Raw genomic sequence first — 55,151 nt, 5'->3', positions numbered from 1 at the left:
AGGGCGAAGGCCTCGTCGCCTTCCGCTATGCCGATGCCGAGGGCCAGGCCACGCCGGCCGCCAATCCCAACGGCTCGCTCAACAACATCGCCGGCATCTACTCGCCCAAGTTCAACGTGCTCGGCCTGATGCCGCATCCCGAGAACCTGATCGACTCGCTCGTCGGCGGCACCGATGGCCGCGGCATGTTCGCGAGCCTGGTCGGAAGCAAGGCTGCGGCCTGAAGTACCCCGTCATTCTCGGGCGGAGCGCAGCGCCGACCCGAGAATCTCTTGCCGGAAAGAGCGCCCTCCTGTCCTGCGATAGTCGGGTCGGACCAGAGCATGACGCCCGGCCAGCCTCACTTCGCCGCCGCAACCGCCTTCGCCAACAGCCGCTGCGCACCCGCCTGATCGAGCGGCCCGACATGCTTGTCGAGGATGCGTCCGTCCGGGCCGATCAGGAACGTCTCGGGCACGCCGTAGACGCCCCACTCGATCGCGCCACGCCCGGCCCGGTCGACGCCCACGGCCGAGAACGGATTGCCGAGCGCGCCAAGGAAGCGGCGGGCATTGTCGGCCTCGTCCTTGTAGTTGAAGCCGACCAGCGCCACCTTGCCCTGCTTCACCGCCGGCGCGTCCGAGAGCGCCACGAGCTGCGGATGCTCGACCCGGCAGGGCGCGCACCAGCTCGCGAAGACATTGACGATGGTCGCCCGGCCCTTGCCGAGATCCGCCATCGTGAAGCTGGGCACCGGCTGGCCGTCCTTCTGCAGCCCTTCGAGCGCCGTCAGCGTGACCTGCGGCGCCGGCTTGCCGATCAGCGCCGAAGGCACGCGCGAGGCATCGCCCGCGAACAGGCCGGCAAGGAAGACGATGGCGAGCGCGCCGAAGATCAGCAGCGGCACGATATAGATCAGCGGCGAGCGCCGCCGCGGGGTCAGTTCGGCCTGGCTCATGACGAGGCCCCGCCCGAGCGCCGGCCGATGCCACGCCGTTCGAGATCGTCGAGCGCGCGCTTCTGGGCGCGATGGTCGAGCAGAATCGCCGCGATCAACCCGCCGAGAATGACCGCAACCGCGCCATAGGCGGCGAGGATGAACCCGGCATGCGGCCCGAGGGAGCTCATGCCGCCGCTCCTTCGGCCGCCAGCCGGTCGAGCCGCTCGGCCTCGAAGATCGTCAGCGTGCGCACACGCCGGCGCATGATCTCGGCCCGCATCGCCACGAGATGCAGCGAAAGCGCCAGCAGCGTGAAGCCGATCGCCAGGATCAGCAGCGGCCAGAGCATGGAGGCGTCGATGGTCGGGCCGCCCATGCGGAAGACCGAGGCCGGCTGGTGCAAGGTGTTCCACCAATCGACCGAGAACTTGATGATCGGCACATTGACGAAGCCGACCAGCGTCAGGATCGCCACCGCGCGCCCGGCCCGGCTCGGCTCGTCGAGCGTGCGCCAGAGCGCCATGATGCCGAGATAGATCAGGAAGAGCACGAGCACCGAGGTCAGCCGCGCATCCCAGACCCAATAGGTACCCCACATCGGCTTGCCCCAGAAGGCCCCGGTGATCAGGCAGATCAGCGCGAAAGCGGCTCCGATCGGAGCAGCCGCCTTTTGTGCGACATCGGCGAGCGGGTGCCGCCAGACCAGGGTGCCGAGCGCCGAGATCGCCATCATCGTGTAGAACATCAGCGCGAGCCACGCAGCCGGCACATGCACGAACATGATCCGGATGGTCTCGCCCTGTTGGTAATCGGCCGGCGCGACGAAGAAGGCGAGATAGAAGCCGAGCGCGAGCAGAACCAGCGCCACGCCCGAGAACCAGGGCAGCAGCACGGCCGAATAGCGCATGAAGCGCGTCGGATTCGCCAGTTCGGTCAGGCTAGCCATGCGGCCTTTGCTCTTGATTGGACGAAGGAGGATGTAGCAACCGGCCTCTCACTCCACAATCCGCGCGGCAGGCCTATGGCGTCGCAGCCTATTCCGCCAGCCTGAGCGCGGCGGCAGCGGCGATCGTGCCGATCACGATCGCGGCAAGCGAGAGCGCGCACAGGATCAGGAAGGGCGTCAGGAATGGGATCGTGCCGCCCAGCGCACTGTTCGAGGCGGAGACCCCGAAGATCAGCACCGGCACGGTCAACGGCGCGACCAGCACCGGCACGATCAGCCCGCCGCGCCTGAGCGAGGCGGTCAGCGCGGCGCCGGTGGCGCCGATGAAGCTGAGCGCCGGCGTGCCCGCGAGCAAGGTCGCGGCGACCGGCAGCATCGCATCGCCCGGCAGCGCCACGAGCAGGCCGAGCAGCGGCGCGCAGAGCGCGAGCGGCAGCCCGGTCGTCAGCCAATGCGCCAGCCCCTTGGCCAGCACCGCAAGCTCGAGCGGCAGCACCGAGGCTCGGATCAGGTCGAGCGAGCCGTCCTCCTCGTCGCCCTGGAACAGCCGGTCGAGCCCGATCAGCGTCGCCAGCAGCGCACCGAGCCAGAGGATCGCGGGGCCGATGCGCGACAGCAGGTTGAGATCGGGCCCGAGCGCGAAAGGCACCAGCACGACGAGCGTCAGGAAGAAGACGAGCGCGAGCTCGCCGCCGCCGCCGGCCCGTGTCGCCAGGGCGAGATCGCGCCTGAGGATGGCGAGGAAGGCCCGGATCACGCCCCGATCCTCACTTCGCGCGCTCCGTCGAGCCCGAGCGAGCCGTGCGTCGCGGCCAGGATCGCCCCGCCCTGCGCGAGATGGTCCCGCATCAGCCCGACCAGCATCGCCTGCGCCGCAACGTCCAGCGCCGAAGCCGGCTCGTCGAGCAGCCAGAGCGGCCGGCGCGAGACCAGCAGCCGCGCCAGCGCGACCCGTCTTCGCTGCCCGGCCGAGAGATAGCCGACCGGCAGGGCCGCGACATGCGGCAGCCCGACCGCAGCGAGCGCCTCCTGCGCGGAGGCAGAGGCCTCGCCGAGCAAGGCCTGCGCGAAATCCAGGTTCTCGCGTGCCGTCAGCGCCGTCTTCAGCCCGTCACGATGGCCGACGAGATGGAGCAGCTCCGACAGCGGCGCGTCGCCGGCGCCCTCGATTCGCAGGTGTCCCCCGGCTGGCCGCAGCCGCCCGCAGATCATCGCGATCAGGCTCGATTTTCCCGCGCCGTTACGGCCGGTCAGGGCGATCGCCTCGCCGCCGCCGAGCGAGAAGCTCAAGCCCTCGAAGATCAGCCGCCCGCCGCGCCGGCAGGCGAGATCTTCGGCGCTCAGGGCAAGTCTTGGAAAGGAGGGAGCAAACGGCAGCGTCAAGACATTGTTCCGGAGGCAAAAAACCCGCGCCGCGCATGATTCATGCATGTAGCGGGCTTCTTGGAATTGATCTATAGAACCGTTGGCTACGCCGCACGCCGATCCGGCGCGGGGCTCGGGCACTCCCGAGGCGGCGCGCGCGTCCTGCGCATTAGGCCTTCGAACCGGCAAAGCCGCAAGGATGCGCCGGCTCGCGACCGCAACCCCTTGATCAGGATTTTAGCCCAGATGGCCTCGCTCGATTCATTCAAGTGCCGCAAGACGCTGACCGTCGGCACGAAGAAATATGTCTATTACTCGCTGAAGGCGGCCGAGAAGAACGGCCTGCCCGGCATTTCCAAGCTCCCCTTCTCGATGAAGGTGCTGCTCGAGAACCTGCTGCGCTTCGAGGATGGCCGCTCGGTCACCAAGGCCGATATCGAGGCTTTCGTCGGCTGGCTCGACGACAAGGGCAAGGCCGGTAAGGAGATCGGCTTCCGGCCCGCGCGCGTGCTGATGCAGGACTTCACCGGCGTCCCCGCGGTGGTCGACCTCGCCGCGATGCGTGACGGCGTCGTGGCGCTCGGCGGCGACCCGAAGAAGATCAACCCGCTCGTCCCGGTCGATCTCGTCATCGACCACTCGGTCATCGTCGACGAGTTCGGCTCGCCCAAGGCTTTCAAGCAGAATGTCGACCTCGAATACCAGCGCAACGGCGAGCGCTACCGCTTCCTGAAATGGGGCCAGGGCGCCTTCGACAATTTCCGCGTCGTGCCGCCCGGCACCGGCATCTGCCACCAGGTCAACCTCGAATACCTCTCCCAGACCGTCTGGACGGCTAAGGAGAAGGTCAAGAAGGGCAAGAAGACCGAGACCGTCGAGGTCGCCTATCCCGACACCGTCGTCGGCACCGATTCGCACACCACCATGGTCAACGGCCTTGCTGTGCTCGGCTGGGGCGTCGGCGGCATCGAGGCCGAGGCCGCGATGCTCGGCCAGCCGCAATCGATGCTGCTGCCCGAGGTGATCGGCTTCAAGCTCACCGGCAAGCTCAAGGAAGGCATCACCGCCACCGACCTCGTGCTCACCGTCACCCAGATGCTGCGCAAGAAGGGCGTCGTCGGCAAGTTCGTCGAGTTCTTCGGCCCCGGCCTCTACAACCTGACGCTGGCCGACCGCGCCACCATCGCGAACATGGGTCCGGAATACGGCGCGACCTGCGGCTTCTTCCCGGTCGATGCCGAGACGCTCGACTACCTGACCACGACGAGCCGCAAGTCCGCGCGCATCGCCTTGGTCGAGAAGTACACCAAGGCGCAGGGCCTCTTCGCCACCCGTTCGACGCCCGATCCGGTCTTCACCGACACGCTCGAGCTCGACCTCACCACGGTCCAGCCCTCGATGGCCGGCCCGAAGCGGCCCGAGGGCCGCGTCGATCTCGGCGGCGTCAAGAGCGGCTTCGCCGCTGCGATGGACACCGAGTACAAGAAGGGCGTCGAGATCTCGCGCCGCGTCAAGGTCGAGGGCAAGGATTTCGATCTCGGCCATGGCGACGTTGTCATCGCTGCCATCACCTCCTGCACCAACACCTCGAACCCGTCGGTGCTGATGGCCGCCGGCCTGCTGGCCCGCAATGCCGTGGCCAGGGGCCTGAAGGTCAAGCCCTGGGTCAAGACCTCGCTGGCGCCCGGCTCGCAGGTCGTGGCGGAGTATCTCGCCAAGGCCGGCCTGCAGAAGGACCTCGACAAGCTCGGCTTCAACCTGGTCGGCTTCGGCTGCACCACCTGCATCGGCAATTCCGGCCCGCTGCCGACCGAGATTTCCAAGACCATCAACGAGCAGGGCCTGATCGCGGGCGCCGTCATCTCCGGCAACCGCAATTTCGAGGGCCGCGTCTCGCCGGACGTGCAGGCGAACTACCTGGCATCCCCGCCGCTGGTCGTCGCCTATGCGCTCGCCGGTTCGGTCCAGATCGACCTGACCACCGAGCCGCTCGGCATGGGCAAGGACGGCAAGCCGGTCTACCTGCGTGACGTCTGGCCGACCAACAAGGAAATCCAGACCTTCATCGCCAAGAACGTCACCAAGGCGATCTTCAAGGCGAAATACGCCGATGTCTTCAAGGGCGACGCCAATTGGCAGAAGGTCAAGGCGCCGACCGGCCAGACCTATGCCTGGGACGACAAGTCGACCTATGTGCAGAACCCGCCCTATTTCCGGGGCATGGGCAAGACGCCGGCTCCGGTCACCGACATCCAGGGTGCCCGCATCCTCGGCCTGTTCGGCGACAAGATCACCACCGACCACATCTCCCCGGCCGGTTCGATCAAGGCGGCCTCGCCGGCCGGCGCCTATCTCACCGAGAATGGCGTCGCCGTCGCCGACTTCAACCAGTACGGCACACGCCGCGGCAATCACGAGGTGATGATGCGCGGCACCTTCGCCAATATCCGCATCCGCAACCACATGATGGGCCCGAACGGCCGCGAAGGCGGCTACACCATCCACTATCCCAGCAAGGAAGAGCTGCCGATCTACGATGCGTCGATGCGCTACCAGGCCGAGAAGGTGCCGCTGGTGGTCTTCGCCGGCGTGGAATACGGCAATGGCTCTTCGCGCGACTGGGCGGCGAAGGGCACCAATCTGCTCGGCGTCAAGGCCGTGATCGCCCAGAGCTTCGAGCGCATCCACCGCTCGAACCTGGTCGGCATGGGCGTCGTCCCCTTCACCCTGGCGGAGGGCACGAGCTGGGCCTCGCTCGATCTCAAGGGCGACGAGACCGTGACGATCAAGGGCCTCGCCACCGTCAAGCCGCGCCAGATGCTCGAAGCCGAGATCACCTCGGCCGATGGCAAGGTGAAGAAGGTGCCGCTGCTCTGCCGCATCGATACGCTCGACGAGCTCGATTACTTCAAGAACGCGGGCATCCTGCACTACGTGCTGCGCGGAATTGCTGCGTAACAGCTACTCATCATTCCCGGGGCACAGCGAAGCGCAGCCCCGGGAATCTCGCGATCCAGACATGGCCGGGTCAAAGCCCGGCCATGACGCCCTTTTCACCCGCGCGGTTGTCCAATCGCGACGGTGAGTGTAAGGGGGCGTTTCAGCCATCCTTGGCGGGGGGCTTGGGGCAGACGCGCGCCAGCGCGTCCGGATGTCCGCCGCCAGCTAAAATCACGACGGGAGCACCCGCATGTCCGCTACGTTCGAGACTGTCGCCGGCATCATTTCCGAGACTTGCGACATTCCGCGCGACAAGATCACGCCCCAGAGCCACGCCATCGACGATCTCGGCATCGACTCGCTCGCCTTCCTCGACATCGCCTTCGCGATCGACAAGGCCTTCGGCATCAAGCTGCCGCTCGAGCAGTGGACGCAGGAGGTCAACGAAGGCAAGGCGCCGGCCGAGCAGTATTTCGTGCTTGAGAACCTGTGCCAGCGCATCGATGACCTCGTCGCCGCCAAGAAGGCCTGAGTCCAACAAGGTCGAAGTTGCGGCCCGGCCTTGAGCCGGACACCCTCTGCCGATAGAGCATGACGCTGCTGAGCCGGTTCATCGCTGTCCGGCTCCCTTGCACGATCGCTCGCTACCCGGACAGGACCGCATGCGCCTCGAATATTTCGACATGATCGATAAGGTCACGACCTTCGATCCGTCGCAGAAGCGCATCGCCACCCGCTCGACGGTGCCGAATGCGAGCCCCGTCTTCGAGGGGCATTTCCCCGGCCACCCGTTGGTCCCCGGCGTCCTGCTGACCGAGACCATGGCGCAGGCCTCCGGCTATCTGCTGCTCGCCCTCAACGGGCTCTCCCAGATGCCCTTCCTGATGATGGTGGACAAGGCGCGCTTCCGCACCTTCGTCGAGCCCGACGCCGTGCTCGACGTCGAGGCGGAGCTCGTCCACGAGGGCTCGGGCTATGCTGCCACCAAGGCGAAGATCACCATCGGCGGCAAGCCGATCTGCGACGCCGAACTGCGCTTCCGGTTGATGCCTTTCCCCGCCGATATGCGCGCATTGATGGAGAGCCGGATCGGGGCGATCGGCCTCGAGCCGGTGCGGAACTGATCATGAAGCGTGACGTCGTCATCACCGGAATCGGCCTTGCCTCCAGCCTGGGTGAAGGCCTCGAGCCACATGCCGCCGCCCTGGCCAATGCGCCGACCCCCGTCATCGATGCGCAGAGCTTCGCGCCCTATCCGGTGCACCCGCTGAAGCCGCTGGAGCTGGACCGCCAGATCCCGAAGAAATCCGACCAGCGCCAGATGGAGCCCTGGCAGCGCCTCGGCGTCTATACGGCCGGCCTCGCCCTCGATTCCGCCGGCATCAAGGACGATGCGGAAGCCAAGGCTGAGCTGCAGGTCATCGTCGCGGCGGGCGGTGGCGAGCGCGACCATGCCGTCGACAGCGCCATCCTTTCCGGCCTGCGCGCGACCAACGAGCCCGGCCCCTTCCTGAACGAGCGGCTGATGGGCGACCTGCGCCCCACGCTCTTTCTCGCCCAGCTCTCCAACCTGCTCGCCGGCAACATCTCGATCGTCCACGGCGTCACCGGCGCCTCGCGCACCTTCATGGGCGAGGAGCAGGCCGGCGTCGACGCGGTCCGCACCGCCCATGCCCGCATCAGCACCGGCCAGGCCGACATCATGCTGGTCGGCGGCGCCTATAATGCCGAGCGCCGCGACATGCTGCTGCTCTTCGAGCTCGGCGGCTTCCTGCGCCATGGCGACTACGCCCCCGTCTTCGCCCGCGAGGACAAGCCCGGCCTGATCGTCGGCAGCGCGGCCGCCTTCCTCGTGCTCGAGCCGGCCGAGCGCGCCGCCGCCCGCGGCGCAAAAGTCTTCGCCAGGCTCGATGATGTCGTCGCCGACCGCTCGCGGCGGCGCGAGGCCGGCGCGGTCGAGGCCTCGCTCGGCAAGCTCGTCGCCGAGCTCGGCCCGGTCTCGCCCGGCGCGCTCGCGGTCTCGGCCGCCACCGGCATCGCCGGCATCACCGGCGAGGAAGCCGGCGTCATCGCCAAGCTGCCGCAGGCGAAGCGCATCGCCACCGGCGACCTGTTCGGCCATACCGTCGAAGCCGCCTTCCCGCTCTCGGTCGCGCTCGCCGCAACCGCCCTCTCTGCTGGGCAGGCAAGCGAGGCCATCGTCACCGGCGTCGGCCATTGGCGCGGCGAGGGCGCGGCGCATCTCTCAAAAGCGTGAGGGCATTCGCATGACCACACATCGTGACGCCAAGGGCCGCCCGATCGTCGCCGTCACCGGCCTCGGCGTGGTCACATCGCTCGGCCAGGGCAAGGACGCCAACTGGGAAGCGCTGACCGCCGGCCGCTCCGGCATTCATCGCATCGAGCGCTTCCCGGTCGACGGCCTGCGTACCTCGATCGCCGGCACGGTCGATTTCCTCTTCGACGAGCCCTTCACCGCCCCCGAGCTCTCCGAGAAGCTGGCGACGCTCGCCGCCGAGGAGGCCGTGGCTCAGAGCGGCCTGAACGCCGAGGGCGATTTCCCCGGCGAGCTGTTCATGGCGGTGCCGCCGGTCGAGATCGAATGGCCGCAGCGCCAGGAACTGGCTGCCAGCATCGAAGGCGAGCCCGATTATGACGGGCTGCTGCGCGCCGCCGCGACGCAGAAATACAAGGCGATGCACGAGCTCTTCCTGTTCGGTGGCGTCGCCGACCATATTGCCGATCGTTTCGGCACCAAGGGCTCGCCGATCTCGCTCTCGACCGCGTGCTCCTCCGGCGCGACCGCGATCCAGATGGGTGTCGAGGCGATCCGCCGTGGCGAGACGCAATCCGCGCTCTGCATCGGCACCGACGGTTCGGTCCATGCCGAGGCGCTGATCCGCTTCTCCCTGCTCTCGGCGCTGTCGACCCAGAACGACCCGCCGGAAGGCGCGGCCAAGCCCTTCTCGAAGAACCGCGACGGCTTCGTCATGGGCGAGGGCGCCGGCGCGCTCGTGCTGGAGGACTACGATCACGCGCTGGCGCGCGGCGCGACCATTCTCGGCATCGTCGCCGGCTGCGGCGAACGCGGCGACGGCTTCCACCGCACCCGCTCGAGCCCGGACGGCAAGCCGGCCATCCTCGCCATGCAGGATGCGCTCGCCGATGCCGGCCTGACGCCCGCCGATATCGACTACATCAACGCCCACGGCACCTCGACGCCCGAGAACGACAAGATGGAGGCGATGAGCTGCACCGCCGTCTTCGGCGAGCGCATGCCGAGCCTGCCGATCTCCTCGAACAAGTCGATGATCGGCCATACGCTGACGGCCGCCGGCGCGGTCGAGGCCGTCTTCTCGTTCCTGACCATCGCCAATGGCCGGATCCCGCCGACGATCAATCACAACAATCCCGATCCGGCGATCCCGCTCGACGTCGTGCCGAACCAGGCCCGCGACGCCAAGGTGAAGACGGTGCTGTCGAATTCCTTCGGCTTCGGCGGCCAGAATACCTGCCTCGTCCTCGCCGCGGCGCCGGAGGCGGCAAGTCCGGTCGCGCGATGAGCCGTATCCTCGTCACCGGCGGCGCCAAAGGTGTCGGCGCCGCGATCGTGCGTGCGCTGGCTGCCGCGGGCCACGACGTCGACTTCACCTATCGCTCCTCGGCCGAGCAGGCCAAGGCACTCGCCGACGAGGTCGACGGCGACAACCCGTCGAGCACGATCCGCGCCCTGCCGCTCGATCTCTCCGACAAGCAGGCGCTCGACGCCTTCTGCGAGAAGGCCGAGGACGAGGGCTATTTCGGTCTCGTCCACAATGCCGGCCAGCCCTACGACTCGCTCGCCGCGATGCTGGTGCAGGACAAGGCGGAAGCCGCGATGCAGGTCAATTTCTGGGCCTTCACGCGTCTCGCCAAGAGCCTGATGCGTGGCATGGTCCGGGCCCGGGCCGGCCGCATCGTCGCCATCGGCTCGGTCGCTGCCTTGCGCGGCAATCCCGGCAACGCCGCCTACGCCGCCTCCAAGGGCGCACTGATCTCCTATGCCAAGACGCTTGCGGTCGAGACCGGCAAGCGCGGCGTCACGGTCAACGTGATCGCGCCCGGCTTCGTCGACACCGACATGATGGCGCCCTACGCTGCTTATCGCGAGAAGATGGAAGGCCAGATCCCGGCCGGCCGCTTCGCCAGGCCCGAGGAGGTCGCCGGCCTCGCCGCCTTCCTGATGAGCCCGCCTGCTGCCTACATCACCGGCACGGTGCTGCCGATCGATGGCGGGCTGACGGCGCAAATGGGCGTGCATCGCTGAGGCTCGCGGATTCACGTGAAACGCGCGTGACGCCGACCAAGGCGTGAGGCTCGTCTGGACTGAGTCGGCGCTTGTCGAGATCCACGAGATTTTCGCCCATGTCGCGGCCGGTAGTCCGGTTGCCGCGGAGCGACCGACCATTATGATCGAGAGTGAAGCGCAGCTCCTCCTCGACCATCCGGAATTGGGTCGCCCCGGCCGTGTTGACGGCACCAGCAAATTCGTGGTGACGGGTACGCCCTACATTCTTCCTTATCGCGTCCGCGACGGGCGCGTCGAAATCCTGGCGGCCCTGCATGCCTCTCGGCAATCGCCGGACCGGCTCTGAAAGGCTCAACCTCCCGATGCTTTCCCTTCAGCTCCATGGTGACCGCGACCTTCGCGTCGAGGAGATCGCGCCGCCACCGCCACCGGCCGCCGGCGAGGTGCAGATCCGCGTTCGCGCCGTGGGCTTGAACTATCTCGACCTCTGGGGCTTTCGCGGCATGGCCTTCGCCAAGCGCAAGATGCCGCAGGCGGCCGGCGTCGAGGCGGCCGGCGAGGTCATCGCGGTCGGCGAGGGCGTCTCGCGCTTCCGCGAGGGCGATACCGTGACCATGTACGGCGCCGAGACCTGCGGCCATTGCAAGGCCTGCCGCGAGGGCCGCGACAATCTCTGCGAAAACGTCGCCGGCATCATGGGCTTCCATATCGACGGCTTCGCCCGCGAGCTGATCAACCGGCCGGAACGGCTGGTGATCAAGGCGCCGAAGGGCGTCTCCTTCGAGGACGCCGCCTGCGCGCCGATCGGCTTCGGCACCGTGCAGCACATGCTCTTCGACAATGCCAGGCTGGAGCCCGGCGAATCCGTGCTCGTTCATGCCGGCGGCTCCGGCATCGGCACTGCCGCCATCCTGATGGCCAAGGCGATCGGCTGCACGGTCTACACCACCGTCGGCGACGACGAGAAGGGCGCCAAGGCCAAGGCGCTCGGCGCCGACCATGTCATCAACTACCGCGAGGACCGCTTCGAGGGCGTGGTGCGCAAGCTCACCGGCCGCAAGGGTGTCGATGTCGTCTTCGAGCATGTCGGCGCCGACACCTGGAACGGCTCGCTGCTCTGCCTGAAGCGTGGTGGGCGGCTCGTCACCTGCGGCGCCACCTCCGGCCCTTCGGCGACAATCAACCTGATGCAGCTCTTCCAGCAGCAATACCGCATCACCGGCTCCTTCGGCTGCCGGATGGAGAATATCGCCCAGTCGCTGGAGAAGATGGCCGGCGGCATGAAGCCGGTGATCGACTCGGTCTTCCCGCTCGCCGAATTCGAGAAGGGGCTGGAACGCATCGAAGGCCGCAAGGTCTTCGGCAAGGTCATCGTCGCCTTCTGAAGATTTACCGAGCCCTCGACCTGAGGAGCGGTTGCAGAGTTCGTCCCGACGGATGGTTCAGCGGACTCTGGAACCATCGGCAGCATCCCGCGAGACGCAGGCTTCGCCTGCTCCTCCGGATCAGGCCGGTGCCTGATCTGCACTTGACCATCGCGCCCTAATGCCGCAAGTCGCCGCTGACGCCGGCCCTTTCCGGCAGTGGAGAGGGCCTCACCCCGTTGAAACGCCTGAAACAGTTTGCCGCCGGGCTGCTCGCCGCGGTGATGATCGGCGTGGTCCGGGCGCTGTTCGGCATCCTGCGCCTGCTCGGCCCGGAGCGCGCCAGCGATCTCGGCGGCTGGCTTCTGCGCAGCGCGAGCCCGCTGATCCCGGTCAACCGGGTGGCCTTCGCCAATATCCGCGCCGTCTTTCCGGAGAAGAGCGAGGCCGAGGTCAAGGCGATCGCCCGCGGCGCCTGGGAGAATCTCGGCCGCACCGTCGCCGAATACGCCCATCTCAAGTCGCTGTTCGACTATGACTACCACAATCCAGACAAGCCCTCGCGCGTCGAGGTCCAGGGCATCGAGCATTTCATCGCGCTCAAGGACGACGAGAAGCCCGGCCTGATCTTCTCCGCCCATCTCGGCAATTGGGAGCTGCCGGCGATCTGCGCCGCCACTTACGATCTCGAGACGACCGCGGTCTTCCGCGCCCCGAACGATCCGGCCATCGCCAGCGTCGTCCACGAGATCCGCTCCGGCGCCATGGGCGGGCTCGCGGCGGCAAAGCAGGGCGCCGCCTTCGCCATGCAGGCCGTGCTGGAGAGAGGCGGCCATCTCGGCATGCTGATCGACCAGCATTTCACGCGCGGCGTCGTGGTGCCGTTCCTGGGCCGCCCGGCGCTGACCAACCCGATCCTCGGCAAATTCGCCCGTCGCTTCGAGTGCCCGGTCCATGGCGTACGCGTCATCCGCCTGCCGGGCCTTCGTTTCCGGCTCGAGTTGACGCCGCCGCTCGATCTGCCGCGCGACGCCACTGGCGAGATCGACGTCACCGGCGCGATGGCGATGATGACGGCCGTCGTCGACGGCTGGGTGCGCGAGCACCCCGAGCAATGGCTCTGGATGCACCGGCGCTGGCGGCCGAACATGATTGGCAGCGCCGCGCTGGCGAATTACGAACAGACTGCCCAAATTAAGCCCGCCTTCAAGGCAACGTGATTTCCAAGTGAGGGCCGTTCAGCGCTTTGGTAACACCTCGCAGTTAAGCTGCAGCCGAGTTCGAGTCATGCTTCATCGCACCCGCCTCGCCGCCCCCCTCTTCGCTGCCCTCGTTTTTGGCGGCACGATGGCGCATGCCGAGCCGGTGGCGAAGCCGAAGGCCGTGCTCGAGCTCTTCACCAGCCAGGGCTGCTCCTCCTGCCCGGCAGCCGATGCGCTCTTCGTCGAGCTCGCCAAGGATCCCGGCCTGATCGCGCTGACCTTGCCGGTGACCTATTGGGATTATCTCGGCTGGAAGGACACGCTCGCGCAGGACGCTTTCACCAAGCGCCAGAAGCTCTACGCCAAGACGCGCGGCGACGGTCAGATCTATACGCCGCAGGCGGTGGTCAACGGCACCGTCCACATGGTCGGCTCGGACAAGGCCAATCTTGAAAAGGCGGTCAAGGACCAGGCCGGCACGGCGCTGCCGGTCACCGTCTCGCTCGACGAGGCGGCCGGCACCTTGCGCATCCAGCTGACCCCGGCCGCCGGTGGCAGCGACAAGCCCGGCGGCGTCTGGGTCGTGCCGATCTCGCGGCTGGTCATGGTTCCCATCGAGCGCGGCGAGAACAAGGGCCGCTCGGCCTCCTATGCCAATGTCGTGCGCGGCATGGTCCGCGTCGGCGACTGGGCCGGGACGCAGACCACGGTCCAGGCCCCCATCGCCTCGACCAAGGCCGAAGGCGCCGACAGCTATGTCGTGTTGGTCCAGGCGGATCAGCCGAGCAAATACGGCATGATCCCAGGCACGATCTTGGGCGCGGCACTGGCGAAGCGCTGACCGGCATATTCAGCGTCGTTGCGAGCACCCGGGTCTTGCCTTCGGCAAGCCCGAGTACAGGCTCCGCGAAGCAATCCAGGGGCCGCCGGGCGCAGGTTCTTCCGGATTAATTCGGAGCTCATGCTCCTCGCAATGACGAGATCAGAGTAAGACCACCTTGTTCGGCAGCTCGTCGACGTCGTTGGCGACCGGCGGCGCGTATTTCGCGAGCACGGTGCCGAGATCGGCTACGGCCGCGATCAGCCCCTCGCGCAGGCGATCCTCCTTCGCCGCCAGCAGCAGCGGCTCGATGATGCCGCGCCAGGTCTCCTGCTCGACCTTCTCGTCAATGCCGGTATCGGCGACGATCTCGGCATAGCGTTCCTGCACGGCGACATAGAGCAGCACCCCGGTGCGGCCGCGCGTGCGGGTCAGGCCGCGCGCGGTGAACTCGCGCAGGGCGACGTCATGCGCCCGGTTGCGCTTGACGAAACCGGGCACGAAGCGCCCGCCGCGGCCGTACCAGAGCAATGCCGCCAATAGCACCGCCGCGCAGATCAGCTGGATCAGGAAGATGCGCGGCGCGCTCGTCATCGTGAGCAGCAGGAGCGGCCAGGGCACGAAGAGCGCGATGGTCAGCGCCATGATCATCGGCACGGAGCGATAGCTGCTGGCAGCGCGGTCGATCACGACGACGATCTCGCCCGATGTCAGCACTTCCGCCTGCCTGACCGCCTCGGCGATCGCGTCCCGGTCTTCCGTATCCATCACCAGTCTCCCGAAGCCCCGCCGCCGCCCGACGATCCGCCGCCACCGGAAAATCCGCCGCCGGAGCTGCCGCCCGAACTCCAGCCCCCGCCACTGCTCCAGCCGGAGCCCGAGCCGGTGCTCCAGCTCGAACCCGTCTGCGGCAGGCTGATCCAGCGCCCGTCGCGGGTCCGATGGATGCTGCGATTCGGGCCACGCGGCCGTCTCACATCGCGCAGGATCGCGATGATGATCAGGATGATGAACACCATCACCAGGAGGATGCCGATATCCTCCGCGAGCGTGCTGTCGTCGCTGCGGATCTCGGCGCGGCGCTGCCATTCCTCGGCATCCCCCGCCAGAATGGTGAGGATCGCGTCGATGCCGCCCTCGATCCCGCCGCTGAAATCGCCGCTCTTGAATTTCGGCGCCACCGCCGTGGTGATGATCACCTTGGAAAGCGCGTCGGTCAGCGCGCCTTCGAGCCCGTAGCCGACCTCGATGCGGACCTTGCGCTCATTCGGCGCCACCACCAGCAGCACGCCATTGTTCTTGGCTTTCGCGCCCAACTGCCAGTGCCGGAAGAGACCATTGCCGAAATCCTCGATCGTCAGCCCCTGCAGCGAGGGCAGGGTCGCGACCACGACCTGATCGCTCGTCTTCTTCTCATGCGCCTCGAGCTTCTGCTCGATTCGGGCGCGAACCTCGGGGCTGATCAGGTTGGCGCCGTCGACGATCCGGCCCGTGAGGGCGGGGTAGGTCGGCTCGGCAGCAGCCATGCCGGCGAAGACCAGCACGAGACCCGCCGCCAATACGCCCCGTATCGCAGCTGGCAGCCGGTGAAGGCGCATCGGATTATCCGCCTGGAGCATTTTCGAGCGAAGTGGGTACCGGTTCGAAGAAACGCGAAAATGCTCTAGAACTTCACCTCCGGCGGTTTTTCGGCTCCCGCCGTCGCCGTGAAGGTCTCCATCGGCTTGGCGCCCCAGAACAGCCTGGCCCAGATCACGCCGGGGAAGGTGCGGATCTCGGTGTTGAAGGCCTGCACCGCCTGGATGTAGTCGCGCCGGGAGACCGCGACCCGGTTCTCCGTGCCCTCGAGCTGCGATTGCAGGGCGAGGAAGTTCTGGTTCGATTTCAGCTCGGGATAGCGCTCGACCGTGACGAGCAGGCGGCTGAGCGCGCCGGTGAGCTGATTCTGCGCGTCCTGAAATTCCTTGAACTTGGCCGGGTCGGTAATGGTCGAGGCGTCGACCTTGACCTGCGTCGCCTTGGCGCGAGCTTCGATGACCTGGGTCAGGACCTCGCGCTCCTGCGTCGCATAGCCCTTCACCGTCTCGACCAGGTTGGGGATCAGGTCGGCACGACGCTGGTACTGGTTCTGCACCTCGCTCCAGGCCGCCTTGGCCTTCTCCTCCAGCGTCGGGACGTTGTTGACGCCGCAGCCGGCGAGCGCGATGCCGAATATGGCGAGCGCCGCGAGCACGAGGCCCCGGCGAAGAGGGGTGGATAGCGCAAACGACATGCCGGGGCCCCTTTGGCAATGATCGATCGATTCGGAGCTTAGCCGCGCGCCTCGACAGGTCAAAGACAACAGCGGGTGCAAGCTGGCGCGCCTCGCGATCGTGATGGTGGTTCTACCCGCCGCCGTCATGCTCTAATCTTGAGCGGGGCAGCCGCAGCGAGGTCGGGCCATGGCCATGTCGTTCCCAGTCATCCTGAACGGAAGGGGGCGCAAGGCGCTTCCTCTCCTTGCCGCCCTGATGCTCGCGGCATTGCCGGCCGCTGCGCAGACGCAGGCTCCGCTCGCCCCGGCCCCGGAAGCCGCGACGGGACGCATCGCCAAGACGCTCGGCACGGCGCAGCGCTACATGGCAGCGGCAGCCAACCCGCTGGCGGCAGCGGCGGGCCGCGACATCCTGCGCAAGGGCGGCAGCGCCGTCGACGCGGCGATCGCGATCCAGTTGGTGCTCAACCTGGTCGAGCCGCAAAGCTCCGGCATTGGCGGGGGCGCCTTCCTGGTCCATTGGGACGAGGCGCGAAAGAGCGTCAGCACGCTCGACGGTCGCGAAACCGCCCCTCAGGCGGCACGGCCGAACCGCTTCCTCGGCCCCGACGGCAAGCCGATGAAATTCGTCGATGCGGTGGTCGGCGGCCGCTCGGTCGGCGTGCCCGGCACCTTGAAACTGCTCGAGGCCGCGCATCAGCGCTGGGGCAAGCTGCCCTGGCCCGAGCTGCTCGCCCCGGCGATCAAGCTGGCGGAGGACGGCTTCACCATCTCGCCCCGCCTCAACGGCCTGCTGAACCTGGAAAAGAATCTGGGCAAGGACCCGCTCGCCGCGGCTTATTTCTACGAGCCGGACGGCCAGGCGAAGCCGGTCGGCACCGTGCTGAGGAACCCGGCCTTCGCCGCGACCTTGCGCACCATCGCCGCGGTCGGCGCCGACGCGTTCTATGCGGGCCCGATCGCCGAGGACATCGTCGCGACGGTGACCGGTCACAAGACCAATCCGGGCGATATGACCCTGGCCGATCTCAAGGCCTATGAGGTCGAGGAGCGCGAGCCCGTTTGCGGCCAGTATCGCGTCTGGCGCATTTGCGGCATGGGCCCGCCGAGCTCGGGCGCGATCGCCATTCAGCAGATGCTCGGCGTGCTGGAGACCAGGGACATGGCCCGGATGGGTCCGGGCGCCGAGGGGGCGCATTGGTTCAGCGAGGCCGGCCGGCTCGCCTTCGCCGATCGTGGGCTCTACCTCGCCGATCCCGCCTTCCTCAGCGTTCCGATCAGCGGGTTGATCGATACCGACTATATCCGCTCGCGCGCTCTGCTCGTCAGCCCGGACAAATCGATGGGCACGGCCAAGCCGGGCGACCCGCCGAACAAGCGTGCCATGCTGCTCGCCCCCTCCGACGGCATCGAACATGGCACCAGCCATATCTCGGTGGTGGATGCGAATGGCGATGCCGTCGCGATGACCACCACGATCGAGGACGGGTTCGGCTCGCGCCTGATGACAAAGAGCGGCTTCCTGCTCAACAACGAGCTGACCGATTTCAGCTTCCTGCCCGAAGAGGACGGCAAGCCGATCGCCAACCGCGTCGAGCCCGGCAAGCGCCCGCGCTCCTCGATGGCACCGACGCTGGTCTTCGATGCGTTCGGCCGGCTCTACGCGGTTGTCGGCTCGCCGGGCGGCAGCCAGATCATCCCCTATGTCGCCAAGACCCTGGTCGCGCTGCTCGACTGGAAGCTGGACCCGCAGCGCGCCGTCGACTTCCCGAATTTCGGCAGCCGCAACGGCCCGACCGAAATCGAGGCGGGAACCGAGGCTGAGGGCTGGAAGGCCGCGATGGAGGCAAAGGGCCATCAGGTCAGGGTGGTAGACTTGACCTCCGGCATCCAGGCGATCGTGAAGACGCCCGAGGGCTATCTCGGCGGGGCAGATGGCCGCAGGGAGGGCGTGGCGATCGGCGACTGAGCCATCGTCAAACTGTCATGTCCGGGGCGCCAACTTCCGTCTCCACCCTGGAGACTACCCTATGCGCACCATCCTCATCGCCGCCTTCACTGCGGTCGCTCTCGCTTGCTCGCCGGTCCATGCCGACGAGGCCAAACCGTTCGCGACCGCCAAGACCGTCGACCTGCTCACGCTGTTGAAGCCGCCCCCGGCGAATGATTCGGCGCAGACCAGGGCGGAGCTCGCCGAGGTGCTGACGCTTCAGGTCACGCGCACCCCGGACATGGAGGCCCAGGCCCAGGCCGATGTCGAGGAGAATGTCTGGCGCTTTGCCAATGTGATGGGTCCGGCCTTCAAGCAGGAGGCGCTGCCGGCCTTCTCCAGCTTCTTCGACCGTGTCGTCGCCACCGAAGGCGCCGTCGTCGACCCGGCCAAGGACGTCTGGAAGCGTCCGCGCCCGCATCAGTACAGCCAACTGGTCAAGCCGGCCGTGAAGATCTCGAATTCCGGCGCCTATCCGTCCGGCCACACCACGGTCGGCACCCTGATGGGCATCGTGCTCTCCAACATGGTTCCGGAAAAGCGTCCGGAGATCATGGCCCGCGCCTGGGCCTATGGTGAGAACCGCGTCATCGGCGGCATCCATTTCCGCGCCGATATCGAGGCCGGCCGCATCGCCGGCACGGTGATCGCCGCGAACATCATGGCCCAGCCGGAATTCCAGGCGGAGTACGCGGTCGCCAAGGCCGAGCTGCGCAAGGCACTCGGGCTCTGAGGCGCGGCTAGAGCATTTTCTTCACGCGAACCTAAATCCGCTTCGCTCGAAAATGCAGGGCATGCCCGCGCTTCTGTGAATCGCGGACATGCCCTGTCCTTTTGATCCGGCGCATTTTCTCCACACGAACCGGTATCCGCTTCGCCCGAAACTGCTTTAGTCCAACTCGTCCGCACGCTTGGCCCCGGCATCGCGCCCGGCGATGAGCCAGTAGACGAAGCCAGTCGCGGCGCCGACCAGGAACAGGGCCGAGATGACCTGCAGCTCGGCCGGGTTCGGAGTGCGCGCCAGACGCAGCATCGCGAGCGGCAAGAGCGCTGCCAACAAGCCCGTCAATCCGCTCTGGACCAGGCCGCTGCGCAAGCGGAAGAGCTCGCTTGCCACGGCGACGATCGCCACGGGCGCGACCATGATCGCGAAGCCGAGCCTGCCAAGCAGGGTCAGGGCAGCTTCCGCCGTCGGGCCAGGATCGAAGCCGTCTTCGGCCTGGTCGAACAGAGCCCAGAGCAGTCTCTCAAATCCGCCGCCGATCAGCAGCCCAATATCGGGGGAGACCACGCTGGCGATGAGCAGGGCGAGCATCCCCGTCCCGATCGCGACCAACAGAGCGAAGGGAATGAGCAGCAGCCAGCGCAGCATCGCTCAACCGGCAAGCGCAGTGGACTGCTCGACCTCGCCCTGCTCCAGCATCAGCCTGGCGCGGGCCGAGAGCTTCTCGGTCTCGCTCTTGAGCTGGCCGCAGGCGGCGAGGATGTCGCGACCGCGCGGCGTGCGCACCGGCGAGGCATAGCCGGCCCGGAACACGATCTCGGAGAAGCGCTCGATCCGCTCCCAGTCCGAGCATTCATAGCGCGTGCCGGGCCAGGGGTTGAACGGGATCAGGTTGATCTTGGCCGGGATGCCTTTGAGCAGCCTGACCAGCTCGCGCGCCTCGGCATCGCTGTCATTGACACCCTTGAGCATGACGTACTCGAAGGTGATGCGCTTCGCGTTCGAGAGCCCCGGATAAGTCCGGCAGGCCTCGAGCAGGTCCTTGATCGGGTATTTCTTGTTGAGCGGCACCAGCTCGTTGCGCAGCTCGTCGCGCACGGCATGCAGCGAGATCGCCAGCATCGTGCCCATCTCGTCGCCGAGCGGGCCGATCTGCGGGACGACGCCCGAGGTCGAGACGGTGATGCGCCGGCGCCCGAGCGACAGGCCCTGGTCGTCGGAGATCACGGCGATCGCGTCGCGCACGCCGTCGAAATTATAGAGCGGCTCGCCCATGCCCATGAAGACGATGTTCGAGACGAAGCGGCCGCCATCGCTCGGCACGAAGGCGCCCTCCGGCGGGGTACGGCCGGGAAAGTCGCCGAGCCGATCGCGCGCCACCATCAACTGCGCCACGATCTCCTCGGTGGTCAGGTTGCGCACGAGGCGCTGCGTGCCGGTATGGCAGAAGGTGCAGGTCAGCGTGCAGCCGACCTGGCTGGAGACGCAGAGCGTGCCGCGGTCGACCTCGGGGATATAGACGCACTCGATCTCGGCACCGCGGTCACGCGGGCCGGTCGGCGCCATCCGGATCAGCCATTTGCGCGTGCCATCCGAGGAGACCTGCTCGGCGGTGACCTCCGGCAGATCGAGCGTGAAATGCTCGGCGAGCTGGGCGCGCAAGCCCTTGCCGATCGTCGTCATCGCCGAAAAGTCGCGGACGCCGTAATGGTAGATCCAGTTCCAGAGCTGGCCGACGCGCATGCGCGTCTCCTTCTCGGGAACGCCGATCTCGGCCAGCGCCTCGGCGAGGCCCACGCGCGTGCGGCCGACCAGCGAGGGGCGCCGCAAAACGGGTTCGGCCGCCGGAGCGGCAAGGACAGGAGCGGAAACGGTCATCGGAACTCTGTTCACATCGGGCCAAGCGCGCCCGGGAAAGCGCGGCTCATAACATAAGAACGCCGCGTCGTGAAATCAGGGCTGGTTTGCACGGAATTCAGCGGATCGCACTGCCCTCATGCTCGGCCTTGTGCCGAGCATCCACGTCTGTGAACCCGCCCTCGGAAAGGGAAGACGTGAATGGTCGGGATTAGCCCGACCATGACGCGATCACGGACTTTCGGGCAGCGGACGCCTTACTTGCAGGCGTCTTCGGCGCGCTTGACCGTCTGGTTCAGGCCCGCGAGCGAGTATTTGTCGCTCGTCGCGTTGCCGCGCTTGGAGGTGCCCTTGATCTCGAGTCCCGAGCCGCGCCGCAGGGCGTCGAGCATGCGGCCTTCCTCGGCCGGGTTCTTCAGCCACATGTTCTGGCCTTTGGCGACCAGCGCAAAACGCTCGTTGCCGATGATCGCCTGATGCTCGACATCTTCTTTGAGGTCGAAATTCATCACGAAGCTGATCTCGTTGCGCACGCCCTCGGCTGGGCGGCTGGAGACGAAGAGCAGCCCGTCGACATCCTTGAGATTGGCCGGCACGCGCGTTTCCGCCTTGGAGAGCGCGTAGCAGATCTTCGACCGGCCCTGCTGCGACGAGAAGGCCTGCCATTTGCCGGCCGTCTCCAGCAGCAAGGCCTGGCCCTGGCCGGCAGGCGTGCGCGAAGCCTGCGCCAGCGCGGGCGTGATGCTCAGCGGCAACGCCAGCACGGCGCATGCGAGGGCTAGTTTCATGTGCCGGACGGCGGTGACGCCGGTTCTAGGAGAGCTCAGAATCATCGACCGCCATCAATCAGCGAAAAAGCTTAACAGCATCTCTATTCCGGAGGCTTTTGCTCCGAAACTCAAGAATGCCTGAACCATACAATGTCATGATCCTGGCAAAAATGCGAATGCGCTCCGGTGCCGGATCGCCGGTTCCGTTACCGCTTTGGCCATGCCAGAATTGGTTTCCGACATGGGCTGCCGAAGCAGGGTGACCGGGCATGAAAGCACTGCTCTGCGAGGCACATGGACCAGCGGAAGACCTGGTAATCCGGGACTTGCCCGAGCCACAGCCCGGCGCTGGCGAGGTCATCGTCACGGTCAAGGCCGCGGCGCTCAACTTCTTCGACACGCTGATCATCCATAACCGCTACCAGACCAAGCCGGCATTGCCCTTCTCGCCCGCCGGCGAATGCGCCGGCATCATCAGCGCCATCGGCAAGGACGTCTTCGGCTGGCGCGTGGGCGAGCGTGTCGCCGCGTGGCTCGGCCATGGCGCGGCGCGCGAGAAGGTCGCGGTCCCCGCCAACCGGCTGATCCGCGTGCCCGATACCCTCGATGACCGCCAGGCGGCCGGCCTGTTCGTGACCTATGGCACGGCGATGCACGGGCTGATGCAGCGCGCCGAGCTGAAGGCCGGCGAGCGGCTCGCCATTCTCGGTGCCTCGGGCGGGGCAGGGCTGGCAGCGGTCGAGATCGGCTCGCTGCTCGGCGCCCATGTCATCGCCTGCGCCTCCTCGGCCGGCAAGCTCGCGCTCGCTCGCCAGCACGGCGCGCAGGAGGAGCTCAACTACCACGCCGAGGATCTGAAGGACGGGCTGCGCCGCCTGACCGAGGGCCATGGCGTCGATGTGCTCTACGACACGGTCGGCGGCGATCTCGCCGAGCCTGCTGTGCGCGCCATGGCCTGGGAAGGCCGCTATCTCGTCGTCGGCTTCGCCGGCGGCGCGATCCCGAAGATCCCGCTCAACCTGCTGCTGCTCAGGGGCTGCGACCTGCGCGGCGTATTCTGGGGCGAGTTTGTCAACCGCGAGCCCGCCGCCCATCGCCGCAACATGGAGCGCCTGCTCGAATGGGCCGCAGCCGGGCGCATCAGTGCCCATGTCCATGGTGCCTTCCCACTGGAGCAGGCGGCCGAGGCTTTCGCACTGATCGGCAATCGCAGGGCGCAGGGCAAGATCGTCCTGACGCCCTGAGCCAAGCCCTTAGAGGTCGGCGAGGATTTTTTTCGCGCGCTCGCGATGCTCCACCGTGATCGACCCCGCGACAGCGGCGATCGCGGCCGCGATCACCGCCGCATCATCGGTGAATCCCATCATCGGCAGAAAATCGGGAATCGCATCGAGCGGCAGCACGAAATAGCCGAGCGCGGCCAGCAGCGTATATCTCACCCGCCGCGGCGTCGCCGGATCACGGGCGCAGAGAAAGGCTGCGACGCCATCCTCGGCGAAGGGGACGCGCTTCGCCACTCGCTTCAGCAGGCTCATGAAATCCGAGCCGAAGCGCTCTTCGTCGCGCAGGCTCTTGCGGATCGCGTCCATCTCCTCGCGGGTGAAGCGCGAAGCGAACCCCTCGCTCATGTCTCGTCCAGTCTCCCTTACGGTCCCAAGCCGAACAGATGGCTCGAGATCCGCGCCGAAAATGTGGCCCCGGGTGCAACCCTGCACAAGGGCTCACCGCAGAATCCCGCTTGGAGCCTCCCAGGCGGTGGATTATGGCTGGCCGCGAGATCATGTTGAACGGGAACCCGCGATGAAGCTCGATTCCTCCGTTGCTGCCGTCGTAACCGGCGGCGCCTCCGGCCTTGGCGAAGGCACTGCCCGCATGCTCGCCTCGCACGGCGTGAAGGTCGCGCTGTTCGATCTGAACGCCGAGGCCGGCGGGCGCGTCGCGAAGGAGATAGGCGGGCTCTTCGTCTCCTGCGACGTCTCGAACGATGCGTCCGTCGACGCCGCCCTACTGGAAGCACGCAAGGCCCATGGCATCGAGCGCATCCTGGTCAATTGCGCCGGCATCGCGCCGGGCCGCCGCGTCGTCTCCAAGAAGCGCGACACGGGCGAGCTGATTGCCCACGACCTCGCAACCTTCGAGAAGACGCTGGCGATCAACCTCGCCGGCACATTCCGCATGATCGCACGCTCGGCGCTCGCGCTCGCGGCCGAACCGCCGGTCACGCCTGATGGCGGCCGGGGCGTCTTCATCTGTACCGCCTCGGTCGCCGCCGAGGACGGCCAGATCGGCCAGGCCGCCTATTCCGCCTCGAAAGGCGGCGTCGTCGGCATGACCTTGCCGATCGCACGCGACCTCGCCCAGCTCGGCATCCGCGTCATGACGATCATGCCCGGCCTGTTCGAGACTCCGATGTTCGCCTCCGTGCCGGACGATTATCGCACGGCGCTCGAAGCCTCGATCCCTCACCCCTCCCGCCTCGGCAAGCCGGCCGAATACGCGGCGCTGGTGAAGAGCATCATCGAGAACGACATGCTCAACGGCACCGCGATCCGCCTCGACGGCGCGATCCGGCTGGCGCCGAAATAGCGTCCGCACACTCGGTCATTGCGAGGAGACGCAGCCGACGAAGCAATCCCGGGAGACGTAGGGCACTGCGACTCCTGGATTGCTTCGCTTCGCTCGCAATGACGGGAAGAACCTGAAGCCGCTCATTTCAACCTTTCCTTCGCGAAATCGATGAAGGCCCGGAGCTTGGGCATCACCTGATGGCGCGAGGGGAAGTAGAGGTAGAATCCCGGCGTCTCCGGCAGATAGGGCTCGAGCACGCTCTCGAGCAGGCCCTGCTCGCGGAGCGGTTCGACGACCGGCGCCAGCACATAGGCGAGGCCCAGACCCATCACTGCGGCCGAGATCATCACGCCGCCCTCGTTGACGGTGATCTGGCCGTCGACCGCGAGCGCATAGTCGCGCCCGCCCTCCTCGAACTCCCAATGGTAGAGCGCCTGCGAGCTCTGCCGGAAGTTGATGCAACGATGATCGCGCAGATCCTCGGGTCGCTGCGGCCGGCCATAACGGGCGAAATAATCGGGAGACCCGACGATCGCGAGCTTGAACGGAGCCGTGAGCGGCACCGCGACCATGTCAGCCTCGATCAGCTCACCGATCCTGATCCCGGCGTCGAAACCGCCCTCGACGATATTGGCGAGCCGGTCGTCGATGAAGATTTCGACCTGAACCTCCGGATAGGTCCGGCAGAAATCGGCGAGGATCGGCTCGATCATGCTCGGCATCGCGACGCGCGGCACGTTCAGCCGTAGCAGCCCGCTCGGCCGGTCGCCCAGGCTCCCCGCCTCGCGAAACGCGTCAAAAATATCCTCGACCGCCGGCCGCGCCCGCTCCAGGAAGCGCCGTCCCGCCTCGGTCGGCGCGACATCGCGCGTCGTCCGCGCCAATAATGCGACGCCGGCGCGCTCCTCCAACGCCCGCACGCTCTGGCTGATCGCCGAGGGCGTGACGCCGAGATCGGCTGCGGCCGCGCTGAACGAGCGCTTCTCCGCCACTTTCAGCAGCGCGATCAGCCCGTCGAGATCGTTCCGGCGCATCTTTAAATCCTGCTAACAGATACATACAGAATACGCCGGATTATCGCCGAAGTCTCGCCGCCCTAGCTTCGCCTCATCGGGCTCGCCGAGCCCGGGAACGGGAGCGAAGACCATGACCAGCAGCGACGACAGCCGCCGTACCTTCATCCGCACCGCGATGGCCGCCGGGCTGAGCCTCGGTGCGATCGCCAGCGCCCGCGCCCAGGCGAGTGCCTCCGGCCCCTTCGCCGGCAAGGTCGTGCTGGTCACCGGCGCGACCTCCGGCATCGGCCGCGCCACCGCCGAGCTCTTCGCCGCCAATGGCGCCCGAGTCGCCTTCTGTGGCCGGCGCGAGGCGCTCGGCCGGGAGGTCGAGGCCGGCATCCGCAAGACAGGCGGCGAGGCCTTCTACATGCGGGCCGATGTCCGCGAGGAGGCTGAGGTGAAGGCTTTCGTCGACGCCACCATCGCGCGCTACGGCCGGCTCGACATCGCCTTCAACAATGCCGGGATCGACAAGCCGCCGGCGCCGATCACGGAGACCGAGACCGCAGGCTTCGACGACCTGATCTCGACCAACCTGCGCGGCGTCTTCCTCGGCATGAAGCACGAGTTGCCGCATCTGGTGCGGAGCAAGGGCGCGATCATCAACACCGCCTCGATCGGCGGCCGCCACGCCTTCCCGAACATCATCGGCTATGGCGCTGCAAAGGCGGCCGTGATCCACATGACCCGCAGCGCCGCGCAGGAATACGGCCTCGACGTCCGCGTCAACGCGATCGCACCCGGCCCGATCGAGACCGCGATGATCCAGCGCGTGCGCGAGCAATGGAAGGTGACGACCGAGCAGCTCGCCGCCGCCTACCCGGCCAGGCGCTTCGGCACGGTGCAGGAGGTGGCGGAGCTGGTGCTGTTCCTGGCTGGCCCGCAGGCTTCTTACATCTCGGGCCAGGTCATCGGCATCGACGGCGGCGGGCTGGCCTGATCAGGCGGCGGCGCGACGCCAGCCGTGACCGGCCGACGAGCGCACGCCCTGCGCCCCGGCGCCCAGCCTGTAGGCTCCAACCAGGTCGTTCAACGCGTCGGTCGATTCCTGCAGCGCGGCGGCGATGCCAGCGCTCTGCTCGGCCATGGACGAATTGCGCTGGGTCAGCTCGTCCATATGCGCGACCACGTTCGCGACCTCCTCGATGCCGTTGGCCTGCTCGCGCGATGCGCCCGATATGTCGGCGAGGGCGAGCGCGACATTGTTCGACGCCTCGACGATCTGCGACAGGGCGAGCCCGGCATCCTTGACGAGCTTCACGCCGCTCGTCACCTGCTCGGTCGAGTTAGAGATCAGGCTCTTGATATCATTCGCCGCCCCGCTAGAGCGCTGGGCGAGCGCGCGGACTTCCGAGGCGACGACGGCGAAGCCCTTGCCGGCATCGCCGGCACGGGCCGCCTCCACCGCCGCGTTCAGCGCCAGCAGATTGGTCTGGAAGGCGATCCCGTCGATCACCGTGACGATCTCGGTGATATCGCTCGAAGCCTTCTCGATCCGTCCCATGGCCTGCACCGCATCGCCGACGATCGCACCGCCCTTCTCGGCGACGCCCTGGGCATTCCCGCCGAGCTCGGTCGCCTCGATCGCGCGCCGCGCACTCTGCTTCACCGAGGCCGAGAGCTCTTCCGTCGTCGCCGCCGTCTCCTGCAGGCTGCCGGCCTGCTCCACCGTGCGCTGCGCCAGGCTTCGGCTCTCGCTGTTGATCTGCGTCGAATCACGGCTGATCCGGGCAGCGATCTCCGCGACCGTGGCGACGACCGTCGCGATCGATCCGATCAGCTCGTTGACCCCGGAGCACAGGGCCGCGACATCGCCCGACTTGCCTTCCAGCGGGATGCGGCCGGTCAGATCCTTGTTCATGGCCGCCTGGACCACCTTGCGGGTCTCGGAGACGGCCTGGCGCAGCGAGTCCTCGGCAAGTTTGCTGGCGGTGATGTCGGTGGCGTATTTGACGATCTTGTAGGGCTTGCCCAACGCGTCGAGGATCGGGTTGTAGCTCGCCTGGATCCAGATGGGCTTGCCACCCTTGCCAAGGCGCAAATAGCGGCCGTCGTCATATTCACCGCGCCCGAGCTTCTCCCAGAAGCGGCGATAGCCCTCGCCCTGCCGCTCCTCGGCGCTCACGAACATGCTGTGATGCTTGCCGATGATCTCGGCGCGATCATAGCCCAGCACCGCCAGGAAATTGCGGTTGGCATCGAGGATCTTGCCCGACAGGTCGAATTCGATCACGGCCTGGGATTTGCCGATCGCCGCGATCTGGCCCTCCAGATTGGCGGCGGCTTCCTTGGCGGCGGTGATGTCGGTCGCGAACTTGACGACCTTCTTGGGCCTGCCGGAACGGTCGAGGATCGGGGTGTACACGGCCTGCAGCCAGATCTGCTTGCCGCCCTTGCCGATGCGCAGGAACTCGGCCTCGATATATTCGCCCTTGCTCAACCTCGCCCAGAACGTCTGGTACTCGGCCGATGAGCGCTCCGCTGGATCAACGAACATGGAATGATGATGATTGCGGACCTCGTCGAGCGAGTAACCGACGACCTTCAGGAAGACATCGTTGGCTTCAAGGATCTTTCCGGAGAGATCGAATTCGATGACTGCACGGGAGCGTCTTATCGCGACAGCTTCATCCACCGCAGTCGAAGACTTTGAATTGAGGAAAGCGAGCGTCACTGAATATGCTCCCAATCGCTTTGAATTATGTTTCGAACGAAAGTCTAGACGCGTCCGTCACAAAGTTCGGCTGCGACTATCGCGGTGCAATATCGGCGAGATATATTAATAAGTCTTACACCATATTTTGGGGGCGGCGTCGCCCAGCCGCACAACCTCAAGTTGATCCGTCCGCTTACGAAGTCATCCTCCGGTCCAGCTCCGTCAGACGATCCGATAGACCTCGCCACTGCCCAGGTCGCGATAGAAATCCACCCGGCTCCCGTTCCAGTGATAGTCCAGGTGCCGGCCCTGAACGGGTCCCGACGCGCAATCGGGGTAGAACAGTCCGACGCATTCGCCGCCGGCATAGCGCACACTCGGATAGACGACGCCATCTGAGCCTGCCGTTCGCAAGCCGGAGCCCAGCGCCTGGCTCGCCGAGTAGTCCTGCTGATCGAGCAGCGGCGAAGCCGTCACGTCCTCCGCGCGCAGGTCATGCAACCGTGCGCTCACATCGAGCACGATCTCGCGGAATTGCGAGGTCCAGCCCGGCGGCTCCCTGGTCGCAGCCATGAAGCGGGCATGGTGATGCACCGTCTCGAACAGGGCGACCTCGAAGGCGTTGCCGGCGTAGAGCACGCCATAGCCGCCACCGCTGAAGCGGCTCGGCCGGTCGGGGCTGGCATGGGTGAAAGGCGCCATCAGATAGCTCGCGCCATAGCCGGACACGCGTCGTTCCGGTGGAACGAGATCGAGATTGCCGATCGTCTCCATCAGCCGCGGATTGGTCTTCTGCTCGGCGGCGAGGATCAGCGGCCAGTCGGCGGGATCGGCGATATCCTCGAACAGGTCGATTGGCGGGAACAGGCTGCGGATGATCCTGACCGCGCCGCGCCATCCGATCTCGGCAACCGGAAACGCCGCGCCATTGCTCACCAGGAGCCCCGCTCCGCGTCGAGATAGCGCCGCACGCGCATCAGGTCGGTGAGCTCGCCGCCGAGCATGACCGCAAGTGCCGGCTTGCCGGCGAAAGCCTGGTTCGGCGCCTTGATCCAGGCATAGCCGCGCTGAGGCTCGCGAAAGATCAGGCGCAGCGCCTTGTGGATGCCCATCAGGTTGGAAAGCCGCGCCTTGCCGTCGCGGTTGATCCGGCCGATCTCGCCCGCCTTCCAGCGCCGATAGCTGCGCAAGGGCATGTCGAGCAGCGTCGCCGCCTCCTCGTCTGTGATGTCCCAGAGCCGGAAGAGGTTGAGCGCCGCGCGGAACATCGCGCTCGCCTCTTCATCCGAGATCGGAGCGGCGGTGAAATCGCGCTGGGCCGTGTCGACCCGCAGTAGGGCGCTCATCGATCGATCTCCATTTGGCAACAAATAATAAAATTGATGCCAAATGGCAAGGGCGGGCTATTCCCCCGCCTTGGCCGGCTTGAGTTCGTGCTTCAGGATCAGGGGTGTCTGCGCCAGCGCGAAGGCCATGGTCAGCGGCATCACGCCCCAGACCTTGAAGGCGACCCAGAAATCCTGGCTCTGCGTGCGCCAGACGATCTCGTTCAGCGCCGCCAGTACGAAGAAGAACAGGCCCCAGCGGAAGGTCAGCTTGCGCCAGCCTTCCTCGTCGAGTTGCAGCACCGTCTCCAGCACCAGCGCCAATAGCGAGCGGCCGAAGAACAAGCCTCCAAGCAGCACGCAGCCGAACAGCGCATTCACGATGGTCGGCTTCACCTTGATGAAGAAGGCGTCGTCCAGCGCCAAGGTCAGCCCGCCGAAAACGGTGACGACGATGGCGTTGACGATCGCCATGCGCGGCAGATAGCCGAGCAAGGCGCGCGACAGCGCCAGCGCCACCAGCGAGGCGCCGATGAAGATGCCGGTCGCGACGAAGATGCGCCGGTCCTCGGCCACGCCGAACAGGCGGTCGCCATAGGAATTGGCGAAGAAGAAGATCGCCAGCGGCCCGAATTCGAGCGCGAGCTTTACCAGCGGATTGACGCCCTTCCCCGGCGCCGGAACCGTCACGCCTTCGCTCATGCCGCTTCTCCAAGCCCTGCGACGGCACGCGCGAAATCGCGGGCCGAAAATGGTTCGAGATCATCGACGCTCTCGCCAACGCCGATGAAATGCACGGGCAGGCCGAACTTCGCCGCCAGCGCGACGAGGATACCGCCGCGGGCCGTGCCGTCGAGCTTGGTCATGACAAGACCGGTCACGCCCGCCGTCTCCTGGAAGGCCTCGACCTGCGAGATCGCGTTCTGGCCGACAGTCGCATCGAGCACGAGCAGCGCGACATGCGGTGCTTCGGGATCGAGCTTGCGGATGACCCTGACCACCTTGGCGAGCTCGTCCATCAGCCCGGTCTTGTTCTGCAGCCGGCCGGCGGTGTCGATCAGCAGGATGTCGGTGCCGTCAGCCTTGGCCTTCTGCAGCGCCTCGAAGGCGAGACCGGCCGCATCCGCGCCCTGCTGGCCCGAGACGACCTCGGCGCCGGTGCGCTGGCCCCAGACCTTGAGCTGCTCGATCGCCGCCGCGCGAAAGGTGTCGCCCGCCGCCAGCATCACGCTCTTGCCCTCGGCGCGGAATTTCGCCGCGAGCTTGCCGATCGTCGTGGTCTTGCCTGAGCCATTGACGCCGACCATCAGGATCACGAACGGCTTTTTCGTGGCGTCGATCGCGAGCGGGATGGCCACCGGCGTCAGGATGCTCTCGACCTCGCGGGCGAGGATGGTCTTCACCTCCTCCGGCTCGATCTGCTTGTCGTAGCGCCCCTCGCCGACCGCCTTGGCGATGCGAGCGGAGGTGGCGATGCCGAGATCGGCCTGGATCAGGATGTCCTCCAGATCCTCGAGCGTATCCGCATCCAGCTTGCGCTTGGTGAACAGGTCGGAGATGCCGGTCGCCAGCGCCGAGGAGGTGCGCGACAGGCCCTCGGTCAGCCGCCGCCACCAGCTCCGCTTTGGCTGGGCCACCTGAAGAGGGGCTGGCGCAGGCGGTTCCGGCTCAGGCTCGGGCTCAGGCGGCGCGAAAGGCAGCGGCGCGGCCTCGCCCATCAGGACCTCGGGTGCGAGCGGCGCCTCGGGTTCCGGCTCGGGCGCAGCTTCCGAAGCCAGATCAGGCGCGGTGACCGGAGTCTCGGCCTCACTCTCGGGGGCCGGCTTCGGCTCTTCCTGCTCCAGCCCGAAGAGCCTCGAAAAGAAGCCGCGCTTCTTCGGTTCGTTCTCGCTCATCGCTCGTCCTGTTGGCCGGCGCGCCACCTTGGCGGTCGCCTCGCCGTCTCGCCTTTGCGCGCCTTCCATTCGGCCGATACCGGTCGAACGATCAGAATTCGCGCAAGATCAATATCTTGAGCATGGTCCTATCGCAAAAGTAGGTTCCACTTCTGCGGAACATGCTCTAGCGCAATGCCATGACCGCTGCCGATCAACCAGCAAATTCGCGCGAAGCGCCGCCTGTTCCGCTGCTTTACCGCGACGCAATGATGCTGGTCGTCGACAAGCCCGCCGGCCTGCCGGTCCATCGCGGCCCGCAGGCGCGCGGCCGCGTCATCCCCGTCCTCACCGACCATCTCGACACGCTGCGCTTCGGCCTGCCGCGCCGGCCGGAAGCGGCGCACCGGCTCGACAAGGATACCTCCGGCTGCCTCGTGCTCGGCCGCCATCCGCGCGCCATGGCCGAACTGAATCAATTGTTCCGCGACGGCAAGATCGGCAAGTCCTATTGGGCGATCGTCGAAGGCGGCCCCAGCGACGACGAAGGCCTGATCGACCTCCCGCTCGGCAAGCGCTCGCCCGAGCGCGGCTGGTGGATGAAGGTCGATCCCGCCGGTCTGCCCTCCAAGACGCGTTACCGCGTGTGCGGCCGCGACGCTGGCCTCTCCTGGCTCGAGCTCGAGCCGCTGACCGGCCGCACCCATCAATTGCGCGTACATTGCGCAGCCTCGGGCTGGCCGATGCTGGGCGACGAAATCTACGGCACCACCCCACGGGATGGCGGGCCAGGCCTCCAGCTTCATGCCCGTGCCGTCACGGTGCCGCTCTATCGCAAGCGCGAGCCTGTTCATGTCGAGGCGCCACCGCCGCCGCATATGCATCAGGCCCTGAGGAGCTGCGGCTGGGCTCATTCTTTCCAGAATCCTAACGGCGAGCCTTGAGCGCGCCAACCGCCATCAATTCTTCCCTAACGACATCCTGCTACCCCTCACGCTTGATCAACCAGAGCGTGCATCCATGGCCGAGCCTGCGACCACCGAACCGGAGCTGATGACGCTGGCCGAGGCGCGTGCGCGCAGCACCGATCTGAGTGGCGGCGCCCTCTCCACCCTGCTCGGTTGGGTCGAGAGCTATCTGATGAGCACCCATGCCGATCTCGGCCGCACCGGCGCCGTCTGCCCCTTCACCCGCCAGGCGGCCAAGCTCGACACCGCCCGCCTTGCGATCTCGCAGGCCGGCCCGGAAGACGAGGACGCGGCCTTTGCGCTGATTCGCCGCAGCTTCGCCGAGCTGGACGCGATCCCCGCCAAGGCGACGATGCAGCATTTCCGCACCGTCATCGTCGGCTTCCCGGCTTGCGCGAGCCCTGCCGGTGTCGCGATGCTCCAGCGTGTCCAGAACCGGCACAAATTCTACTCGCTGCGGCGCAACCGCATGATCGGCCTGATGCATCTCGATTCGGAGGCGCCCGGCCTGTGGAACCCCGAGTTCCGGCCGCTGCGCGCGCCGCTGCCGGTGCTGGCGATCCGCCATATGGTCGAGCACGACGCGCCCTTCGCCGCGCGCCACCCGCTCCTGCTGCTGCCCTACCTCGCGCGCTTCCCCCTCGCCGGCACAAGACGGCTGCTTTCGCATCTGCGGGCGGGAGCCTGACATGCCGAAGACGCGGGTTCCGTTCGCTATCGACGGCGCGATCACGATCGGTCTCATCCGGGATCTCGAGGGCTTCCTTGCGCTGCGCCAGGAATGGGATGCGCTCTTCGAGCGCGCTGCCCTGCCGCAGCAGGTCTTCCAGAGCCATGTCTTCCTGCGGCACTGGGCAGAGCATTATCTCGACCGGCACAGCGCGCTCAGCATCGTCACGCTGCGCCGCCACGGCCGGCTCGTCATGGTCTGGCCGCTGATTCGCCAGCGCCGCTGCAGCCTCGACACCTTGCGCTTCATGGGCATCCCGGTGGCGCAGTTCGGCGACGTGCTGGTCGAGGAGGAAGATGGCGATACCCTGCTGCAGAGCGGCTGGCGCGCCGTCCGCATGCTCCATGCCGACCTGTTCGAGGCACGCAAGCTGCGCGCCGATTCGGTGCTCGCGCGCTCCGGCCTGCTCGACGATGCGCAACGCAGCGAGCAGCTCGAGGCGCCCTTCGCCGATCTCGCCTGGCGTGTCGGCGAAAAGGGCCCGAGCCTGGCCTATCCGTCGCGCGAGCGCTCGAACCATCGCCGTCGTCTGCGCCGGCTGGAGGAACGCGGTGCGATCAGCTTCCACACGCCGGCGCCCGGCCCCGAGGCCGCCCTTCTCGCCAGCGCCGCGGTGGCGATGAAACAGGCCTCGCTGACGCGCCACGGCATCATCGCCCCGACGGTCGATGACCCGCGCTTCAGCGCCTTCTTCAGGGATTTCGCCGGCGATGCCGCCGGCGGCACCTCGCTGCGCATCTCGTCGATCCATTGCAACGGCGTGCCGATCGGCATCGACCTTTCGCTCGACTGCAAGGGCCGCAGCTTCGGCCATGTCATCGCGACCCATCCCGACCATGAGCGCGGCGGCGTCGGGAAAATGCTGGTGCATCATAGCTTCGCCAGCGCGAGGGCGCGCGACAATACGATCTTCGACCTGCTGGCACCGGCCGACGCCTACAAGCTCGAACATGCCGACGGCCAGGTCGGCGTCACCGACCTGCTGCTGCCGCTCTCCCTGAAGGGCAGGCTGGTCTGCGGCCTCGGCATTCAGCACTGGCGCCCGGCGCTGAAGAGCGCAGCCAAGCGCCTGCCGCCCGGCATCGCGCGCCGCGTCGCAGCCTGGAACAAGGGCGAAAACGCTCAGAACGGGCTGCGATAGCGCCAGCGCATCGGCCCGAAAACGTGGATCGCGGTTTCCGGGCAATGCCGATGCGAAAACGAGGAGCTAGAGCATTTTCGAGCGGAGTGGGCACCGGTCCGCGAGAAGAAAATGCGATAAAACAAAAACCTAGAGCATGGTCGCGGTTCGAAGAAACGCGGAATGCGCTAGATCGCGTCCATCGCCCGTGCGAGCTTGACGTCGAGCTCGGTCAGACCGCCGGCATCATGCGTCGCCAGCGTGACTTCCACGGTGCGGTAGACATTCGACCATTCGGGATGATGGTCCATTTTCTCGGCCACCAGCGCGACCCGGGTCATCCAGCCGAAGGCCTCGTTGAAATCGCGGAAGACGAAGCGTTTCGTCAATGCCTCACGCCCTTCGGCGAGCTTCCAGCCCGTCAGCGTCACCAGCGCCTCGTCGCGAGCCTCGGCACTCAGTCGCTTGGGCATGATCATCATCTCCGCTGGAAATCATTGCGATAGAGGCGATTCGGGTAGGACGGTCCGAGCGGGTAGGCCGCTTCGAGGACATAAGGCCCACCGCCGATCGAATCGCGCGAGGACATCAGCGCGAATCGCCGCGCCGTGAAGCTGATCGGCCGGACGATCGGATGCATCGCGAGATAATGCGCGACATCGACCGGCGAGGTGTCGCGCAGCCGCGCCAGGGTGACATGCGGCACGAATTTGCGCGCCTCGGGCGGCAGGCCGAGCCGGCGCATCAGCCGTTCGAGATCGCCCTGCAGTTCGCTCAAGCGCGCAGAGGGCTGGGCCCGGGCGAAGACGGCGCGCGGCCTGTCGCCGCCGAAACTGCCGAGCGCATCGAGCGTCACCTCGAAGGGCTCCGCCTGCAGATCGCTCAGGAAGCTGTCGACATCATGGGCCATGCGCCGGTCGACATCACCCAGGAAGCGCAAGGTGATGTGATAATCGGCCGGCTCGATCCAGCGCGCACCGATGAGCCCGCCCCGGTGCAGCGTCAGCGCCGAGGCGACCTCGGCGGGAATTTCCAGAGCTGTGAACAGCCTCGGCATTCCGAATCAGTGCCAAGTTTTTGTGACTCTGGCGAGACGAAAATTTCGAGGCCCGGAAAACCGGATCCGGACCCCGATGGCTGCGCCTGACCAAAGGCACGGTTGGGGATCGCTTGAGACTTCGCTGGCGTGGGCCGGCCATCCGGTCCGATGATCTGGAGCCGGAGCGGATCGGACATCGGTCCGTGAGCACCGGAAGCGCAGACAGCCGCGTCAGACGGCCACGCCAGCACAAGTATCAAGTGGTCTCAGGGACAGGGGTTGCCCACCTGCTGATGGATGGCGTCGATCTTGGTCTCGAGTTCGGCCGAAATGGTGACCTGGGCCGAACCGATGGCGATCCGCAATTGTTCCATTGAGGTCGCGCCGATGATGTTCGAGGTCACGAACGGGCGCGCGGTCACGAAGGCGAGCGCCATTTGCGCCGGATCGAGCCCAGTCTCCTTGGCGAGCCCGACGTAGCGCCTGACCGCCTCTTCGGCACCAACGGTCTCATAGCGCTGGCCGCGGTCGAACAGCGTCGTGCGGGCACCGGCCGGGCGGGCGCCGTCGAGATATTTGCCGGTCAGATAGCCCTGCGCCAGCGGCGAATAGGCCAGCAGCCCGACCTGCTCGCGCATCGCGATCTCGGCGAGCGCCGTCTCGAAGGTGCGGTTCAGCAGGTTGTAGGCGTTCTGGATCGAGACGACGCGCGGCGTGCCGCGCGTGTCCGAATCGCGCACGAAGGTCATCGTGCCCCAGGCGCTCTCGTTGGAGAGGCCGAGATGGCGGATCTTGCCGGCCTTCATGATCTCGCCGAAGGCGTCGAGCTGCTCGGCGATCGGAGTCTCGTCCGCCGGTGGCTCGAAAGCGGCCTTGTTGAAACGGGTCGGGTTCGAGCCCCAGGGCATCGGCCGCTCCGGGAAATGCAGCTGGTAGAGGTCGATATAGTCGGTCTGCAGCCGCTTCAGGCTCTTGTCGACCGCTTCGACAATCTGCTTGCGGGTAACGCGGGTCGGACCGCCATCGTCGCGGAACCAGGTATTGCTGCCACGGCCGACGACCTTGCTGGCGAGGATCACCTTGTCGCGATTGCCGCGCGCCTTGAACCAGTTGCCGATGATCGTCTCGGTCGCGCCCTGTGTCTCCGGCCTGGGCGGGATCGAGTAGAGCTCGGCCGTGTCGAAGAAATTCACGCCCTGGTCGAGCGCGTAATCCATTTGCGCATGGCCTTCGGCTTCGGTGTTCTGTTGACCCCAGGTCATGGTTCCCAGGCAAATTGCCGAAACCTTGAGATCGGTGCGCCCGAGACGGCGGTAGTTCATGACAATGCAACTCCAGAGAAAGGCGCGCCCCGGCGCCACGAGGTGAAAGCGAAATTCGAGCCGGAAGGCGGCGACGTCGCGATGACGCCTATCAGGGTTGGGTGCGCAGCGTCTCCAGGAAGCGCTCGACCGTCGGCAGGATGCGCTCGACGATGACGCGCACGCCCTCCGCGGTCGGATGCAGCAGATCCGGCTGGTTCAGCTTGCGGTCACCTGCGATGCCGTCGAGGAAGAAAGGATAGAAGACGAGGCCGTATTTGTCGGCGAGCGCCTTGAACATGCCGTCATAGCGCGTGGCATAGTCGGAGCCGAGATTGCGCGGCGCATACATGCCGGCGAGCAGCACCGGGATCTTGCGCGCCCTCAGCCGGGTGATGATCTCCTCCAGCGCCTTTTCGGTCGCGGCCGGATCGAAGCCGCGCAACGCGTCATTGGCGCCGAGCTCGAGGATGACGCCGTCCGTCCCGTCAGGCACCGACCAGTCGAGCCGGTCGAGTCCGCCCTGCACGGTATCGCCGGAAACGCCGGCATTGGCGATCTCGATCGCGATGCCCTTCTGGCGCAAGGCTTGCTCCAGCACGGCGGGAAAGGCTGCATTGGCGGGCAGGTTGTAACCGGCGCTGAGGCTGTCGCCGAGCACGACCAGCTTGAACGTTCGCGGCGGGGTCTGGGCCTGGGCCATGCCGTTCGCCAATAAAATGAGCGCGAGCGCGGCCGCAAAAGCCGCAACGAGAGATTGGACAAGCGCGGCGATGCGCCCATATCGGGCGACGGGGCGCAACTGGCTTCCGCCCCATTCGGGCCGCGATACGGTGCGAGTGGGCGAGGGCGATTGGATGAAGGTCAGGATCATTTGGCGATGAGCGACGTACCGGCCCCGGCGATCGAATTGCAGGATGTCCATCTTAGTCTGGGGCGTGGCGCCGCGCGCGTCCATATCCTGAAGGGCGTTTCTTTGTCACTGACCGCCGGCGAGGCGACCGGCATGGTCGGCCCGTCCGGCTCCGGCAAATCGACCCTGCTGATGACCATGGCCGGGCTGGAACGCCCGGATTCGGGCCTGGTCAAGGTCGCCGGCCAGGATCTCGGCCAGCTCGGCGAGGATGCGCTCGCAATCTTCCGCGGCCGCCGCATCGGCATCGTCTTCCAGTCCTTCCATCTGGTGCCGACCATGACGGCGCGCGAGAATGTCGCGCTGCCACTGGAGCTCGCCGGCGCCAACGATGCCTTTACCCGTGCCGAAGCCGAGCTGCGCAATGTCGGGCTCGGCGCCCGCATGGATCATTACCCGGCGCAGCTCTCCGGCGGCGAGCAGCAGCGCGTCGCCATCGCGCGAGCCGTCGCGCCCGACCCGGCGATCCTGGTCGCCGACGAACCGACTGGCAATCTCGACGAGAATACCGGCCGCTCCATCGTCGACCTGATCTTCGCGCTCCGGCGCGAGCGTGGCGCGACGCTGGTTCTCGTCACCCATGATTCCTCGCTCGCCGCCGCCTGCGACCGCACCGTGCGCCTGCGCGCCGGGCGAATCGAGGCTGAAGCCGACCTCGCCACCGTCTGAGGCCGATGATGCACGCTCCGGTCAAGCCCGCCGCCGGCCCTGCCGCCTCCAGCCGCCCACTCGGCCTCCTGCTCGCCTTGCGACTGGCCTGGCGCGATTTGCGCGGCGGCCTGCGCGGCTTCGGTGTCTTCATCGCCTGCCTGGCGCTCGGCGTCATGGCGATCGCAGCCGTCGCCTCCGCCTCGCGTGGCCTGACCGAAGGGCTCAATCGCGAGGGCCGGCGCATCCTCGGCGGCGACGCCGCCTTCAGCCTGATCCACCGCGAGGCGACGCCCCAGGAGCGCGCCTTCCTCGAGTCGCGCGGCGCGGTCTCCGCCATCGCGACCTTGCGCGGCATGGCCAATGCCGGCGACAAGGGCGCGGCGCTCGTCGAAATCAAGGCGGTCGACGGCGCCTATCCCAGCATCGGCCAGGTCGAGAGCGAGCCGCAGGTACCCCTCGCCGAGCTGCTTGGCTCGCGCGACGGCGTCTTCGGCGCGATCGCCGATCCGGTGCTGCTCGGCCGGCTCGACCTCAAGACCGGCGACACGATCAATGTCGGCGCCGCGCGAATTCAGCTGCGCGCGACGCTCACCTCCGAGCCCGACAAGATCGCGACCGGCGTCGGCTTCGGCCCGCGCCTCCTGATCTCGCAGGATGCGCTACGCACCACCGGCCTGCTCCAGCCGGGCAGCCTGGTGCGCTGGACCTATCGCGTCATCCTGCCGGCGACCGCCTCCGGCGATGCGGCGCTCGACGCGCTGATCGCCTCTGCCGGGCGCGAGCAGCCCGATGCCGGCTGGGAAATCCGCTCGCGCGCCAACGCCGCACCGAGCTTCCAGCGCAATCTCGAGCGCTTCACCCAGTTCCTGACACTCGTCGGCCTGACCGCGCTCCTGGTCGGCGGCGTCGGCGTGGCGAATGCGGTGCGCCGCTTCGTCGAGGCCAAGAAGCTCGACTTCGCCACGATGAAGGCGATTGGCGCCACCGGCGGCCGCGTCGTCACCATCCACCTGAGCGAGGTGATGCTGGTCGCCGCCATCGGCATCGCGATCGGGCTCGCCCTCGGCGCCGCCGCCCCTTTCGCGATCGGTCACGCCCTGAAGGATCTGCTGCCGCTGCCCTTCGAGCCGACGCTGGCGCCGGGCGAGCTCGTGGTCGCGGCGCTCTATGGCTTCCTGACCGCGCTCGTCTTCGCCATCCTGCCGCTCGGCCGCGCCCATGATGTGCCGGTTTCGGCGCTGTTCCGCGACCAGATCGAGCCCGATGCCCGCCGGCCGCGAACGATCTATCTCGCCGTCTTCGCTGCGGCGCTGCTCGGCCTCGTCGGCGTCGCCATCGCCTTCGCCTATGACCGGCGCATCGCGCTGATCTATATCGGCGTCGCGGCCGGCGTCTTCCTGCTGCTGCGGCTCGTCGCCTGGGGCGTGATGGCGCTGGCGAAGCGCAGCCCGCGCGCGCGAAATCCATCGGTCAGGATGGCGCTCGCCAACACCCATCGGCCGGGCGCGCTGACGCCCTCGCTGGTGCTCTCGCTCGGCCTTGGCGTCGCGCTGCTCTCGGCGCTCGCCTTCATCGATGTCAGTCTCACCCGCCAGCTCACCCAGGCCCTGCCCGCAAAGGCGCCGAGCTTCTTCTTCCTCGACATCCCCGCGGCCCAGGCCCAGCGCTTCGACGCCTTCCTCAAGCGCGAGCGGCCCGACGCGACGATCGAGAGCGTGCCGATGATGCGCGGGCGCATCGTCAGCCTGAACGGCGTCAAGGCCGAGGACGTGAAGGCCTCCGAACAGGCCGCATGGGTGCTCGAAGGCGACCGCGGCATCACCTTCGCCGCCACCATGCCGGAAGGCTCGACCATCACCGCCGGGCAGTGGTGGCCGGCCGATTATCGCGGCGAGCCGCTGGTTTCCTTCGATGCGCCGGTCGCCGCGGGCCTCGGGCTGAAGGTCGGCGATCCCGTCACCGTCAACGTGCTCGGCCGCAACATCACCGCCCGAATCGCCAATCTGCGTACGATCGAATGGCGCTCGCTCGGCATCAATTTCGTCATGGTGTTCTCGCCCAACACCTTCGCCGGTGCGCCGCATACCAACCTCGCCACGGTCACCTCCGGCAGCGACGCCACTGCCGACGCGCTGCTGCTGCGCCATCTCTCGGTCGAATTCCCGGCGGTGACGGCGGTCCGGGTCAAGGATGCGCTGGAGGCGGTCAACACGCTGGTCGGCCAGCTCGCCACCGCGATCCGTGGCGCATCCGCCCTGGCCATTGTCGCGAGCCTGCTGGTTCTTGCCGGCGCCCTGGCCGCCGGACAGCGGGCGCGGCTCTACGACGCGATGATCCTGAAGACGCTTGGGGCAACTCGCCGCTTTATACTTTCGTCGTACGCCCTCGAATATGCCGGCATCGGGCTCGTCTCGGCGGTCTTTGGTGTCGTCGCGGGCGCTCTCGCCGGCTGGGGCGTCGTTACGCAGGTGATGAAGATCGAATTCGTTGGCAACCCGACCGGCGCTATCCTTGCGGCGACTGCGGCAATTGTCGTCACGGTCCTGTTCGGCCTGGCCGGCACTCTACAAATACTGTCGAAGGCGCCGGCTTCTCATCTGCGGAATTTATAACCTCTCGCGTTCGTGAGCAGATTTTAGACATGGCGCGGGCGCCGCATTGCATCATTGCGCGCCCGCGTTTCTATCCGGTTGGCCGCCTTAACCATGCCGGCCTCTTGTAAGCGGCGATAATCCCCCTCATATTCCCCGCTGTCGCCACGATTGTGCGCGATGGTGGCTGTCGCGGAGGCGATATCCGCCTCAGAGTTCAATCAGGGGAACACTCTCCATGAGCAACTTCGACCGCAACGCTCCGGTCTGGGGTGCGGCCCGCGCACAGCAGACCAGCGCCGTCGAGATGGATCAGGGCCTGCGCTCGTTCATGCTCGGCGTCTACAACAACATGGTGATCGGCCTTGCCATCTCGGCACTCTCCGCGCTTGGCGTGAACAAGCTCGCCATCGCCGCCGACCAGGCCAGCGCCGCCGCGCGTATCGGCCAGAGCATCTACCTCACCGAATTCGGCAAGCTGCTTTACGGCACGCCGCTGATGTGGGTGGTGGCGCTCGCTCCGCTCGCCTTCATCTTCTTCTTCTCGTTCCGGATGGACCGGATGTCGGCGGCTTCGGCGCGCACGATGTTCTTCGTGTTCTCGGCCGTCATGGGCCTTTCGCTCTCGACGCTGCTGATCCGCTACACCGGCGCCTCGGTGGTGCAGGTCTTCTTCATCACCGCCGCGACCTTCGGTGGCCTGAGCCTCTATGGCTACACCACCACCAAGTCGCTGTCGGGCATTGGCTCCTTCCTGATCATGGGCCTGATCGGCCTGGTGATCGCTTCGCTGGTCAATATCTTCCTGGCCTCGAGCGCGCTCTCCTTCGCGATCTCCGTGATCGGCGTTCTGGTCTTCGCCGGCCTGACCGCCTGGGATACCCAGCGCCTGAAGGAGATGTATCTCTACTCGGATCTCGGCCCTGAAGAGGCCGCGAAGCTCTCGGTGAACGGCGCCCTGTCGCTCTACCTGAACTTCGTCAACATGTTCCAGATGCTGCTGTCGCTGTTCGGCAACCGCAACCAGTGACAAGCGACCCATGCGGGTCGATCGAGCCCCGGCTGCAAGGCCGGGGCTTTTCTTTTGCCGCAAGCCCGGTCCATCATCGCCGGCATGAACGCTTTCGCGATCCGGGACGGGCGGCCGGACGATATCCCCGTCATCACCACCATCTATGCCGACGCGGTCCGTCACGGCACCGCCTCCTGGGAACTGGAGCCCCCGTCGCCGGGCGAGATGCAGCGTCGTTTCGAGGCGCTTGTCGCCGATGGCTATCCCTATCTGGTGGCGCATCGCAGCCAGGACATTCTCGGCTATGCCTATGCCGGCCCCTATCGTCCGCGCCCGGCCTACCGCCACACGGTCGAGGATTCGATCTATCTCGCCCGCCAGGCCCAAGGGATGGGCATCGGCCGCGCCCTGCTCACCGCGCTGATCGCCGCCTGCGAGGCCCGCGGCTTCCGCCAGATGGTCGCCGTGATCGGCGACGGCAACGGCGCCTCACAGGCATCGCGGCGCCTGCACGAGCAGGCCGGCTTCGAACTCATCGGCATCGCCAAATCGGTCGGCTACAAGCACGGGCGCTGGCTCGATCAGATGCTGATGCAGCGCGCGCTCGGCGAGGGCAACGACACCCCGCCGGGCTGACCCGCCCTCACGCCAGGGCTTGACCCGAGCATCTCGCAAACGGAGCGTCGCTCCGCCTGGAATTCCCCGGTCTGCGTTGCGCCCTGCCCTAGAATGACGGAAGCCGTTCAGCCGACCACCTTCAGCGGTTTCTCCAGCACGCGCAGTACGCGCGCGAGATCCGGCCCGCGCTTCAGGATCAGCCCCGTCGTAGCCACCACCGAATAGGCGCCCTGCCGCTTGGCCAGCGCCGGATCCTTGACGATGCGATAGAGCGGCACCTCGGAGGAGCGGCGGTAGACCGAGAACTGCGCCTTGTCCTTGAGGAAATCGATGGCGTAGTCGCGCCACTCACCGGCTGCGACCATGCGGCCGTAGAGGTTCAGGAGCTCGGAGAGTTCGCGTCGATCGAACGTGACCGTCGCCGGCTTGCTCGGGCCGGGGAAGGCGACGACCGCCCCGGCCCCATGCGATTGCGGAGTTTCGCTTTCGCTCATCGCGCCTCCCGCTGGCGGTGCGATCACTCGCTTCCGCTCAATCTCTGCCCGCTGATGATGCGCCCGCAATGCTGCGCTGGCAAGGCATTGCCGGCGAAAGATCCCGAAAACCGCAGCCTTTTGACCGCGTCCACAGCAGGGATCTGGGTCGAAGAAAAACATCACGCCTTCGTCAGGCTCGCCGCAATTTCGCCCCGAACGCGTCAAGCCATGGCCAAGTTGAGAGGTTCAACTCCTCGACGTTGCCTCGACGGCCCGGTTCCGCGGAGTTCCGGATACGTCAGCCCCCCAGCCCCCCGGGGCTTCGATGGGACCGGGCCATTCGGTTCGAGGCTACCTCAACGGCTGGCGGTTCCCGCTGGCCGTTTTTCTTTGTGCATCCCTCATCATTGCGAGCACCGAGACGGGCCTTCGGCAGGCCCGAGCACGGGCCCAGCGAAGTGCTTGAGGGGCGGCGGAGCGCTCCATCTCCCGGGATTGATTCGGAGCTCACGCTCCTCGCAGCGACGGCGAGAATCAGCGCGATTGGCTGTGATATTGCTCGTTCGGCCGCATATCGACCGCCGATGCCATCCGGTTCGACATGTTGAAAAAGGCGGCGACCGCGCTGATGTCCCAGATGTCGCGCTCGCCGAACCCCGCCTTGCGCAGCCCTTCGCGGTCGGCCTCCCCGATGTGATCCGACGCCTCGGTCAGCCTCACCGCGAAATCGAGCATGGCGCGGTGGCGCGCCGAGAGCTCGGCCGCCCGGTAGTTCATCGCCATCAGTTCGCCCAGCACCGAGTCGCCCGAGAGCTGGCGCACCGCCGCGCCATGTGCCGTCAGGCAGTAATAGCAATGGTTCACGCTCGAGACCGCGACCGCGATCATCTCGCGCTCCAGCTTGGACAGGCCGGACGGACTGAGCATCAGGTCGTTGTAGAAGGCGGCGAAGGCCGAGAGCTTCGCGTCGTCATGCGCATAGGCGAGCAGGACATAGGGGATGAAGCCGAGCTTCTCCTGGCATTTCGCGAAATAGGCCTGATTTGCCTCCGATAACGCCGCCTGCGGCAGGTCGAGTGCCATCACCTTGGGCGGGGCATCCTGCTTTGCCGGCATCTCACCCATCTTCGATTTGTCATGCTTGTTCGACATTGTCCGGCTCCTTGCGTCGTCCAAGCTGATATAAATCGGCTGATCGACCGGGATGCCGACGCATTCGCCGGCAAAAGTTGAAAGGCCGCGCAGCCTATGTCATCGCTGCGGCAAAATAACAGGGGGGTCGGCATGACTGAGCTCGTGACCAATGCGACGGTCGAAGCTGTGAACGCGATCGAGGCCGCTGCGGCCGGCCTCGACAGCGGCATGCCTCCCGAATTCCCGCGCCTGCTCTTCGGCCGCACCGTCGCCGAGGACCTCGTCGCGCTGCCGCCGGCCATGCTCGCCCGTGCCGCCGCGGAAGCCTATCGGCACCTCAGCGCGACGCGCGCCCCGAACACGCCCAACCTGCGCTTCCGCGACGAATCGTTCAGCGAGGATGGCCGCGAACGCCAGATCACCATCCTCGAAGTCGTCAACGACAACCGCGCCTTTCTGCTCGATTCGACGTTGGCCGAGCTCACCGACCAGGGCTACGAGCCGCGCCTCGTCGCCCATCCGATCCTGGCCGTCGCGCGCGACGCCAGCGGCGCCTTCCTCGCACTCGCCGGCGAGGCGGCCGGACGCGCGCCCGAGGGCACCCGCCGCGAAAGCCTGATCCATATCCATCTCGATCGCATCGACACGCCGGAGGCGCGCGAGCGCCTGTGCGCCGGCCTCGAGCGCGTCTATGTCGATGTCAGCCTTGCCGTCGACGACTGGGCCGCGATGCGCGGTCGGCTGACCGAGGTGATCCAGGCCTATCGCGCCAACCCGCCGCCGCTGCCGGAAGACGAGATCACCGAGGCGCTGAACTTCCTCGAATGGATCGCCGGCGACAATTTCACCCTGCTCGGCATGCGCGCCTATCGCTTCCCCGGCGGCGATGCGGCGGCCGATCCGATCGACGGCACCGGGCTCGGCATCCTGCGCGACCCCGAGGTCCGCGTTCTCCGCAAGAACCGCGAGCTCGTGGTGATGACGCCAGAGATCCGCGCCTTCCTCGAGAAGCCGCAGGCGCTGATCATCACCAAGGCCAACGTCAAGAGCCGCGTGCATCGCCGCGTCCATCTCGACTATGTCGGCGTCAAGCTCTTCACCACCGACGGGCATCTCGACGGCGAGCTGCGGGTCGTCGGCCTCCTGACCTCGAACGCCTATACCGGCTCGGCCCGCGCCATTCCCTATTTGCGGCTCAAGGTCGCCCGCGTCGTCCGCAATAGCGGCTTCGACACCGCGAGCTATTCCGGCCGGGCCCTGCTCAACGTGCTCGACGCCTTCCCCCGCGACGAGCTTTTCCAGATCGATGTCGAGACGCTCGAGAGCTTCGCGCTCGACATTCTCCAGCTTACCGAGCGGCCGCGCATTCGCGCGTTGGCTCGCGTCGACGAGTTCGATCGTTTCGTCTCGATCCTCGTCTTCATCCCGAAGGACCGCTACGACACCTCGGTGCGCCGTCGCGTCGGCGATTTCCTGGCCCGGATCTACCAGGGCCGGCTCTCGGCCGCCTACCCGGCCTATCCGGACGGGCCGCTCTCGCGCACGCATTACATCGTCGGCCGCGACGAGGGCGAAACCCCGCAGATCGACCGCGCCACCCTGGAGGCCGGCATCGCCTCGATCGTCCGCACCTGGGCCGATGGCCTCAAGGATGTGCTCGACGACCAGAAGGCCGGCCCGGCCGCGCGCGCCCTGACCGAGCGCTATGCCGAGGCCTTCGGCGCCGCCTATCGCGAGCGCTTCTCGGCGATGGATGCGCTCGAAGACATCGAGATGCTGCAGAAGCTCTCGGCCGAGCGCCCACGCGCGGTCAATCTCTACCGCCGCGAGGGCGATCCGGCGACGCGCGCCAACCTCAAGGTCTTCTCCCGCGGCGCAGCGATCGCGCTCTCGGCGCGCGTGCCGGTGCTGGAGAATATGGGCTTCCGCGTCGTCAACGAGCGCACCTTCAACCTGACGCCGCAGCCGGCAGCCGGCTCCCGCGAGGCGCCCGAGGCGTCCCGGGTCTGGCTGCACGACATGACGCTGGAACTGGCCAATGGCGGCCAGATCGACGTCGCCAGGCTCGACCCGACCATCGAAGCGGCGCTGATGGCGCAGTTCCGCGGCCTCGCAGAATCCGACCGCTTCGACCAGCTTGTGCTCGCAGCAGGCCTGGCTTGGCGCGAAGCTGCGCTGCTGCGCGCGCTCGGGCGCTATCTCCGCCAGGTCGGCGCGCCCTATGCGCAGGATTACATCGCCGATGCGCTGACGCGCCATTCCGGCATCGCCGCCCGGCTCATCAGCTATTTCGTCGCCAAGTTCGATCCGCGCCTCGGCGACAATGCCCGCAACGTCAAGGTCGCCTCCGAGCGCGAGGCGATCGAGACCGCGCTGAACGACGTCACCAGCCTGGACGAGGACCGCATCCTGCGCCGGCTGGTCAATCTGATCGAATCGGCCCTGCGCACCAATTTCTTCCAGACCGGGGCGGACGGGCACCCGCGCGGCACGATCTCGATCAAGTTCGAATGCGCCAGGCTCGACGAATTGCCGCTGCCGCGCCCGCTCTACGAAATCTTCGTCTATTCGCCGCGCGTCGAGGGCGTGCATCTGCGCTTCGGCAAAGTCGCCCGTGGCGGCCTGCGCTGGTCCGACCGGCCGCAGGATTTCCGCACCGAGGTGCTCGGCCTGGTCAAGGCGCAGCAGGTCAAGAACGCTGTCATCGTGCCGGTCGGCGCCAAGGGTGGCTTCTTCCCGAAGCAGTTGCCTGCGCCGACCGATCGTCAGGCCTGGCTGGCGGAGGGCACCGAGAGCTACCGCATCTTCGTGCGGACCCTGCTCGAGCTCACTGACAATCTCGAAGGCGAGACGGTGGTGCCGCCGCCGGAGACCGTGCGCCATGACGGCGACGATCCCTATCTCGTCGTCGCCGCCGACAAGGGCACCGCGACCTTCTCCGACACGGCCAACGCGCTCTCGCTGGAGAAGGGCCATTGGCTCGGCGACGCCTTCGCGTCGGGCGGCTCTCAGGGCTATGACCACAAGAAGATGGGCATCACCGCGCGTGGCGCTTGGGAAGCCGTGAAGCGGCATTTCCGCGAGATCGACGTGGATATCCAGGCGACGCCCTTCAGCGTGGCCGGCGTCGGCGACATGTCCGGCGACGTCTTCGGCAACGGCATGCTGCTCTCACCGGCGATCAAGCTCGTCGCCGCCTTCGACCATCGCGACATCTTCCTCGATCCCGAGCCGGATCCGGCCACCTCGCTGGCCGAGCGCCAGCGTCTCTTCGACCTGCCGCGCTCCTCCTGGCAGGATTACGACAAGTCGCTGATCTCGCCCGGCGGCGGCATCTTCTCGCGCCAGGCCAAGAGCATCCCGCTCTCGCCCGCCCTGCAGGCGTTGCTCGACATCGACAAGCCCGAGGCGACCCCGCCGGAGGTGATGACCGCGATCCTGAAGGCCCGCGTCGACCTGCTCTGGTTCGGCGGCATCGGCACCTATATCCGCGCCACCGACGAGAGCGACGCCCAGGTCGGCGACCGCGCCAATGACGCGATCCGCGTCACCGGCAGCGATATCCGCGCCAAGGTCATCGGCGAGGGCGCCAATCTCGGCGCGACCCAGCGTGGCCGCATCGAGGCCGCCCGCAAGGGCGTGCGCCTCAACACCGACGCGATCGACAATTCCGCTGGCGTCAACACCTCCGACGTCGAGGTCAATATCAAGATCGCGCTCGCCGATCCGGTCCGCGACGGCCGCCTCGCCGAGGATGACCGCAACGCGCTCCTGGTCGAGATGACCGAGGATGTCGGCCTGCTCGTGCTGCGCAACAACTACCTGCAGACGCTGGCGCTTTCGCTGACGGAGATGCAGGGCGCGACCGCGACGCCGGCCCTGCGCCGCCTGATGCTGTCGCTGGAGGCGGAAGGGCGGCTCGACCGCTCGGTCGAGTACCTGCCGACCGATATCCAGCTCGCCGAGCGCGAGAAGCGCGGCGAGGGCCTGACGCGACCGGAGCTTTCGGTCCTGCTCGCCTATGCCAAGCTGGCGCTGCACGACGCGCTGCTTGAATCGGCCGTGCCGGACGACCTCTATCTCAACAGCGAGCTCACGCGCTATTTCCCGAAAGCGCTGCGTGACGCCTATCCGGCCGAGATCGCCAGCCACAAGCTGCGCCGCGAGATCGTCGCGACCCAGCTCGCCAATGCCATCGTCAACCGCGGCGGCCCGGCGATCGTCTCGACGCTCGCCGACCAGACCCGCGCCGAAGCGCCGGCGATCGCCGCCGCCTATGCGATCGCGCGCGATTCCTTCGATCTGATCGCGCTTAACGGCGCCATCGACGCGCTCGACGCCAGGGTCTCGGGCAAGACGCAGATGGGCCTCTATGCGGCAGCGCAGGAGCTTGTCACCGACCGGATGAGCTGGTTCCTGCGCCGCGGCGTCGCCAAGCCGGGCGCGATCGAGCAGACCATCGCGCATTACGCCAAGGGCGTCGCCGCGGTCGCCGTCGAGCTCGATTCGCTCCTGCCCGAGGCGGCGGCCCAGGCGCGCGCGGCGCGCATCGCCGTGCTGACCTCGGAAGGCGTGCCGGAGACATTGGCGGTCCGCGTCGCCAGCCTGCCGGCTCTGGCCCAGGCCACCGATATCGTCGATATCGCCGACCGCACCGGCCGGTCGATCTCCGAGGTCGCCTGGATTCATTTCGGAGTCGATTCGGTCTTCGGCCTGTCCAGCCTGGCGGTTTCGGCCGGAACCGTACCGGCCACCGACGATTACGAGCGCATGGCCCGCGAGCGCGCGGTCGAGACCCTGGTCGACGCCCATGCCGGGCTGACCCAGGAGATTTCCGCCGGCACCAACGGCGCCGGCACGCTCGACGGCTGGCTCGAAAGCCGCGGCCAGGAAGCCGACCGCACCCGCGCCACGGTCTCGGCGATTGCCATGTCCGGCCTCTCCCTGCCAAAGCTGATGGTCGCGGCCGGCATGCTGGCCGACCTGCCGCGCCGGCAGCCGTAGCATGGGCCCGGACGCCGGGTACCGGTTTCCGGACAGCCGATACTCAGAGAAGACGAGGGTATGACCATGACCGAGATCGAGCGCGAGGCGCAGACCACCCGCATCGACCCAAAACTGCTCGAGATCCTGGTCTGCCCGGTGACCAAGAGCACGCTCGAGTATGACGCGGCCAATCAGGAACTGATCAGCCGGTCGGCCCGGCTCGCCTATCCGATCCGCGACGGTATCCCGATCATGCTGCCGGAAGAAGCGCGCCAACTGGAAGGGTAGTACCAGCAGGTAGGGCTCGGAATCATCACCACCGTCATGGTCGGGCTTGTCCCGGCCATCCACGTCTTTGCTGGTCGAGGGCGGTGCTCAAGAAGTGGTTGCTCGTCCCAAGGCGGAGCATGACGCGGTAGGACCTAAAGCGCCTCGCCCCTGAGCAACCGCGGCGTCTGCCCCGCCAGCCCCGCCGCCTCGCGGATGAGGAAGCGCTTCAGCCCCGGCATCCGGTCGACGAGCCCGAGTCCGAGATCGCGCGCCAGTCGCAGCGGCGTAGCATCGTTCGAGAACAGCCGGTTGAGCCCATCCGTCATCGCGCCCATCGCCACCGTGTCGAAGCGCCGCGCCGTCTCGTAATCGTCCAGCGCCTCGGCGCTACCGGGATCGAGCCCGAGCCTGGCAGCATCGACGATGGCCTCGGCCAGGGCAGCGACGTCCTTCAAGCCCAGATTGAGCCCCTGGCCGGCAATCGGGTGGATGACATGGGCGGCATCGCCAAGCAGCGCCAGCCGCTCGCCGACAAAGCGCCGGGCGATGCCGAAGCCGAGCGGATGGGCCGAGACCTTGCTCTCCAGCGCCAGCTCACCAAGTTCGAGCCCGAAGCGCTGCTCGATCTCCTCGAGCATATCGGCCTCGTCGAGCGAGAGGAGTGCCGTGACATTCTGCTTGCGTTCGGTCCAGACGATCGAGGAGCGATGTCCGAGCCTGCCGCCATCGCTCAGGGGCAGGATCGCGAACGGCCCGGACGGCAGGAAATGCTCGATCGCGCGTCCGTCATGCGGCCGCTCGTGGCTGAGCGTCGCGACGATGCCGGATTGCGGATAATCCCAGCCGACCCAGCCGATACCGGCAAGGGCGCGCAGCTTCGAGCGCGCGCCATCGGCCGCGACGAGCAGGTTCGCGCCCAGCCGTTCGCCGCCTGCAAAGCTGATATCCACGCCTTCGGCATCGGCCGCGAAACCGCGCACGCCTTCCGGCCTGAGCTCGACCCCGGCCTCGCGGCAGGTTGCGAGCAGCGCCGTCATCACGGCCGCGTTCTCGACCATATGGGCGAAGGGCTGGCCGGGCGCGACCTCGCCGTCGAAGGTCAGGAAGACCGGGCGCACGACATCGGGACTGCGGCTGTCGGTCACCACCATCTCGGTCATGGCCGTCGCGCCGGCAGCGACCTCGCCCCAGATTCCCAGCGCTTCCAGCATGTTGCGGGCTGCGGCAGCGACCGCATAGGCGCGGTTGTCGGCACGTGGCGGCGCAGCGAGCGCCGGGTCGGCGAGGATGACGGCATAGGCGTGGCCGAGCGCCCGCTTCAGGGCGAGCGCCAGCGTCAACCCGGCAATGCCGCCGCCGGCGATCACGATCCGCTGTCCACTCATCTCAGCCGCTCCCGCATTGGCGAGTCCTCACCGCTGCGCCGGCTTGACGAGCCCGTGCGCCTCGGTGCTGATGCCGTATACGGCCAAACCGTTTCCGGCACAGCCATTCCTCGTCGCCTGCCTGCAGAGCCGAAAGCCCATGTCCCAGATCAGCGACTCCCTGACGTCGATCCTCGACCTCGAGCCGCTCGAACGCAATCTGTTCAGGGGTCGCAGCCCGAAGATCGGCTGGCAGCGCGTCTTCGGCGGCCAGGTCATCGGCCAGGCGCTCTATGCCGCCTGCAAGACGGTCGAGGGCCGGCAGCCGCATTCGCTCCATGCCTATTTCCTGCTGCCGGGCGATCCGGAGACGCCGATCATCTACGAGGTCGAGCGCCTGCGTGACGGCCGCTCCTTCACCACGCGGCGCGTGCTGGCGATCCAGCACGGCCAGGCGATCTTCTCAATGTCGGCCTCCTTCCAGGTCGATGAGCCCGGCTACGAGCACCAGATGCCGATGCCGAACGTGCCCCTGCCGGAAGACCTGCCGAACCGCGAGGAGATGAAGCGCAGCGTGCTGCCGCATATGCCCGAAGCGGTACGCGCCTATTACCAGCGCGAGCGGCCGATCGAGATCAGGCCGGTCGAGCTGCAGCGCTACGCGACGGGCGAGAAGATGGAGCCGAGATTTAACGTCTGGATCCGCTCGATGGAGCCACTACCCGACGAGCCGGCCGTCCACCAGAGCGTGCTCGCCTATGCCTCCGACCTGATGCTGCTCGATTCCAGCCTGATCGCGCACGGCACCTCGGTCTTCAACGAGAAGATCCAGGGCGCCAGCCTCGACCATGCGCTCTGGTTCCACCGCCCCTTCCGCGCCGATGACTGGCTGCTCTACTCGCAGGACAGCCCCTCGACCTCGGGCGCCCGCGGCTTCTCGCGCGGTCTCGTCTTCGACCGACAGGGCAGGCTCGTCGCGTCGGTCGCGCAGGAGGGCCTGATTCGGCCCAGACCCGACCGCGGCTGAGCGCTTTCTGAGCAACCGCTCAAGCTTCAGGCATTTGCCGTTTCTTTAGGCAGCGGCCACAGCCCAAAAGCTGTGCCCGGGCGCGATTCGCCATGTCCGTCACCATCGCCGCAGCGCGGCAGTTGGCACGCGCCTTGAATTGCCCCGGCTGACGCGTGCCGGGCTCCCCGGCTGCGCGCGAGACGCAACGGATCGCCGGGGCTGACCTCCGGGCGGCGGAAACGGGGTAACCCAGCAATGAAAATCGTGATGGCTATCATCAAGCCGTTCAAGCTGGAGGAGGTGCGCGACGGGCTCACCGCCATCGGCGTGCACGGCCTGACCGTGACTGAAGTGAAGGGCTATGGCCGCCAGAAAGGCCATACCGAGATCTACCGTGGCGCCGAATACGCCGTGAGCTTCCTGCCGAAGATCAAGATCGAGGTCGCCGTGGCCGACGAGCTGGTCGGCAAGGTCATCGAGGCGATCACCGCTGCCGCCCGCACCGGGCAGATCGGCGACGGCAAGATCTTCGTCTCCTCGATCGAGAAGGCCGTGCGCATCCGCACCGGCGAGACCGACAGCGACGCCCTCTGATCGCAAGCGATCCTTCAGTCTTCCAGGAGTTTCAACCGATGAATTCCAAGTTCCTCTTGCGGGCCGGGACGGTCGGGCTCGCGCTGGCCGCGACCACGGCGGCCGTGTTCGCCCAGGACGCCGCGCCCGCGGCGGCCCCCGTGCCCAACAAGGGCGACGTCGCCTTCATGATGAGCTCGACCGTGCTGGTCCTGCTGATGACCGTCCCCGGCCTCGCCCTGTTCTATGGCGGCCTGGTGCGCAGCAAGAACATGCTCTCGGTGCTGACGCAGGTCTTCGCCATCGTCTCGATCGTCTGCCTGCTCTGGGTGATCTACGGCTATTCGCTCGCCTTCACCAATGGCGGCGGCCTCAACGACTTCGTCGGCGGCTTCTCCAAGGCCTTCCTGAGGGGCGTCGACGCCACCACCGTGGCCGCGACCTTCTCCAACGGCGTGGTCATCCCGGAATATGTCTATCTCGCCTTCCAGATGACCTTCGCCTGCATCACGCCGGCCCTCATCGTCGGCGCTTTCGCCGAGCGCATGAAGTTCTCGGCGCTGCTGCTCTTCATCGTGCTCTGGGTCACCTTCATCTATTTCCCGATGGCCCACATGGTCTGGTACTGGGGCGGACCTGACGCCGTCGGCAATGCCGCCAAGGCGCTGGCTGCCGCGACGCCGGAAGGCAAGGCCGCCGCCTCCGCCGCGCTCGACGCCGTCAACGCCGATGCCGGCATGCTCTTCAAATGGGGCGCGCTCGACTTCGCCGGCGGCACCGTCGTGCATATCAACGCCGGTATCGCGGGCCTCGTCGGCTGCATCCTGATCGGCAAGCGCATCGGCTACGGCAAGGAGCTGATGGCCCCGCACTCCCTGACCATGACCCTGATCGGCGGCGCCCTGCTCTGGGTCGGCTGGTTCGGCTTCAACGCCGGCTCGAACCTCGAGGCCAACGGCACCGCCGCGCTGGCGATGGTCAACACCTTCGTGGCCACCGCCGCGGCCGCCGTGGCCTGGCTCTTCGTCGAATGGGCGGTCAAGGGCAAGCCCTCGATGCTCGGCATGGTCTCGGGCGCGGTCGCCGGCCTCGTCGCCGTCACCCCGGCCGCGGGCTTCGCCGGCCCGATGGGCTCGATCATCCTCGGCCTCGTCGCCGGCGCCATCTGCTTCGTCTTCTGCTCGACCGTCAAGAATGCGCTCGGCTATGACGACTCGCTCGACGTCTTCGGCGTGCACTGCATCGGCGGCATCATCGGCGCTCTGGCGACCGGCATCCTCGTCAATACCGAGCTCGGCGGCGCCGGCATCCCGGACTACACCTCCAAGCCCGGCGAGCTCGCGGTCGGCGCCTATGAGTTCGGCACGGCCTTCATGGCCCAGGGCAAGGCGGTGCTATTCACCCTGCTCTTCAGCGGCATCGGCTCGCTGATCCTCTACAAGATCGTCGACGTCATCGTCGGCCTGCGCGTCGCCCCGGATCAGGAGCGCGAAGGCCTCGACATCGCCGAACATGGCGAGCGCGCCTATCACGACTGATCCAGTCGGCGTTCAGCGACTCACGTGAAACACACCCCGGCGGACAACCGCCGGGGTTTTTCTTGGCCGGAATTCAAAGCTCAGCCGGAAGCCGGCGGCTTGTGCAGCGCGATCTCGAGGATCTGCACGCGCTCAGGCAGCTCCATCAGGAATTCGGCATCGCGTTCGAGATGGTGGATGCGGCGCGGATCCGACCCGGCGAAGCGCGACATCGCCTCGATGCTCTCCCAATAGGAGATCGTGACGAACTCGCTCTCGCCCTCGCGATCCTCGCGGAACATCTGGGCGCCGAGCGCCTTCTCGACCAGTGGTTTGACGCCGGCTTCCAGGAGATAGGCGGCGTAGTCGTCGGCCTTGGCGGCGATGGTACGTCCGCGCCAGATTCGTGCGATCTTCGGCGTCAGGCCGGCTCTGTCTGCATGGGTCATGGCAATGCCTCCATTGAGTGACGCACGCCCTCTCAATAGCGCCGCACCCGGCCGGGTTCCGTCAGCAGGCGCCGGAAGCATCGCCTTACGCTCAAGGTTAAGCGGGTCTTAACCAGCCCTTCATAACGTGATCCCAAAGGCCGGATGACGCGGCCGGATATCTATTGGAAGGCGGCCCGCCTGGCATGCGCACGATCCGACGCTCCTCATCCCTGATCGACCGGCTGCCGGACCCGGTGCGCGAATTCCTGTCGCGCCGGACGGCAGAGCTCGTCGGCCTCGGGCTGTTGGCGCTGATGGTCGCCATCGCCTTTGCGCTCGCCACCTGGGCGGTCGACGATCCCAGCCTCAACAACGCCACCGGCGGCACCGTCAACAATTGGCTCGGCCGGCCGGGCGCGATGGTCGCCGACTTGACCATGCAGTTGATCGGGCTCGGCGTCATCGCCATGCTGTTCCCGCCCCTGATCTGGGCGCTCAGGCTGATCCGCTTCCATGTTTTCGACCGCGGCGCGCTGAAGCTCGGCCTCTGGGTGGTCGGCGTGGTCGCCACCGCCGCCGTCGCCAGCGCCTTGCCGGCGACGCCGCGCTGGCCGCTGCCGACCGGCATGGGCGGCGTCATTGGCGACGGCCTGCTCTTCGGCACCCGCAATGTCGTCGGCATCGCCGGTAGCGCCCTCGCCGGTCTCGTCGCCTTCCTTTATGCCGGCATTGCCATTCTCTCCGTCACCGCTGCGGCCGGCTTCGGCTTCGTCACCGACGAGGATCCGCTGCCGGAGAGCGAGGACGAGGATGAATCCTGGGCCGAGACCGAGGAGCGTCGCGACGACGAGCCCGGTTTCGCCGTGATTCTCATCGGCTGGCTCGCCCATGGCGCCATGGCGCTGAAGGCCGCGATCCTGCGCCGCCTGCCGCGCCCGCCCGAGCCGGCCGTCAGCGCCGCCGCCAGCAGCCCGCAACCGGCGAGCCGCGTTCGCCGCGAGCCGCAATTCAACGAGCAGGCCGGACGCGCCGCCCCGCCCGTCTTCAATCCCGAGCCGCTGCCCGGACCGGCAACGACGGGCCGTGCCGTCGCCGCGGCAAAGCCCGCCTATGACGATGACGACGAGGAGATCGAGACGCTGCGCGATCTCAACGCGCCGCGCGTCACTGCCCGGCCGATCGCACCCAAGCCCGGCAAGCGCCTGGCGCGGGAAGCCCAGCCCTCGCTGCTCGACCGCGACGTCTTCGAATTGCCGCCGCTGACCTATCTCGCCGAGCCGAAGAAGCTGCCGGCCAATGCGATCTCGACCGATGCGCTCGAGCAGAACGCGACCTTGCTCGAAGGCGTGCTTGAGGATTTCGGCGTCCGCGGCGAGATCACCCAGGTGCGGCCCGGCCCCGTTGTGACGCTCTACGAGCTCGAGCCGGCGCCGGGCACCAAGTCCTCCCGCGTGATCTCGCTGGCGGATGACATCGCCCGCTCGATGAGCGCGATCTCGGCGCGCGTCGCGGTGGTGCAGGGCAAGAA

At 67.1% G+C, this 55,151-nt stretch carries 56 protein-coding genes (1 of these 56 running past the window's edge); 30 read left to right on the top strand and 26 right to left on the bottom strand.

From position 1 onward, the window contains the following. On the top strand, window positions 1-224 hold the end of the coding sequence (purQ, locus tag EV560_RS35140; RefSeq protein WP_131860531.1) for a phosphoribosylformylglycinamidine synthase subunit PurQ. The gene continues 472 nt to the left of window position 1, outside the view; the window shows 224 of its 696 coding nt (coding positions 473-696); its start codon lies beyond the left edge, outside the window; its stop codon occupies window positions 222-224. 116 nt (window positions 225-340) lie between these two features. Here purQ and EV560_RS35135 read toward each other — a convergent pair whose 3' ends face one another. From EV560_RS35135 to ccmA, 5 genes are all read right to left on the bottom strand, one after another. Further along, window positions 341-937, bottom strand: a complete 597-nt coding sequence (locus EV560_RS35135; RefSeq protein ID WP_131860530.1) for a DsbE family thiol:disulfide interchange protein — start codon at window positions 935-937, stop codon at window positions 341-343. Beyond that, window positions 934-1,107, bottom strand: coding sequence for a heme exporter protein CcmD (ccmD, locus tag EV560_RS35130; RefSeq protein ID WP_131860529.1), 174 nt, complete (start codon window positions 1,105-1,107; stop codon window positions 934-936). Before ccmD ends, EV560_RS35135 begins: the two co-directional genes overlap by 4 nt. After that, on the bottom strand, window positions 1,104-1,865 hold the full coding sequence (locus EV560_RS35125; RefSeq protein WP_131860528.1) for a heme ABC transporter permease: 762 nt from the start codon (window positions 1,863-1,865) through the stop codon (window positions 1,104-1,106). The genes ccmD and EV560_RS35125 overlap by 4 nt, the downstream gene beginning before the upstream one ends. An 88-nt stretch (window positions 1,866-1,953) precedes the next feature. Continuing rightward, window positions 1,954-2,622 (bottom strand): heme exporter protein CcmB, encoded by a 669-nt coding sequence (gene ccmB / locus EV560_RS35120; RefSeq protein WP_131860527.1) that lies wholly within the window; start codon window positions 2,620-2,622, stop codon window positions 1,954-1,956. Beyond that, the gene (gene ccmA / locus EV560_RS35115; protein WP_248312361.1) at window positions 2,619-3,248 is read right to left on the bottom strand and encodes a heme ABC exporter ATP-binding protein CcmA; all 630 of its coding nucleotides are present in this window, start codon (window positions 3,246-3,248) and stop codon (window positions 2,619-2,621) included. Before ccmA ends, ccmB begins: the two co-directional genes overlap by 4 nt. Before the next feature lie 228 nt (window positions 3,249-3,476). Between ccmA and acnA the strand changes: the two genes are divergently transcribed. The 10 genes from acnA (at window position 3,477) to EV560_RS35065 (ending at window position 13,865) form a co-directional block, all read left to right on the top strand. Further along, window positions 3,477-6,188 (top strand): aconitate hydratase AcnA, encoded by a 2,712-nt coding sequence (acnA, locus tag EV560_RS35110; protein ID WP_131860525.1) that lies wholly within the window; start codon window positions 3,477-3,479, stop codon window positions 6,186-6,188. Between the two features lie 232 nt (window positions 6,189-6,420). Next, a complete protein-coding gene (locus EV560_RS35105) occupies window positions 6,421-6,702 on the top strand; it encodes an acyl carrier protein (protein ID WP_131860524.1) in 282 nt (93 codons plus the stop codon). A 130-nt stretch (window positions 6,703-6,832) separates the two neighbouring features. Beyond that, the gene (locus EV560_RS35100) at window positions 6,833-7,294 is read left to right on the top strand and encodes a 3-hydroxyacyl-ACP dehydratase FabZ family protein (protein ID WP_131860523.1); all 462 of its coding nucleotides are present in this window, start codon (window positions 6,833-6,835) and stop codon (window positions 7,292-7,294) included. A 2-nt stretch (window positions 7,295-7,296) separates the two neighbouring features. Then, a complete protein-coding gene (locus EV560_RS35095; RefSeq protein WP_131860522.1) occupies window positions 7,297-8,427 on the top strand; it encodes a beta-ketoacyl-ACP synthase in 1,131 nt (376 codons plus the stop codon). 10 nt (window positions 8,428-8,437) lie between these two features. Further along, window positions 8,438-9,733, top strand: a complete 1,296-nt coding sequence (locus tag EV560_RS35090; RefSeq protein WP_131860521.1) for a beta-ketoacyl-ACP synthase — start codon at window positions 8,438-8,440, stop codon at window positions 9,731-9,733. Next, a complete protein-coding gene (locus tag EV560_RS35085) occupies window positions 9,730-10,476 on the top strand; it encodes an SDR family oxidoreductase (protein WP_131860520.1) in 747 nt (248 codons plus the stop codon). Before EV560_RS35090 ends, EV560_RS35085 begins: the two co-directional genes overlap by 4 nt. A 43-nt stretch (window positions 10,477-10,519) precedes the next feature. Continuing rightward, on the top strand, window positions 10,520-10,804 hold the full coding sequence (locus EV560_RS35080) for a type II toxin-antitoxin system RelE/ParE family toxin (RefSeq protein WP_131860519.1): 285 nt from the start codon (window positions 10,520-10,522) through the stop codon (window positions 10,802-10,804). Between the two features lie 16 nt (window positions 10,805-10,820). Next, entirely contained in the window at window positions 10,821-11,843 is a 1,023-nt protein-coding gene (locus tag EV560_RS35075) for a zinc-binding dehydrogenase (RefSeq protein ID WP_131860518.1), read from the top strand. Between the two features lie 263 nt (window positions 11,844-12,106). After that, window positions 12,107-13,042, top strand: a complete 936-nt coding sequence (locus tag EV560_RS35070) for a lipid A biosynthesis lauroyl acyltransferase (RefSeq protein WP_131860543.1) — start codon at window positions 12,107-12,109, stop codon at window positions 13,040-13,042. A 67-nt stretch (window positions 13,043-13,109) separates the two neighbouring features. Continuing rightward, entirely contained in the window at window positions 13,110-13,865 is a 756-nt protein-coding gene (locus tag EV560_RS35065) for a DUF1223 domain-containing protein (protein WP_131860517.1), read from the top strand. Window positions 13,866-14,006: 141 nt separating this feature from the next. Here the strand turns inward: EV560_RS35065 and EV560_RS35060 are convergent, their stop codons facing one another. The 3 genes from EV560_RS35060 to EV560_RS35050 all read right to left on the bottom strand — a co-directional run bounded on the left by EV560_RS35060 (window position 14,007) and on the right by EV560_RS35050 (window position 16,116). Further along, window positions 14,007-14,612: a TPM domain-containing protein gene (locus EV560_RS35060; protein WP_131860516.1), complete on the bottom strand. Its 606-nt coding sequence runs from the start codon at window positions 14,610-14,612 to the stop codon at window positions 14,007-14,009. Further along, a complete protein-coding gene (locus tag EV560_RS35055) occupies window positions 14,612-15,442 on the bottom strand; it encodes a TPM domain-containing protein (protein ID WP_248312360.1) in 831 nt (276 codons plus the stop codon). Before EV560_RS35055 ends, EV560_RS35060 begins: the two co-directional genes overlap by 1 nt. A 65-nt stretch (window positions 15,443-15,507) precedes the next feature. Further along, window positions 15,508-16,116, bottom strand: coding sequence for a LemA family protein (locus EV560_RS35050; RefSeq protein WP_131860514.1), 609 nt, complete (start codon window positions 16,114-16,116; stop codon window positions 15,508-15,510). Window positions 16,117-16,285: 169 nt separating this feature from the next. On the opposite strand from EV560_RS35050, the gene ggt reads away from it, so the two are divergent. After that, entirely contained in the window at window positions 16,286-18,067 is a 1,782-nt protein-coding gene (ggt, locus tag EV560_RS35045) for a gamma-glutamyltransferase (RefSeq protein ID WP_248312359.1), read from the top strand. Window positions 18,068-18,128: 61 nt separating this feature from the next. Next, complete coding sequence (locus EV560_RS35040) at window positions 18,129-18,821, top strand: acid phosphatase (protein WP_131860513.1); 693 nt, start codon at window positions 18,129-18,131, stop codon at window positions 18,819-18,821. 156 nt (window positions 18,822-18,977) lie between these two features. On the opposite strand, the gene EV560_RS35035 is transcribed toward EV560_RS35040, so the two are convergent. From EV560_RS35035 to EV560_RS35025, 3 genes are all read right to left on the bottom strand, one after another. Further along, window positions 18,978-19,460: a hypothetical protein gene (locus EV560_RS35035; protein WP_131860512.1), complete on the bottom strand. Its 483-nt coding sequence runs from the start codon at window positions 19,458-19,460 to the stop codon at window positions 18,978-18,980. Between the two features lie 3 nt (window positions 19,461-19,463). After that, complete coding sequence (gene rlmN / locus EV560_RS35030) at window positions 19,464-20,690, bottom strand: dual-specificity RNA methyltransferase RlmN (RefSeq protein WP_131860511.1); 1,227 nt, start codon at window positions 20,688-20,690, stop codon at window positions 19,464-19,466. Window positions 20,691-20,926: 236 nt separating this feature from the next. Then, window positions 20,927-21,457, bottom strand: a complete 531-nt coding sequence (locus EV560_RS35025) for a hypothetical protein (protein ID WP_131860510.1) — start codon at window positions 21,455-21,457, stop codon at window positions 20,927-20,929. Between the two features lie 251 nt (window positions 21,458-21,708). Between EV560_RS35025 and EV560_RS35020 the strand changes: the two genes are divergently transcribed. Then, on the top strand, window positions 21,709-22,683 hold the full coding sequence (locus tag EV560_RS35020) for an NADPH:quinone oxidoreductase family protein (RefSeq protein ID WP_131860509.1): 975 nt from the start codon (window positions 21,709-21,711) through the stop codon (window positions 22,681-22,683). Between the two features lie 9 nt (window positions 22,684-22,692). On the opposite strand, the gene EV560_RS35015 is transcribed toward EV560_RS35020, so the two are convergent. Then, window positions 22,693-23,067: a YkvA family protein gene (locus EV560_RS35015; RefSeq protein ID WP_131860508.1), complete on the bottom strand. Its 375-nt coding sequence runs from the start codon at window positions 23,065-23,067 to the stop codon at window positions 22,693-22,695. 172 nt (window positions 23,068-23,239) lie between these two features. Here EV560_RS35015 and EV560_RS35010 point away from each other — a divergent pair, with 172 nt between their 5' ends. Continuing rightward, window positions 23,240-24,025 carry an SDR family NAD(P)-dependent oxidoreductase gene (locus EV560_RS35010; RefSeq protein ID WP_131860507.1) on the top strand — a complete coding sequence of 262 codons (786 nt, stop codon included), beginning with the start codon at window positions 23,240-23,242 and terminating at the stop codon, window positions 24,023-24,025. Window positions 24,026-24,147: 122 nt separating this feature from the next. Here the strand turns inward: EV560_RS35010 and EV560_RS35005 are convergent, their stop codons facing one another. Further along, on the bottom strand, window positions 24,148-25,041 hold the full coding sequence (locus EV560_RS35005) for a LysR family transcriptional regulator (RefSeq protein ID WP_131860506.1): 894 nt from the start codon (window positions 25,039-25,041) through the stop codon (window positions 24,148-24,150). A gap of 112 nt (window positions 25,042-25,153) precedes the next feature. On the opposite strand from EV560_RS35005, the gene EV560_RS35000 reads away from it, so the two are divergent. Continuing rightward, window positions 25,154-26,005 (top strand): SDR family NAD(P)-dependent oxidoreductase, encoded by an 852-nt coding sequence (locus EV560_RS35000; protein WP_207908192.1) that lies wholly within the window; start codon window positions 25,154-25,156, stop codon window positions 26,003-26,005. Here the strand turns inward: EV560_RS35000 and EV560_RS34995 are convergent, their stop codons facing one another. Further along, a complete protein-coding gene (locus tag EV560_RS34995) occupies window positions 26,006-27,613 on the bottom strand; it encodes a methyl-accepting chemotaxis protein (protein ID WP_248312364.1) in 1,608 nt (535 codons plus the stop codon). Here EV560_RS34995 and EV560_RS36600 point away from each other — a divergent pair. Next, window positions 27,566-27,718 (top strand): hypothetical protein, encoded by a 153-nt coding sequence (locus tag EV560_RS36600; RefSeq protein WP_248312365.1) that lies wholly within the window; start codon window positions 27,566-27,568, stop codon window positions 27,716-27,718. The two genes, EV560_RS34995 and EV560_RS36600, sit on opposite strands and share 48 nt — an antisense overlap. A 225-nt stretch (window positions 27,719-27,943) precedes the next feature. On the opposite strand, the gene EV560_RS34990 is transcribed toward EV560_RS36600, so the two are convergent. Genes EV560_RS34990 through ftsY form a run of 4 tightly spaced genes read right to left on the bottom strand, consistent with a single transcriptional unit; the run spans window position 27,944 to window position 30,941 of the window. Then, window positions 27,944-28,657: an RES family NAD+ phosphorylase gene (locus tag EV560_RS34990; RefSeq protein ID WP_131860504.1), complete on the bottom strand. Its 714-nt coding sequence runs from the start codon at window positions 28,655-28,657 to the stop codon at window positions 27,944-27,946. After that, entirely contained in the window at window positions 28,654-29,067 is a 414-nt protein-coding gene (locus tag EV560_RS34985; RefSeq protein ID WP_131860503.1) for an MbcA/ParS/Xre antitoxin family protein, read from the bottom strand. Before EV560_RS34985 ends, EV560_RS34990 begins: the two co-directional genes overlap by 4 nt. A 57-nt stretch (window positions 29,068-29,124) precedes the next feature. Continuing rightward, window positions 29,125-29,748 carry a septation protein A gene (locus EV560_RS34980; protein ID WP_131860502.1) on the bottom strand — a complete coding sequence of 208 codons (624 nt, stop codon included), beginning with the start codon at window positions 29,746-29,748 and terminating at the stop codon, window positions 29,125-29,127. Next, window positions 29,745-30,941 (bottom strand): signal recognition particle-docking protein FtsY, encoded by a 1,197-nt coding sequence (ftsY, locus tag EV560_RS34975; protein ID WP_131860501.1) that lies wholly within the window; start codon window positions 30,939-30,941, stop codon window positions 29,745-29,747. Before ftsY ends, EV560_RS34980 begins: the two co-directional genes overlap by 4 nt. A 251-nt stretch (window positions 30,942-31,192) precedes the next feature. Between ftsY and EV560_RS34970 the strand changes: the two genes are divergently transcribed. The 3 genes from EV560_RS34970 (at window position 31,193) to EV560_RS34960 (ending at window position 33,759) form a co-directional block, all read left to right on the top strand. After that, window positions 31,193-31,864, top strand: a complete 672-nt coding sequence (locus EV560_RS34970) for an RluA family pseudouridine synthase (RefSeq protein WP_348982297.1) — start codon at window positions 31,193-31,195, stop codon at window positions 31,862-31,864. A gap of 76 nt (window positions 31,865-31,940) precedes the next feature. Next, on the top strand, window positions 31,941-32,576 hold the full coding sequence (locus EV560_RS34965; RefSeq protein ID WP_131860499.1) for a DUF6875 domain-containing protein: 636 nt from the start codon (window positions 31,941-31,943) through the stop codon (window positions 32,574-32,576). A 1-nt stretch (window position 32,577) separates the two neighbouring features. Then, the gene (locus tag EV560_RS34960) at window positions 32,578-33,759 is read left to right on the top strand and encodes a GNAT family N-acetyltransferase (protein WP_131860498.1); all 1,182 of its coding nucleotides are present in this window, start codon (window positions 32,578-32,580) and stop codon (window positions 33,757-33,759) included. 167 nt (window positions 33,760-33,926) lie between these two features. Here the strand turns inward: EV560_RS34960 and EV560_RS34955 are convergent, their stop codons facing one another. The 4 genes from EV560_RS34955 to EV560_RS34940 all read right to left on the bottom strand — a co-directional run bounded on the left by EV560_RS34955 (window position 33,927) and on the right by EV560_RS34940 (window position 36,781). Further along, window positions 33,927-34,211: a 4a-hydroxytetrahydrobiopterin dehydratase gene (locus tag EV560_RS34955; protein WP_131860497.1), complete on the bottom strand. Its 285-nt coding sequence runs from the start codon at window positions 34,209-34,211 to the stop codon at window positions 33,927-33,929. 5 nt (window positions 34,212-34,216) lie between these two features. Next, entirely contained in the window at window positions 34,217-34,795 is a 579-nt protein-coding gene (gene thpR, locus EV560_RS34950; RefSeq protein ID WP_131860496.1) for an RNA 2',3'-cyclic phosphodiesterase, read from the bottom strand. A gap of 248 nt (window positions 34,796-35,043) precedes the next feature. After that, window positions 35,044-36,099: an aldo/keto reductase gene (locus tag EV560_RS34945; RefSeq protein WP_131860495.1), complete on the bottom strand. Its 1,056-nt coding sequence runs from the start codon at window positions 36,097-36,099 to the stop codon at window positions 35,044-35,046. A gap of 91 nt (window positions 36,100-36,190) precedes the next feature. Further along, the gene (locus EV560_RS34940) at window positions 36,191-36,781 is read right to left on the bottom strand and encodes an arylesterase (protein ID WP_248312358.1); all 591 of its coding nucleotides are present in this window, start codon (window positions 36,779-36,781) and stop codon (window positions 36,191-36,193) included. A 177-nt stretch (window positions 36,782-36,958) separates the two neighbouring features. Here EV560_RS34940 and EV560_RS34935 point away from each other — a divergent pair, with 177 nt between their 5' ends. The 4 genes from EV560_RS34935 (at window position 36,959) to EV560_RS34920 (ending at window position 41,881) form a co-directional block, all read left to right on the top strand. Then, on the top strand, window positions 36,959-37,660 hold the full coding sequence (locus tag EV560_RS34935; protein ID WP_131860493.1) for an ABC transporter ATP-binding protein: 702 nt from the start codon (window positions 36,959-36,961) through the stop codon (window positions 37,658-37,660). A gap of 8 nt (window positions 37,661-37,668) precedes the next feature. Next, entirely contained in the window at window positions 37,669-40,254 is a 2,586-nt protein-coding gene (locus EV560_RS34930; RefSeq protein WP_131860492.1) for an ABC transporter permease, read from the top strand. Between the two features lie 217 nt (window positions 40,255-40,471). Continuing rightward, window positions 40,472-41,263 (top strand): Bax inhibitor-1/YccA family protein, encoded by a 792-nt coding sequence (locus EV560_RS34925; RefSeq protein WP_131860491.1) that lies wholly within the window; start codon window positions 40,472-40,474, stop codon window positions 41,261-41,263. Window positions 41,264-41,347: 84 nt separating this feature from the next. Continuing rightward, a complete protein-coding gene (locus EV560_RS34920; protein ID WP_131860490.1) occupies window positions 41,348-41,881 on the top strand; it encodes a GNAT family N-acetyltransferase in 534 nt (177 codons plus the stop codon). A 107-nt stretch (window positions 41,882-41,988) separates the two neighbouring features. Here EV560_RS34920 and EV560_RS34915 read toward each other — a convergent pair whose 3' ends face one another. Further along, window positions 41,989-42,357 (bottom strand): DUF2794 domain-containing protein, encoded by a 369-nt coding sequence (locus EV560_RS34915; protein WP_131860489.1) that lies wholly within the window; start codon window positions 42,355-42,357, stop codon window positions 41,989-41,991. A gap of 516 nt (window positions 42,358-42,873) precedes the next feature. After that, window positions 42,874-43,464, bottom strand: a complete 591-nt coding sequence (locus tag EV560_RS34910) for a peroxidase-related enzyme (protein WP_465247069.1) — start codon at window positions 43,462-43,464, stop codon at window positions 42,874-42,876. A gap of 159 nt (window positions 43,465-43,623) precedes the next feature. On the opposite strand from EV560_RS34910, the gene EV560_RS34905 reads away from it, so the two are divergent. Both EV560_RS34905 and EV560_RS34900 read left to right on the top strand, forming a co-directional pair. Further along, window positions 43,624-48,477, top strand: coding sequence for an NAD-glutamate dehydrogenase (locus tag EV560_RS34905; RefSeq protein ID WP_131860487.1), 4,854 nt, complete (start codon window positions 43,624-43,626; stop codon window positions 48,475-48,477). Between the two features lie 60 nt (window positions 48,478-48,537). Further along, window positions 48,538-48,747: a Trm112 family protein gene (locus tag EV560_RS34900; RefSeq protein WP_131860486.1), complete on the top strand. Its 210-nt coding sequence runs from the start codon at window positions 48,538-48,540 to the stop codon at window positions 48,745-48,747. Between the two features lie 134 nt (window positions 48,748-48,881). On the opposite strand, the gene EV560_RS34895 is transcribed toward EV560_RS34900, so the two are convergent. Beyond that, on the bottom strand, window positions 48,882-50,114 hold the full coding sequence (locus EV560_RS34895; RefSeq protein WP_131860485.1) for a ubiquinone biosynthesis hydroxylase: 1,233 nt from the start codon (window positions 50,112-50,114) through the stop codon (window positions 48,882-48,884). Window positions 50,115-50,253: 139 nt separating this feature from the next. On the opposite strand from EV560_RS34895, the gene tesB reads away from it, so the two are divergent. The 3 genes from tesB (at window position 50,254) to EV560_RS34880 (ending at window position 53,213) form a co-directional block, all read left to right on the top strand. Further along, window positions 50,254-51,120, top strand: coding sequence for an acyl-CoA thioesterase II (gene tesB / locus EV560_RS34890; RefSeq protein WP_131860484.1), 867 nt, complete (start codon window positions 50,254-50,256; stop codon window positions 51,118-51,120). Between the two features lie 237 nt (window positions 51,121-51,357). After that, entirely contained in the window at window positions 51,358-51,696 is a 339-nt protein-coding gene (locus tag EV560_RS34885; RefSeq protein ID WP_131860483.1) for a P-II family nitrogen regulator, read from the top strand. A 38-nt stretch (window positions 51,697-51,734) separates the two neighbouring features. After that, window positions 51,735-53,213: an ammonium transporter gene (locus tag EV560_RS34880; protein ID WP_131860482.1), complete on the top strand. Its 1,479-nt coding sequence runs from the start codon at window positions 51,735-51,737 to the stop codon at window positions 53,211-53,213. An 80-nt stretch (window positions 53,214-53,293) separates the two neighbouring features. Here EV560_RS34880 and EV560_RS34875 read toward each other — a convergent pair whose 3' ends face one another. Further along, window positions 53,294-53,641 carry an antibiotic biosynthesis monooxygenase family protein gene (locus EV560_RS34875; protein ID WP_131860481.1) on the bottom strand — a complete coding sequence of 116 codons (348 nt, stop codon included), beginning with the start codon at window positions 53,639-53,641 and terminating at the stop codon, window positions 53,294-53,296. A gap of 185 nt (window positions 53,642-53,826) precedes the next feature. Between EV560_RS34875 and EV560_RS34870 the strand changes: the two genes are divergently transcribed. Further along, window positions 53,827-55,151 (top strand): DNA translocase FtsK (locus EV560_RS34870; RefSeq protein ID WP_207908191.1); only part of this gene is annotated, 1,325 nt, incomplete at its 3' end.

The sequence above is a fragment of the Allobosea sp. BK604 genome, assembly GCF_004341515.1.
GTDB lineage: Bacteria > Pseudomonadota > Alphaproteobacteria > Rhizobiales > Beijerinckiaceae > Allobosea.
The sequence above is the reverse complement of the archived record's forward strand: the minus strand, read 5'-3'. Positions and strand labels throughout refer to the sequence as shown.

Bases quoted from the DNA above. Each gene is read 5' to 3' on its own strand.
- EV560_RS35005 (WP_131860506.1), bottom strand. From the start codon at position 25,041: ATGCGCCGGAACGATCTCGACGGGCTGATCGCGCTGCTGAAAGTGGCG.
- EV560_RS34940 (WP_248312358.1), bottom strand. From the start codon at position 36,781: ATGGCCCAGGCCCAGACCCCGCCGCGAACGTTCAAGCTGGTCGTGCTC.
- EV560_RS35105 (WP_131860524.1), top strand. From the start codon at position 6,421: ATGTCCGCTACGTTCGAGACTGTCGCCGGCATCATTTCCGAGACTTGC.
- EV560_RS35000 (WP_207908192.1), top strand. From the start codon at position 25,154: ATGACCAGCAGCGACGACAGCCGCCGTACCTTCATCCGCACCGCGATG.
- EV560_RS34970 (WP_348982297.1), top strand. From the start codon at position 31,193: ATGCTGGTCGTCGACAAGCCCGCCGGCCTGCCGGTCCATCGCGGCCCG.
- acnA (WP_131860525.1), top strand. From the start codon at position 3,477: ATGGCCTCGCTCGATTCATTCAAGTGCCGCAAGACGCTGACCGTCGGC.
- EV560_RS34985 (WP_131860503.1), bottom strand. From the start codon at position 29,067: ATGAGCGCCCTACTGCGGGTCGACACGGCCCAGCGCGATTTCACCGCC.
- EV560_RS34880 (WP_131860482.1), top strand. From the start codon at position 51,735: ATGAATTCCAAGTTCCTCTTGCGGGCCGGGACGGTCGGGCTCGCGCTG.
- EV560_RS35135 (WP_131860530.1), bottom strand. From the start codon at position 937: ATGAGCCAGGCCGAACTGACCCCGCGGCGGCGCTCGCCGCTGATCTAT.
- EV560_RS34955 (WP_131860497.1), bottom strand. From the start codon at position 34,211: ATGCCCAAGCGACTGAGTGCCGAGGCTCGCGACGAGGCGCTGGTGACG.
- EV560_RS34895 (WP_131860485.1), bottom strand. From the start codon at position 50,114: ATGAGTGGACAGCGGATCGTGATCGCCGGCGGCGGCATTGCCGGGTTG.
- ftsY (WP_131860501.1), bottom strand. From the start codon at position 30,941: ATGAGCGAGAACGAACCGAAGAAGCGCGGCTTCTTTTCGAGGCTCTTC.
- tesB (WP_131860484.1), top strand. From the start codon at position 50,254: ATGTCCCAGATCAGCGACTCCCTGACGTCGATCCTCGACCTCGAGCCG.
- EV560_RS35040 (WP_131860513.1), top strand. From the start codon at position 18,129: ATGCGCACCATCCTCATCGCCGCCTTCACTGCGGTCGCTCTCGCTTGC.
- EV560_RS34920 (WP_131860490.1), top strand. From the start codon at position 41,348: ATGAACGCTTTCGCGATCCGGGACGGGCGGCCGGACGATATCCCCGTC.
- EV560_RS34965 (WP_131860499.1), top strand. From the start codon at position 31,941: ATGGCCGAGCCTGCGACCACCGAACCGGAGCTGATGACGCTGGCCGAG.
- EV560_RS35100 (WP_131860523.1), top strand. From the start codon at position 6,833: ATGCGCCTCGAATATTTCGACATGATCGATAAGGTCACGACCTTCGAT.
- EV560_RS34960 (WP_131860498.1), top strand. From the start codon at position 32,578: ATGCCGAAGACGCGGGTTCCGTTCGCTATCGACGGCGCGATCACGATC.
- EV560_RS35095 (WP_131860522.1), top strand. From the start codon at position 7,297: ATGAAGCGTGACGTCGTCATCACCGGAATCGGCCTTGCCTCCAGCCTG.
- EV560_RS35050 (WP_131860514.1), bottom strand. From the start codon at position 16,116: ATGTCGTTTGCGCTATCCACCCCTCTTCGCCGGGGCCTCGTGCTCGCG.
- EV560_RS35010 (WP_131860507.1), top strand. From the start codon at position 23,240: ATGAAGCTCGATTCCTCCGTTGCTGCCGTCGTAACCGGCGGCGCCTCC.
- ccmD (WP_131860529.1), bottom strand. From the start codon at position 1,107: ATGAGCTCCCTCGGGCCGCATGCCGGGTTCATCCTCGCCGCCTATGGC.
- EV560_RS34925 (WP_131860491.1), top strand. From the start codon at position 40,472: ATGAGCAACTTCGACCGCAACGCTCCGGTCTGGGGTGCGGCCCGCGCA.
- EV560_RS34930 (WP_131860492.1), top strand. From the start codon at position 37,669: ATGCACGCTCCGGTCAAGCCCGCCGCCGGCCCTGCCGCCTCCAGCCGC.
- EV560_RS34885 (WP_131860483.1), top strand. From the start codon at position 51,358: ATGAAAATCGTGATGGCTATCATCAAGCCGTTCAAGCTGGAGGAGGTG.
- EV560_RS35125 (WP_131860528.1), bottom strand. From the start codon at position 1,865: ATGGCTAGCCTGACCGAACTGGCGAATCCGACGCGCTTCATGCGCTAT.
- EV560_RS34915 (WP_131860489.1), bottom strand. From the start codon at position 42,357: ATGAGCGAAAGCGAAACTCCGCAATCGCATGGGGCCGGGGCGGTCGTC.
- EV560_RS35070 (WP_131860543.1), top strand. From the start codon at position 12,107: ATGATCGGCGTGGTCCGGGCGCTGTTCGGCATCCTGCGCCTGCTCGGC.
- EV560_RS35075 (WP_131860518.1), top strand. From the start codon at position 10,821: ATGCTTTCCCTTCAGCTCCATGGTGACCGCGACCTTCGCGTCGAGGAG.
- EV560_RS35065 (WP_131860517.1), top strand. From the start codon at position 13,110: ATGCTTCATCGCACCCGCCTCGCCGCCCCCCTCTTCGCTGCCCTCGTT.
- EV560_RS34875 (WP_131860481.1), bottom strand. From the start codon at position 53,641: ATGACCCATGCAGACAGAGCCGGCCTGACGCCGAAGATCGCACGAATC.
- rlmN (WP_131860511.1), bottom strand. From the start codon at position 20,690: ATGACCGTTTCCGCTCCTGTCCTTGCCGCTCCGGCGGCCGAACCCGTT.
- EV560_RS34935 (WP_131860493.1), top strand. From the start codon at position 36,959: ATGAGCGACGTACCGGCCCCGGCGATCGAATTGCAGGATGTCCATCTT.
- EV560_RS34910 (WP_465247069.1), bottom strand. From the start codon at position 43,464: ATGGGTGAGATGCCGGCAAAGCAGGATGCCCCGCCCAAGGTGATGGCA.
- EV560_RS34980 (WP_131860502.1), bottom strand. From the start codon at position 29,748: ATGAGCGAAGGCGTGACGGTTCCGGCGCCGGGGAAGGGCGTCAATCCG.
- EV560_RS35085 (WP_131860520.1), top strand. From the start codon at position 9,730: ATGAGCCGTATCCTCGTCACCGGCGGCGCCAAAGGTGTCGGCGCCGCG.
- EV560_RS35090 (WP_131860521.1), top strand. From the start codon at position 8,438: ATGACCACACATCGTGACGCCAAGGGCCGCCCGATCGTCGCCGTCACC.
- EV560_RS35015 (WP_131860508.1), bottom strand. From the start codon at position 23,067: ATGAGCGAGGGGTTCGCTTCGCGCTTCACCCGCGAGGAGATGGACGCG.
- EV560_RS34900 (WP_131860486.1), top strand. From the start codon at position 48,538: ATGACCATGACCGAGATCGAGCGCGAGGCGCAGACCACCCGCATCGAC.
- EV560_RS35035 (WP_131860512.1), bottom strand. From the start codon at position 19,460: ATGCTGCGCTGGCTGCTGCTCATTCCCTTCGCTCTGTTGGTCGCGATC.
- thpR (WP_131860496.1), bottom strand. From the start codon at position 34,795: ATGCCGAGGCTGTTCACAGCTCTGGAAATTCCCGCCGAGGTCGCCTCG.
- EV560_RS35020 (WP_131860509.1), top strand. From the start codon at position 21,709: ATGAAAGCACTGCTCTGCGAGGCACATGGACCAGCGGAAGACCTGGTA.
- EV560_RS35060 (WP_131860516.1), bottom strand. From the start codon at position 14,612: ATGGATACGGAAGACCGGGACGCGATCGCCGAGGCGGTCAGGCAGGCG.
- EV560_RS36600 (WP_248312365.1), top strand. From the start codon at position 27,566: ATGATGATGATTGCGGACCTCGTCGAGCGAGTAACCGACGACCTTCAG.
- ggt (WP_248312359.1), top strand. From the start codon at position 16,286: ATGGCCATGTCGTTCCCAGTCATCCTGAACGGAAGGGGGCGCAAGGCG.
- EV560_RS34945 (WP_131860495.1), bottom strand. From the start codon at position 36,099: ATGAACTACCGCCGTCTCGGGCGCACCGATCTCAAGGTTTCGGCAATT.
- EV560_RS34905 (WP_131860487.1), top strand. From the start codon at position 43,624: ATGACTGAGCTCGTGACCAATGCGACGGTCGAAGCTGTGAACGCGATC.
- EV560_RS35055 (WP_248312360.1), bottom strand. From the start codon at position 15,442: ATGCGCCTTCACCGGCTGCCAGCTGCGATACGGGGCGTATTGGCGGCG.
- EV560_RS35025 (WP_131860510.1), bottom strand. From the start codon at position 21,457: ATGAAACTAGCCCTCGCATGCGCCGTGCTGGCGTTGCCGCTGAGCATC.